At 62.1% G+C, this 57,671-nt stretch carries 50 protein-coding genes and 1 tRNA gene (1 of these 51 running past the window's edge); 18 read left to right on the forward strand and 33 right to left on the reverse strand.

Features of this window, described 5'->3' with window-relative positions:
- Positions 1 to 116: 116 nt before the first annotated feature.
- From AB1792_02350 to fumC, 9 genes are all read left to right on the forward strand, one after another.
- Positions 117 to 863 carry a pseudouridine synthase gene (locus AB1792_02350; protein MEW5701059.1) on the forward strand — a complete coding sequence of 249 codons (747 nt, stop codon included), beginning with the start codon at positions 117 to 119 and terminating at the stop codon, positions 861 to 863.
- Positions 864 to 1,106: 243 nt separating this feature from the next.
- Positions 1,107 to 2,600: a lysine--tRNA ligase gene (gene lysS, locus AB1792_02355; protein MEW5701060.1), complete on the forward strand. Its 1,494-nt coding sequence runs from the start codon at positions 1,107 to 1,109 to the stop codon at positions 2,598 to 2,600.
- 137 nt (positions 2,601 to 2,737) lie between these two features.
- Entirely contained in the window at positions 2,738 to 3,961 is a 1,224-nt protein-coding gene (locus AB1792_02360) for a lipoprotein-releasing ABC transporter permease subunit (protein MEW5701061.1), read from the forward strand.
- A gap of 85 nt (positions 3,962 to 4,046) precedes the next feature.
- The gene (locus tag AB1792_02365) at positions 4,047 to 4,787 is read left to right on the forward strand and encodes an ABC transporter ATP-binding protein (protein MEW5701062.1); all 741 of its coding nucleotides are present in this window, start codon (positions 4,047 to 4,049) and stop codon (positions 4,785 to 4,787) included.
- 121 nt (positions 4,788 to 4,908) lie between these two features.
- Positions 4,909 to 5,436 (forward strand): UvrB/UvrC motif-containing protein, encoded by a 528-nt coding sequence (locus AB1792_02370; GenBank protein ID MEW5701063.1) that lies wholly within the window; start codon positions 4,909 to 4,911, stop codon positions 5,434 to 5,436.
- 25 nt (positions 5,437 to 5,461) lie between these two features.
- Complete coding sequence (locus AB1792_02375) at positions 5,462 to 6,574, forward strand: protein arginine kinase (GenBank protein MEW5701064.1); 1,113 nt, start codon at positions 5,462 to 5,464, stop codon at positions 6,572 to 6,574.
- A 103-nt stretch (positions 6,575 to 6,677) separates the two neighbouring features.
- The gene (locus AB1792_02380) at positions 6,678 to 9,140 is read left to right on the forward strand and encodes an ATP-dependent Clp protease ATP-binding subunit (GenBank protein ID MEW5701065.1); all 2,463 of its coding nucleotides are present in this window, start codon (positions 6,678 to 6,680) and stop codon (positions 9,138 to 9,140) included.
- Positions 9,141 to 9,246: 106 nt separating this feature from the next.
- Positions 9,247 to 9,498: a 50S ribosomal protein L27 gene (gene rpmA / locus AB1792_02385; GenBank protein ID MEW5701066.1), complete on the forward strand. Its 252-nt coding sequence runs from the start codon at positions 9,247 to 9,249 to the stop codon at positions 9,496 to 9,498.
- A gap of 149 nt (positions 9,499 to 9,647) precedes the next feature.
- On the forward strand, positions 9,648 to 11,036 hold the full coding sequence (fumC, locus tag AB1792_02390) for a class II fumarate hydratase (GenBank protein MEW5701067.1): 1,389 nt from the start codon (positions 9,648 to 9,650) through the stop codon (positions 11,034 to 11,036).
- A gap of 600 nt (positions 11,037 to 11,636) precedes the next feature.
- On the opposite strand, the gene lpxD is transcribed toward fumC, so the two are convergent.
- The 4 genes from lpxD to rplU all read right to left on the reverse strand — a co-directional run bounded on the left by lpxD (position 11,637) and on the right by rplU (position 16,097).
- Positions 11,637 to 12,719 carry a UDP-3-O-(3-hydroxymyristoyl)glucosamine N-acyltransferase gene (gene lpxD / locus AB1792_02395; GenBank protein MEW5701068.1) on the reverse strand — a complete coding sequence of 361 codons (1,083 nt, stop codon included), beginning with the start codon at positions 12,717 to 12,719 and terminating at the stop codon, positions 11,637 to 11,639.
- Positions 12,716 to 13,285 (reverse strand): OmpH family outer membrane protein, encoded by a 570-nt coding sequence (locus tag AB1792_02400; protein MEW5701069.1) that lies wholly within the window; start codon positions 13,283 to 13,285, stop codon positions 12,716 to 12,718. Before AB1792_02400 ends, lpxD begins: the two co-directional genes overlap by 4 nt.
- 33 nt (positions 13,286 to 13,318) lie before the next feature.
- Positions 13,319 to 15,709, reverse strand: coding sequence for an outer membrane protein assembly factor BamA (gene bamA / locus AB1792_02405; protein ID MEW5701070.1), 2,391 nt, complete (start codon positions 15,707 to 15,709; stop codon positions 13,319 to 13,321).
- Between the two features lie 70 nt (positions 15,710 to 15,779).
- Positions 15,780 to 16,097: a 50S ribosomal protein L21 gene (gene rplU / locus AB1792_02410; protein ID MEW5701071.1), complete on the reverse strand. Its 318-nt coding sequence runs from the start codon at positions 16,095 to 16,097 to the stop codon at positions 15,780 to 15,782.
- 513 nt (positions 16,098 to 16,610) lie between these two features.
- On the opposite strand from rplU, the gene uvrB reads away from it, so the two are divergent.
- From uvrB to feoB, 4 genes are all read left to right on the forward strand, one after another.
- On the forward strand, positions 16,611 to 18,632 hold the full coding sequence (gene uvrB / locus AB1792_02415; GenBank protein ID MEW5701072.1) for an excinuclease ABC subunit UvrB: 2,022 nt from the start codon (positions 16,611 to 16,613) through the stop codon (positions 18,630 to 18,632).
- 292 nt (positions 18,633 to 18,924) lie between these two features.
- A complete protein-coding gene (locus tag AB1792_02420; protein MEW5701073.1) occupies positions 18,925 to 19,401 on the forward strand; it encodes a transcriptional repressor in 477 nt (158 codons plus the stop codon).
- 183 nt (positions 19,402 to 19,584) lie between these two features.
- Complete coding sequence (locus AB1792_02425) at positions 19,585 to 19,800, forward strand: FeoA family protein (GenBank protein MEW5701074.1); 216 nt, start codon at positions 19,585 to 19,587, stop codon at positions 19,798 to 19,800.
- Positions 19,800 to 22,001, forward strand: a complete 2,202-nt coding sequence (gene feoB / locus AB1792_02430) for a ferrous iron transport protein B (GenBank protein ID MEW5701075.1) — start codon at positions 19,800 to 19,802, stop codon at positions 21,999 to 22,001. The genes AB1792_02425 and feoB overlap by 1 nt, the downstream gene beginning before the upstream one ends.
- 348 nt (positions 22,002 to 22,349) lie before the next feature.
- Here feoB and AB1792_02435 read toward each other — a convergent pair whose 3' ends face one another.
- From AB1792_02435 to AB1792_02445, 3 genes are all read right to left on the reverse strand, one after another.
- A complete protein-coding gene (locus AB1792_02435; protein ID MEW5701076.1) occupies positions 22,350 to 23,228 on the reverse strand; it encodes a hypothetical protein in 879 nt (292 codons plus the stop codon).
- A 278-nt stretch (positions 23,229 to 23,506) separates the two neighbouring features.
- Positions 23,507 to 24,232 (reverse strand): SDR family NAD(P)-dependent oxidoreductase, encoded by a 726-nt coding sequence (locus tag AB1792_02440; protein ID MEW5701077.1) that lies wholly within the window; start codon positions 24,230 to 24,232, stop codon positions 23,507 to 23,509.
- Between the two features lie 158 nt (positions 24,233 to 24,390).
- Positions 24,391 to 24,729, reverse strand: coding sequence for an STAS domain-containing protein (locus tag AB1792_02445; GenBank protein MEW5701078.1), 339 nt, complete (start codon positions 24,727 to 24,729; stop codon positions 24,391 to 24,393).
- Positions 24,730 to 24,945: 216 nt separating this feature from the next.
- On the opposite strand from AB1792_02445, the gene AB1792_02450 reads away from it, so the two are divergent.
- Together AB1792_02450 and AB1792_02455 are read left to right on the forward strand one after the other, a co-directional pair.
- Positions 24,946 to 26,316, forward strand: coding sequence for a sigma-54 dependent transcriptional regulator (locus AB1792_02450; GenBank protein MEW5701079.1), 1,371 nt, complete (start codon positions 24,946 to 24,948; stop codon positions 26,314 to 26,316).
- Between the two features lie 481 nt (positions 26,317 to 26,797).
- Positions 26,798 to 26,971, forward strand: coding sequence for a zinc-ribbon domain containing protein (locus AB1792_02455; protein ID MEW5701080.1), 174 nt, complete (start codon positions 26,798 to 26,800; stop codon positions 26,969 to 26,971).
- 123 nt (positions 26,972 to 27,094) lie between these two features.
- Here the strand turns inward: AB1792_02455 and AB1792_02460 are convergent, their stop codons facing one another.
- The 13 genes from AB1792_02460 to AB1792_02520 all read right to left on the reverse strand — a co-directional run bounded on the left by AB1792_02460 (position 27,095) and on the right by AB1792_02520 (position 39,242).
- A complete protein-coding gene (locus tag AB1792_02460; GenBank protein MEW5701081.1) occupies positions 27,095 to 27,880 on the reverse strand; it encodes an A24 family peptidase in 786 nt (261 codons plus the stop codon).
- Positions 27,877 to 28,677, reverse strand: coding sequence for a class I SAM-dependent methyltransferase (locus AB1792_02465; protein ID MEW5701082.1), 801 nt, complete (start codon positions 28,675 to 28,677; stop codon positions 27,877 to 27,879). The genes AB1792_02460 and AB1792_02465 overlap by 4 nt, the downstream gene beginning before the upstream one ends.
- A 65-nt stretch (positions 28,678 to 28,742) precedes the next feature.
- The gene (locus AB1792_02470) at positions 28,743 to 29,549 is read right to left on the reverse strand and encodes a methyltransferase domain-containing protein (protein MEW5701083.1); all 807 of its coding nucleotides are present in this window, start codon (positions 29,547 to 29,549) and stop codon (positions 28,743 to 28,745) included.
- Between the two features lie 88 nt (positions 29,550 to 29,637).
- A tRNA-Asn gene (locus AB1792_02475) sits at positions 29,638 to 29,712 on the reverse strand.
- Between the two features lie 9 nt (positions 29,713 to 29,721).
- On the reverse strand, positions 29,722 to 30,927 hold the full coding sequence (locus AB1792_02480) for a glycosyltransferase (GenBank protein ID MEW5701084.1): 1,206 nt from the start codon (positions 30,925 to 30,927) through the stop codon (positions 29,722 to 29,724).
- Positions 30,928 to 31,034: 107 nt separating this feature from the next.
- On the reverse strand, positions 31,035 to 32,210 hold the full coding sequence (locus AB1792_02485; protein ID MEW5701085.1) for a glycosyltransferase family 2 protein: 1,176 nt from the start codon (positions 32,208 to 32,210) through the stop codon (positions 31,035 to 31,037).
- 150 nt (positions 32,211 to 32,360) lie between these two features.
- On the reverse strand, positions 32,361 to 32,780 hold the full coding sequence (locus tag AB1792_02490; protein ID MEW5701086.1) for a CoA-binding protein: 420 nt from the start codon (positions 32,778 to 32,780) through the stop codon (positions 32,361 to 32,363).
- Between the two features lie 9 nt (positions 32,781 to 32,789).
- Positions 32,790 to 33,929 (reverse strand): DUF362 domain-containing protein, encoded by a 1,140-nt coding sequence (locus AB1792_02495; protein ID MEW5701087.1) that lies wholly within the window; start codon positions 33,927 to 33,929, stop codon positions 32,790 to 32,792.
- A gap of 136 nt (positions 33,930 to 34,065) precedes the next feature.
- Positions 34,066 to 35,169 (reverse strand): GGDEF domain-containing protein, encoded by a 1,104-nt coding sequence (locus AB1792_02500; GenBank protein ID MEW5701088.1) that lies wholly within the window; start codon positions 35,167 to 35,169, stop codon positions 34,066 to 34,068.
- A 58-nt stretch (positions 35,170 to 35,227) separates the two neighbouring features.
- The gene (locus AB1792_02505; protein MEW5701089.1) at positions 35,228 to 35,908 is read right to left on the reverse strand and encodes an STAS domain-containing protein; all 681 of its coding nucleotides are present in this window, start codon (positions 35,906 to 35,908) and stop codon (positions 35,228 to 35,230) included.
- Complete coding sequence (locus AB1792_02510) at positions 35,905 to 36,597, reverse strand: hypothetical protein (protein MEW5701090.1); 693 nt, start codon at positions 36,595 to 36,597, stop codon at positions 35,905 to 35,907. Before AB1792_02510 ends, AB1792_02505 begins: the two co-directional genes overlap by 4 nt.
- 54 nt (positions 36,598 to 36,651) lie before the next feature.
- Positions 36,652 to 38,148, reverse strand: a complete 1,497-nt coding sequence (locus tag AB1792_02515; protein ID MEW5701091.1) for a Do family serine endopeptidase — start codon at positions 38,146 to 38,148, stop codon at positions 36,652 to 36,654.
- Positions 38,149 to 38,417: 269 nt separating this feature from the next.
- A complete protein-coding gene (locus AB1792_02520; GenBank protein ID MEW5701092.1) occupies positions 38,418 to 39,242 on the reverse strand; it encodes a hypothetical protein in 825 nt (274 codons plus the stop codon).
- A gap of 117 nt (positions 39,243 to 39,359) precedes the next feature.
- On the opposite strand from AB1792_02520, the gene AB1792_02525 reads away from it, so the two are divergent.
- Positions 39,360 to 39,782 (forward strand): DUF393 domain-containing protein, encoded by a 423-nt coding sequence (locus AB1792_02525; protein MEW5701093.1) that lies wholly within the window; start codon positions 39,360 to 39,362, stop codon positions 39,780 to 39,782.
- Here AB1792_02525 and AB1792_02530 read toward each other — a convergent pair.
- From AB1792_02530 to AB1792_02545, 4 genes are all read right to left on the reverse strand, one after another.
- Entirely contained in the window at positions 39,762 to 40,280 is a 519-nt protein-coding gene (locus AB1792_02530; GenBank protein ID MEW5701094.1) for a hypothetical protein, read from the reverse strand. The two genes, AB1792_02525 and AB1792_02530, sit on opposite strands and share 21 nt — an antisense overlap.
- 49 nt (positions 40,281 to 40,329) lie before the next feature.
- Positions 40,330 to 41,571, reverse strand: coding sequence for an MFS transporter (locus tag AB1792_02535; protein MEW5701095.1), 1,242 nt, complete (start codon positions 41,569 to 41,571; stop codon positions 40,330 to 40,332).
- Positions 41,572 to 42,096: 525 nt separating this feature from the next.
- Complete coding sequence (locus tag AB1792_02540) at positions 42,097 to 42,390, reverse strand: YXWGXW repeat-containing protein (GenBank protein MEW5701096.1); 294 nt, start codon at positions 42,388 to 42,390, stop codon at positions 42,097 to 42,099.
- A complete protein-coding gene (locus tag AB1792_02545) occupies positions 42,387 to 43,820 on the reverse strand; it encodes a S41 family peptidase (GenBank protein MEW5701097.1) in 1,434 nt (477 codons plus the stop codon). The genes AB1792_02540 and AB1792_02545 overlap by 4 nt, the downstream gene beginning before the upstream one ends.
- A gap of 112 nt (positions 43,821 to 43,932) precedes the next feature.
- On the opposite strand from AB1792_02545, the gene AB1792_02550 reads away from it, so the two are divergent.
- Entirely contained in the window at positions 43,933 to 44,955 is a 1,023-nt protein-coding gene (locus tag AB1792_02550; protein MEW5701098.1) for a PP2C family protein-serine/threonine phosphatase, read from the forward strand.
- A gap of 16 nt (positions 44,956 to 44,971) precedes the next feature.
- On the opposite strand, the gene AB1792_02555 is transcribed toward AB1792_02550, so the two are convergent.
- The 9 genes from AB1792_02555 to AB1792_02595 all read right to left on the reverse strand — a co-directional run bounded on the left by AB1792_02555 (position 44,972) and on the right by AB1792_02595 (position 56,782).
- Positions 44,972 to 46,450 (reverse strand): polysaccharide deacetylase family protein, encoded by a 1,479-nt coding sequence (locus tag AB1792_02555; protein ID MEW5701099.1) that lies wholly within the window; start codon positions 46,448 to 46,450, stop codon positions 44,972 to 44,974.
- Positions 46,451 to 46,458: 8 nt separating this feature from the next.
- On the reverse strand, positions 46,459 to 47,181 hold the full coding sequence (locus AB1792_02560; GenBank protein MEW5701100.1) for a PHP-associated domain-containing protein: 723 nt from the start codon (positions 47,179 to 47,181) through the stop codon (positions 46,459 to 46,461).
- The gene (locus AB1792_02565) at positions 47,181 to 48,371 is read right to left on the reverse strand and encodes an ATP-grasp domain-containing protein (protein ID MEW5701101.1); all 1,191 of its coding nucleotides are present in this window, start codon (positions 48,369 to 48,371) and stop codon (positions 47,181 to 47,183) included. Before AB1792_02565 ends, AB1792_02560 begins: the two co-directional genes overlap by 1 nt.
- A 5-nt stretch (positions 48,372 to 48,376) precedes the next feature.
- Positions 48,377 to 49,099, reverse strand: coding sequence for a class I SAM-dependent methyltransferase (locus AB1792_02570; GenBank protein MEW5701102.1), 723 nt, complete (start codon positions 49,097 to 49,099; stop codon positions 48,377 to 48,379).
- A gap of 226 nt (positions 49,100 to 49,325) precedes the next feature.
- Positions 49,326 to 50,474: a metallophosphoesterase gene (locus AB1792_02575; protein MEW5701103.1), complete on the reverse strand. Its 1,149-nt coding sequence runs from the start codon at positions 50,472 to 50,474 to the stop codon at positions 49,326 to 49,328.
- 520 nt (positions 50,475 to 50,994) lie between these two features.
- On the reverse strand, positions 50,995 to 51,957 hold the full coding sequence (locus tag AB1792_02580; protein ID MEW5701104.1) for a bifunctional methionine sulfoxide reductase B/A protein: 963 nt from the start codon (positions 51,955 to 51,957) through the stop codon (positions 50,995 to 50,997).
- Positions 51,958 to 52,262: 305 nt separating this feature from the next.
- The gene (locus tag AB1792_02585; protein MEW5701105.1) at positions 52,263 to 53,786 is read right to left on the reverse strand and encodes an aromatic amino acid ammonia-lyase; all 1,524 of its coding nucleotides are present in this window, start codon (positions 53,784 to 53,786) and stop codon (positions 52,263 to 52,265) included.
- Between the two features lie 141 nt (positions 53,787 to 53,927).
- Positions 53,928 to 55,568, reverse strand: coding sequence for a phosphoenolpyruvate carboxykinase (ATP) (pckA, locus tag AB1792_02590; protein MEW5701106.1), 1,641 nt, complete (start codon positions 55,566 to 55,568; stop codon positions 53,928 to 53,930).
- Positions 55,565 to 56,782 carry a pyridoxal phosphate-dependent aminotransferase gene (locus AB1792_02595; GenBank protein ID MEW5701107.1) on the reverse strand — a complete coding sequence of 406 codons (1,218 nt, stop codon included), beginning with the start codon at positions 56,780 to 56,782 and terminating at the stop codon, positions 55,565 to 55,567. Before AB1792_02595 ends, pckA begins: the two co-directional genes overlap by 4 nt.
- A 552-nt stretch (positions 56,783 to 57,334) precedes the next feature.
- On the opposite strand from AB1792_02595, the gene AB1792_02600 reads away from it, so the two are divergent.
- Positions 57,335 to 57,671: the 5' portion of a phosphotransferase gene (locus tag AB1792_02600; GenBank protein ID MEW5701108.1), read on the forward strand. It continues 668 nt past the right edge of the window; the window shows 337 of its 1,005 coding nt (coding positions 1-337); its start codon is at positions 57,335 to 57,337; its stop codon lies beyond the right edge, outside the window.

Here is a 57,671-nt window from a genome sequence, read left to right on the forward strand (position 1 = left end):
AAGCCGGAGGGAAAGGTTATCATTCTCCCTCTCCCTCCGGCTTGCCCCGAGCCGGGTCGAGAGGGAGAGGGTCGGGGTGAGGGGTATTCCATCAGCAGCAAGGCTGAAGGGGCGGCATGACTCCAAGATCGCCGAGCACGCGTCAGCGCCTCAACCGCTTCCTCGCGCGAGCCGGTGTCGGGTCGCGTCGACGCGCCGATGAACTGATTGCCGCCGGGCATGTGACGATCAACGGCATCAACGTGACGACGCTGGGGACACTGGTCGACCCGGCGGCAGATACCGTTGCACTCGATGGGCGTACACTCAAGCCGGCCGTTGACGTCCCAATCTGGATCGTCTTCAACAAACCGGCCGGGACGCTGACGGCGCGTCGCGATGCGCGTGGACGCTCCACGATCTACGATCATCTCCCCCAAGAATGGCGTCTGCTGATACCAGTGGGGCGGCTGGACTATGACACAGAAGGTGTCCTGCTGTTGACGTCGGATGGCGACGGCGCCAATCGGCTGATGCACCCACGTTACGAGGTCGAGCGCATCTACAAGGCGACCATCGAGGGTGTTCCGACGCTGTCCAGTCTCCGACGACTGGCTGTGGGGATCGATCTCGGCGACCCGACACCGGCGCGGGCACAGGTGACGATCGTGCACCGTCAACGCGACCATTCCACCGTGCACGCCATCCTGCGCGAGGGGCGCAAACGCGAGGTCAAACGGATGATGCTCGCCATCGGTCACCGTGTGCTCGAGCTCAAGCGCGTGTCATTCGCGGGTATCACCGCGCGCGGGCTGAAACCGGGTCAGTGGCGACAGTTGACAGCGACGGAAGTCAGACGGCTGTCACGTGTCCCTGGCGTTTAAGATACCCGCAGTTATAATCGTGCCGCTCACCTGTCATCCCGAGCGTAGTGATGGATCTGCTGTTCTCGCCAAAGATCCCGAAAGCGAAAAGCAGATCCCTCCTTTCGCCCGGCCTTTCAGGCCGTGCTACACTCGGGATGACAGCAGGGGAACTCCTCGAGCAGTCCGCGAAGAGCGATTGCGCCCCGTTGAAATCCCCCGTATTTTCGTTGCGACCAACGTGTCCAATCAGAGCGAAGAACCATGACCGACACGACACCTACCTCCGATAGCGAGCTGCAGGATCACCGGCGCGCCAAGTTGGCGCGTTGGCGCGCCGCGGGGATTGACCCATATCCGCCGGAGTATGATCGCGCACATCAGGCGCAGCCGATCATCGCCGACTTCGCCCGCTGGGAGAACCAACATGCCCGTGTCGCCGGGCGGATCGTATCGTGGCGTGCCCACGGTAAGAGCACGTTCTTTCACATCCTCGACGGCAGCGGCAAAATCCAATGCTACGCCAAGGCCGACGCCCTCGGCCCGGAGGCGTATGCGCGGCTCGACTGGCTGGACATCGGCGATTTCGTCGGCGTCGACGGGTCGGTCTTCAAGACGCGCACCGGCGAGATCACCATCCATGTGTCCAGCATCACTCTGCTGTCCAAGTCGCTGCGCGACCTGCCGGAGAAGTGGCATGGCCTCGTGGACAAAGAACTGCGCTACCGGCGGCGGTATCTCGACCTGATCAGCAACGATGACGTGCGCAATCTGTTCCTGACGCGTACCAAGATCCTGTCGCGGGTGCGCGCGTTTCTCGATGCGCGCGGGTTCATCGAAGTGGAGACGCCGATTCTCCAGCCGATCTACGGCGGCGCGGCGGCCAGACCATTCGTGACCCACTACAATGCGCTCGATGCCGACTTCTATCTGCGCATCGCCGATGAACTGTATCTGAAACGGTTGATTGTCGGCGGGTATGAGAAGGTGTACGAGGTCTGCAAGGACTTCCGCAACGAGGGAATCGACCGAGACCATAATCCTGAGTTCACCATGATCGAGCTGTACGCGGCGTACACCGACTACCGCGACATTATGGTCCTGCTGCGCGAGTTGATCACCGATGCCGCCGTGGCCGTGCACGGTGCGCCGAGATTCCCGTACGAGGGACAGACAGTTGATCTTGGCGGGCGGTGGAAGGAGATTCCCCTGCTCGACGCCATCCGTGAGGAGACCGGGCTCGACCTGACCGACACCGATCCGGCGCGGGCGCGTCAGTCGGCGCGCTCGATCGGCGTTGAGATTCCCGATGATGCCTCATACGGCAAGGTGGTCGACGAGGTCTTCTCCCAGCGTGTGCAGCCCCAGTTGATCGCGCCAACGTTCATGACCGACTACCCGGAGGAGATTTCGCCGTTGGCCAAGAAGCACCGCAGCAAACCGGGGCTGGTCGAACGCTTTGAGTTGTTCATCGCCCGCAAGGAGGTCGGCAACGCCTTCTCCGAGCTCAACGATCCCGATGACCAACGGGCGCGCTTTCAAGCGATGGCGGAGGCAGCGCATCGGGGCGATGTCGAGGCCCATCGTCTCGACGAGGATTTTCTCCTGGCCCTGGAGCACGGCATGCCCCCGACGGGGGGATTGGGATTCGGGATCGATCGACTGGTCATGGTGCTCACCGGGGCACCGTCGATACGCGAGGTCATTCTCTTTCCCACGTTGCGCCCGCGGTGCACGGCGGACGACAGGGATGTGTAGGGGCGTATTGCCATACGCCCCTACAAGGGGAAACGACCGATCCCCCGCTTCCCTCAACGCGTTCGGGACAAGTCGCCCGGGATGACAATCCTCTGTACGGTCGCGTGCTGGAATCGCGATCCGAACTTGCGCCCCCCATGGCCTACGCCCCTTACATCGCCAGACGCTACCTCCGCTCCAGGCAGCGGCATGGTTTCCTCTCCCTCATCACGCTGATCTCGATTCTGGGCGTGATTGTCGGCACCGCGGTATTGGTGTTCGCGTTGGCGATCATGAAGGGATTCGAACTGGAAGTGAAGAGCCGGATCGTCGGAACGACAGCGCACGTGTCGGTCTTCTCCCGCTATGAGGACGGCATCGCCGACTGGTCCGGGCTGCACGAGAAGATCGCCCGTGTCCCCGAGGTGGAGGCGGTCGCGCCGTTCATCTACTACAAGGCCGCCATCTCCTCGGCGTCCGCCAACGACGGCGTGATCGTCCGCGGCATCATCCCGGAACAGGAAGCGCAGGTGACACGGCTGCGCGAGAGCACGATCCGCGGCGATTGGATGATGGTGGCGGATTCGGGGGAACGACCGATCCTGCTGGGACGCGTGCTGTCCGAACGGCTCGACGTAGATGTCGGCGATGCGGTGGTTCTCTACAGCCTGCGCGGGGAGTCACTGGCCGAAGGCGCGCCGCCCCGGGTCATGAAGTTCACTGTGGCCGGGCTCTTTGAAACCGGGATGTACGAGTACGATGCGTCACTCTGCTACATCCGTCTGTCCGATGCGCAACGGTTGTTCCTCATGCCCGACCAGATCACCGGCCTCCAAGCGCGCGTCACCGACTGGAACCGGGCCGAGAAGGTCGCCGCCGCGATCGAGGATGCGCTCGCCGGCGATCTGTACGCCACCGACTGGAAGCGGATGCATCGAAACCTGTTCGGCTGGATGGCCATCGAGAAGGTCTGGGCGGTGGTCGCCCTGTCGTTGATTGTCGCGGTGGCGGCGTTCAACATCATCTCGACCTTGATCATGGTCGTCATGGACAAGCGTCGCGAGATTGCCATCCTGAAGACACTCGGTGTTCCGGCGCGCGGGATTCGGGCGATTTTCCTGTGGCAGGGCACAACGATCGGACTGGTCGGCACGATCATCGGGCTGGCCATTGGTTTGAGCCTGTGCTGGGTCCAGCACACATTCAGATTGATCTCGCTACCGCCGGAAATCTACTTCATCGACTCATTGCCCGTAATCGTCGATCCTTTCGATGTCATTCTGGTCGGTGTGCTGGCCATCGTGATCTCGTTTCTGGCCACGATCTACCCCGCGGGACGGGCGGCACGGCTGTACCCGGTGGAGATTCTGCGGTATGAGTGAAGAGGGTGGGCTGAGCCCACCCTACAGGGGATGATATCGAGTCGCAGTTTTGGCGATGGAATCGGCAGTATCCGTGGTGAATGAAATGCCGGAATCAGGCGACAATACCAGTAACGGGGGCGGCAGCACGGGGCAACCCATCGCGCGCGCGGTCAACGTCTACCGCCACTTTGAGACGCCGGACGGGACGCTCGAGGTCCTCCGCGGCATCGATTTGGAGGTCAGGCCGGGACAGATGATGGCCATCGTCGGCGCTTCGGGGGTCGGCAAGAGCACGTTTCTGCACATCTTGGGGGGATTGGATCGCCCGACGAGTGGAAAGGTCTTTTGGGGAAACGAGTCCCCCTATATGCTGGGAGACGAGGAGCGCGCCAACCGTCGCAATCGGATGGTGGGATTTGTCTTTCAGTTCCACCATCTGTTGCCCGAGTTTACGGCCGAGGAGAATGTGGCCCTCCCCCTGATCATCGGCGGCATGAACCGGCGTGAGGCCCAAGAGCGCGCCCGGGCGGTTCTCGACCTGGTCGGAGTGGGTGCGCGTGGTCACCACTTGCCGGGCGAGTTGTCCGGGGGAGAGCAGCAGCGGGCTGCGGTCGCCCGCGCCCTAGTCACCGAGGCGACGTTGCTGATCGCCGACGAGCCATCGGGGAACCTCGACCGTCGGACGGCGGAACAGTTGCACGACCTTCTGGGTAACATCACAAAGATGGGAAACAGGGCGGTGGTGGTTGCCACGCACAATCCCGATCTGGCCGGCCGGGCCGATGCGGTACTCACAATGCGGGACGGGCGGCTGCAGGCCGAAGACAGCCGATCGCCGAACTGAAGGGGCGGGCGTACAGAGGGTGATTTGCCTTGATCACCGGGGCAGGCCGGTCTTAATTGGCGCGGCTTGAACGTGATGGCACGGGAGTGGTACACACGCAGTATCGAATGGGGACCAGGCCGTGAAATGTGAGAACTGCGGCGAGCGGGAAGCGAGTGTGCACTTCACGCAGATTCGCGACAACCGCAAGACCGAGATGCACCTCTGCAAGGAATGCGCCAAGAGCAAGGGGTTCCACAACCCGCTCGACGACGTCCCGTTCCCTCTGGCCGAGTTCCTGACCTCCATGGTGCAACGGGGGTCGACCCCATCGGATCCGATCGCCCGGCTGGTCTGCCCCGAATGCGGCATGCGGTTTCTCGACTTCTCCCGGATCGGCCGCTTCGGATGCGGCCATTGCTATACGGCGTTCCGCGCCCCATTGGAGGACCTGTTCCGCAAAGTCCACGGCGCCACGCGTCACCGCGGCCGCAACCCCGACACGCGTGAGACGACGCGGCAGAGCCCGGTGGAGGAGGAGGTCCGGGTCAAGGAGGACCTGAAGCGGGCGATCGAACGCGAGGACTTCGAGCTGGCGGCCGAGTTGCGGGATCGACTCAAAGCCCTGACGGCTGAGTCCCCCCAGCCACACGAGCAGCCCGGAGAGTGACCGGGTGGCACGCGGAGATCGGACAATGCTATCGTCATTTGATGATCTGACGCGCCAACCGGTGAGTTGGCTGGCCGGGAGCGGTGATCACGCCGACGTCGTGTTGTCGAGCCGTGTGCGTCTGGCCCGGAACTTGGCCAAGCACCGCTACCCGGTCCGCGCGGAGCCCGAGGAGGCCGCGGAAGTCGTGTCGTTGGCGCGCACAGCGGTTGAAAAGACCCATCTGCTTCGCAACGGTGTCTTCTTTGGATCGTCGGAGCTGAATCGGGCGGACCGTGATTTCCTGATCGAGCGGCATCTGATCTCCCCGGAGTTCATGCGCGACGACGCGCCGCGGGGGCTGTATGTCGACGCCGACCAGTCGCTGAGTCTGATGGTCAACGAAGAGGACCATTTGCGCATCCAGGCGGTGCGATCGGGTTTGGACCTGCGCCAATCGATGGAGCGGGCCCGGGCCGTGGAAATGGAACTGGCGAGCGTCCTGCATTTTGATTTTGACCAGCGACTGGGTTATCTGACGGCCTGCCCGACCAACGTGGGAACCGGGCTGCGGGTATCTGTGTTGATCCATCTGCCGGGGTTGGTGCTGACCAAGGAAATGGACACGGTGCTGGCGCAGATCAACAAGGTCGGATTGGCTGTGCGCGGGTTCTACGGCGAGGGGTCCGATGTGTTGGGGAACCTCTTCCAAGTATCGAACCAGACGACGCTGGGACGAACCGAGGAAGATCTGGTCGACTCGCTGGAGAAGGTGACGTTGCAGCTTCTATCCCACGAGATGAACTCACGACGCATGCTGTTCACCGATGCCGGTGATCAGATCAAAGACAAGATCTGGCGTGCGTACGGGATTCTGGGCAACGCCCGCGTCCTGACCTCCCAGGAAGTGATGAACCTGCTGTCTGCGGTCCGGCTGGGACTGGCCATGGGCGAACCGGTCGGATTGGACATGGGTCAGATCAATGACCTGATGCTGACCACTCAGCCCGCGCACTTGCAGCGCCTGTTCGACCGGGAACTGTCGCCCGAGGAGCGGGATGTGGCCCGCGCGGACGTCGTGCGGAGCCGGTTGACCAAGAAACGGTCCCGGCGGCGGTCATCCGGCGGTGCCGCCCAGGGCCCGGCTTCGAACGGTTGATGAGGGCAAACGAAACCTCACCGGCAACCGATATACGAGTAGAGAGCGGTGCAAACGGCAATCCATGGGGGAGGCCGTCCGACCACCGCCTGAAGGAAACTCCATGAACGAGATGTTCTCCGAGTCGGCACGCAAGGCGATCGAGTTCGCGCGGGACGAGGCGGCGCGCTTGCGGCACGACTACATCGGCACCGAGCATTTGCTTCTGGGTCTGATCCGGCTCGGCGAAGGCATGGCGATCGACATGATCACGAACATCGGCATCGACCTCGGCGAATTGAAGACCTCGGTGGAAGAGGTCGTGCAGCCGTCGGGCGGCACGATGACGATGGGTCAGTTGCCGCTCACTGCCCGTGCCAAGAAGACGCTCGAAGTTGCCGGCCAGGAGGCGCGCGCGCTCAAGTCGAAGGAAATCGACACTGAGCATATTCTGCTGGCACTGCTCAAGGATGAAGAGGGTGTCGCGGCGCAGGTTTTGTCGATGTACGATGTCGACTACAAGGACGCCTACGAGGAACTTAAGAACATCCGCGGCGGCAAACCGTCGGCGTTTGGCAAGAAGCGCAAGAAATCCAAGACGCCGGCGCTCGATCATTTCGGCCGCGACCTGACCGAGCTGGCCCGCAAAGGGAAGCTCGATCCGATCATCGGGCGCGACAGTGAAATCGAGCGCGTCTCCGAGATTCTCTCACGCCGCAAGAAGAACAATCCGGTCCTGATCGGCGAGCCGGGGGTCGGCAAGACCGCGATCGCCGAGGGGCTGGCGCAACGGATCGTCGAGGGGCAGGTCCCCGAGGTGCTGGAGAACAAGCGGCTGGTGACACTCGACATGACCTCGCTGGTGGCGGGCACGAAGTACCGCGGCCAGTTTGAGGAACGCCTCAAGGCGGTCATGAATGAGATCATCAACTCCAACGATGTGATCATCTTCATCGACGAGCTGCACACGATTGTCGGCGCCGGCGGCGCCGAAGGGTCGCTCGATGCCTCCAATATCTTCAAGCCGTCGCTGTCGCGCGGCGAACTGCAGTGCATCGGCGCCACCACGCTGAATGAATACCGCAAGTACATCGAGAAGGACGGCGCCCTCGACCGGCGTTTCCAGACGGTAATGATCGATGCCCCGTCGTATGCCGACACGCTGGCGATCCTGCGCGGCTTGAAGCCCAAGTACGAAGAACACCACAAGATCAAGATCTCCGACGAAGCTCTGATCGCCGCGGTCAAATTGTCCGACCGCTACATCTCCGGCCGCTACCAGCCCGACAAGGCGATCGACGTAATCGACGAGGCCGGGTCGCGGGCGCACCTGCGTAGCTGCACGAAGCCCACGGAGTTCTCGACGCTGGAAGGACGCATCCTCGAAATCCAGACGGCCAAGGAAAATGCGGTCAAGAACCAGGAGTTCGAGACGGCGGCGCGTCTGCGCGACGAGTTGAAGCTCGCCCGCGAAGAACTGGAAGCGCGCAAGAAGAGTTGGCAGGAAGATCGCGAAAAATCGTTGTACACCCTGACGTCGGAAGACGTCGCCATGGTGGTCTCGAAGATGACCGGCATCCCGGTCTTCCGTCTCGAGGAGAAGGAATCGAAGAAGCTCTTGCGCATGGAGGAAGAGCTCAACGGCCGTGTCATCGGCCAGACCGAGGCGATTGCGGTCCTGACGCGTTCCATCCGACGGGCGCGCGCGGGCCTGGGCGACCCTCGTCGGCCCATCGGGTCATTCATCTTCCTGGGCCCGACCGGCGTCGGCAAGACCGAGTTGGCCCGGGTACTCGCGCAGTTCCTGTTTGAGGACGCCGACGCGCTGATCCGCATCGACATGTCGGAGTACATGGAGAAATTCTCAGTGTCGCGTCTGATCGGCGCGCCGCCAGGGTATGTCGGTTATGAAGAAGGCGGACAACTGACCGAGAAGGTGCGTCGCAAGCCGTACTCGGTCGTGCTGTTGGACGAAATCGAGAAGGCGCACCCCGAGGTGTTCAACATTCTCCTGCAACTCCTCGATGACGGGCAGTTGACCGACTCCTTCGGACGCAAAGTCGACTTCCGCAACACCGTCGTGATCATGACCTCGAACATCGGCACGCGCCAGCTCCAGGACGACAAGACGATGGGATTCCAAAAGGATCAGGTCGTCTCGTCGTACGAGCACATGAAGACCAAGGTCGTCACCGAACTGAAGAAGATCTTCAATCCCGAGTTGCTCAATCGCATCGACGAGACGATCATCTTCCATCCGCTGGGGACCGGCGAGATCGGCCGGATTGTCGACTTGATCCTGCAGGATGTGGCCAAGCGGCTGGCGGAGCGCGGCATCTCGTTCCATCTGACTGCCGCGGCGCACGAGTTCCTGGCCACCAAGGGGTACGATCCCAATTTGGGCGCGCGTCCGTTACGCCGGGCTATCCAAAAATACCTGGAAGACCCGTTGGCGGAGGAGATCCTGCGCGGCCAGTTCGCCGGGGACTGCAATGTGGCGGTCGACGTCGATCCCGGCGGGGAGCAGTTGCGCTTCTCTCTGCAAACCGTGTCGACCGTATCCGAGACGGAGCCGGCGCATACCTGAACCGGGTACAAAAATCGATGCTGGGGTCTTGCGCAGACGGGACGCAGGGGTTATACTTTAAGTTTGCGGCCATGGAGTCCGCGACTGTTCAGTGAGGGTTTGAGAGATGGCGCACAAGAAGGGTGTCGGTTCGTCGCGCAATGGGCGCGATTCGCACGGGCAACGGTTGGGCGTGAAGGCCTATGGCGGGCAGTTGGTGAGCGCCGGGTCGATCATCATCCGTCAAAAGGGCACACGGATCCACCCCGGACGCAATGTCGGGGTCGGCAAGGACTGGACTCTGTACGCCACGGTGGACGGGATTCTCTCCTTTGTCCGCAGCGGCCGCGACCGCACTTACGCGCACGTCGACCACTGAACCCAGACATTCCATGATCGGATTTCCAGGGCCGCTTCCAGCGGCCCTTTTTCGTTGCTGTCACTCATGCATGCCGGCTCACATTCCGGATTGACCCCGGCCGCAGGTGACGTGTATCCTGAGTTCGAGGTCAGAAACCGGGAGGGACTATGCAGATGCGGGTGGAATCCGATACGATGGGGCAGATCGAAGTACCGGCGGACCGCTATTGGGGCGCCCAGACCGAACGTTCACGACAGAACTTCAAGATCGGCGGTGAGCGCTTCCCGCGTGAACTGATTCGCGCCCTCGGCATCCTGAAGAAGGCGGCGGCGCTGGTCAATCAGGACTTGGGAACGCTGCCCAAAGAGAAAGCCGATCTGATCGTGCGCGCCGCCGACGAAGTGATCGACGGACGTCTGGATGCGCACTTTCCCCTCGTGGTCTGGCAGACCGGATCGGGGACCCAGACCAACATGAACACCAACGAGGTGATTTCGAACCGGGCGATCGAATTGGCCGGCGGGACGATGGGATCGAAGAAACCGATTCATCCCAACGACGACGTCAACAAGGCGCAATCGACCAATGACGCCTTCCCCACGGCGATGCACATCGCCGCCGCCGAGCAAATCAGGCATCACCTGATACCGGCAGTGCAACGGCTCCGCGACACATTGCAGAAGAAGTCGGTCGAGTTTGCAGACATCATCAAGATCGGCCGCACCCACCTGATGGACGCGGTCCCGTTGACGCTGGGTCAGGAATTCTCAGGGTATGCGCAGCAGTTGACCAATGGCATGGCGCGTCTGGAAGGGTGTCTCCCCCACCTGTATGAACTGGCGCTCGGCGGCACGGCGGTCGGCACCGGCTTGAACACCCACCCGCAGTTTGCGGTCAGATCGGCGGCCAAGATCGCCGAGCTCACCGGACTCCCGTTTGTCAGCGCGCCGAACAAGTTCGAGGCGCTGGCGGCGCGTGATGCGATGGTCGAGGCCTCCGGCGTTCTCAAGACGCTCGCCTGTTCACTCATGAAGATCGCCAATGACGTGCGCTGGCTCGCCTCCGGGCCGCGTTGCGGTTTCGGCGAGATCAACATCCCCGAAAACGAGCCGGGGAGCTCGATCATGCCGGGGAAGGTCAATCCGACTCAGTCAGAGGCCATGACCATGGTCTGCGCGCAGGTCCTCGGCAATGACGTCGCCACCAACCTCGGCGGCGCCATGGGGAATTTCGAGTTGAATGTCTTCAAACCGCTCATCGCGCACAACGTACTGCGTTCGATCCGCCTTCTGGCCGACGCCTGCGAGTCGTTCGATGAGCACTGCGCCTCCGGGATCACCGCCAACCGCGAGAAGATCGATTACTATCTGCGCAACTCGCTCATGTTAGTGACGGCGCTCAATCCGCATGTCGGATACGACAACGCCGCCAAGATCGCCAAGAAGGCCCACGCCGAGAACAAGACCCTGCGCGAGGTGGCCGTCGGACTCGGCCTTCTGACCGGCGAGGAATTCGACGCAAAGGTCCGCCCGGAGAAGATGATCGGCCCGACGTAGAGATGCGTTGATGGCCGTGACCTTGGTCACGGAGCCGTGGGTTGACAACGATCCGGACCTACCCGGACCAAGGTCCGGGCCACACAGCCCCTTAGTGCCCAACCCGCAGGGTGGGTTTCGATTCCGACCATAGGATCCCACCCTTCGGGTGGGGTACTATTTCGCAACCGCAAGAGCCCCTCACCCCTTCGACTTCTCTCAGGGCAAGCCGATCCGACCTCCGGCCGGATCGACCTCTCCCCCTCGGCTCTGCTCGGGGCAAGCCGGAGGGAGAGATTGCTGTACCCGATTCGGCCGCCGGCGGATTCTTCGAAGTGCCACGCACAAACTCGTTTGTGCGTGCCGTGGTCGCTTGGATGGACGGGATCATGCACAAGCGTCCCGCCGCCGTTGCGTGGGGATGCTTGTGCATGGCACCCAGACAACTCACCTGCAAGGTAGGGTGGGTGCTTTGCACCCACCGTTCACACCCAAGACCGCCGCGTAGGGCGGGCTCCGCCCGCCGCAGGGGGCTGACAGCCCCCTGTCCGACAGTCGCGGTCGATTGAGGACAGCGGGTTTTCAACCCGCTGACGGTGGGTGCGGAGCACCCACCCTACATCACGGTTTCGTAGGCGGGACGATTCGCGCCGCGAGTTGTTCTTCCAGCGCCGCGAGGCGTTTCTCGAGGGCGTGGATGGTCTTCACGTGGTCGGGCAGGGAACTGATGGTGGCATAGATGCGGCGCTGCAGGCCGATCTCGTGGGCGGGGGTGCCGAGCCAGACAGTGCCCGGCGGGATCGACTTGCCGACCCCGGATTGCGCCGCCACCACCGCGTTGTCGCCGATCTCGAGGTGTCCCACGATGCCGGCCTGGCCTGCAATCGTGACGTGGTCGCCGATTTTGGTGGAACCCGAGATGCCGACCTGGGCGATGATGATGCAGTCTTCGCCGATCTGCACGTTGTGAGCGATCTGCACGAGGTTGTCGATTTTGGTGCCGCGGCCGATGGTGGTCTGACCCATCGTCGCGCGGTCGACGGTGCAGCCGGCGCCGATTTCGACGTCGTCGCCGATCGTCACGCCGCCGACCTGCGGGATTTTCTCGTGCTTGCCGCCAATCGGGGCGTATCCGAATCCATCGGAGCCGATGACCGTTCCCGGATGGATGCGCACGCGCGATCCCAATGTGCACTCGCGCAGGATCGTGGCATTGGGGCCGATCATGCATTCCGACCCCAAGACGGTCTTGGCACCGGCATACGACCCGGCCATGATGACCGAACCGTCGCCCACGGTGGCGTCATCGGCAATGACGCAGTGCGGCCCGACATGGACACGCTCGCCGATGTGCACGCGTTGGCCAACCACCGCCGTGGCGTCGATCCCGGGGGGCGGTGACGCCGGCGGCGGGTTAAACAGGACCAGAATACGGAGGAAGGCGTAGTAGGGATCGTCATGAACGATGAGCGTACCGCGTGGCAGGAGCCGGCGTTCGCGGAGCGAATCGACAACGGCCGTCGCCACAATCACGGCGGAGGCGTGCGTGTCTTTGAGTCGATCGGTATACTTGGGGTTGGCCAGAAAGGTCAAATGGCCGGCCGTCGCCGTGTCGATCGGCGCAACACCGCAAATCGGCGTCGTGCCGTCGCCTTCGACCCGCGCCCCCAGAAGCGCCGCCAGCTCGGCCACCGTGCGCGTCATTTCAACTTGGCCAATTCCTCGAAAACGCGGTCCGTGAGGTCGAGCTTCTTCTTGGCGTACATGATCGGGGCGAACTGGATTCCCGCCGGCGTCATGTAGATCTGCGACGCGTTGAAGACGAAATCGTAGTCCTCGCTGGTCGCCACGGTCTTGACGACGTCCTGAATCTTCTGCAGGATGGGGTTGGTCAACTCCCCCCGACGCTTCTCCGCTTCGCCTTCGAGCCGCGTCTTGGTATCCATCAGGGATCTTTCCATCGCGGCCAGTTCATCCTCACGCTGCTTGCGGGTCTGCTCGGAGAGAAGAAGCTGCTGCTTCTTGTAGTCCTCCACCTTGCCGAAGTAGACCTCCTGCATGCTGTCGAAGTCGGCCTCCCAGGTGGCGGCATCCTTCCGGAACAGCTCCTCGGCATCTTTGAATTCCTGGTACTCGCTCAAGATCCGATCCAGGTCGACCCAGCCGACCTTTCCCTGGGCCCGCCCTTCGCGGGCCATCCCGAAGAGCATCAAGAGCAGAAGACCGGCCAGCATTGCGGCCGTACGGTTCAGGCGCGTCCACTTCGTCATTGTGTTCTCCCCGATATGGCGTCCTCCTGTTCGTTAGAAGGAACCGCCGAATTGGAAATGCGGTTTGAGTTTTCCCTTTTCGTCCCCACGCAGGGGAATGCCAAAATCGAATCCGAGCATCCCGACGCCCGGCACCGTAATGCGGAACCCGAAGCCGTACGACGTGAACAGGTCGGCCGGATCGATCCGGGCGGCGCTGTACCAGACGTTGCCCGCATCGAAGAACAACAAACCATGGATCTGCTTCGGCACAATGGGAAATGTGATCTGCGCATTCATCACCAGGAAGGCCCGGCCGCGCACCGTGTCCATCACGCCGTAGCGGGGATTGCGCCCGGTGATCAGGTCGGCGACAAAATCGCCCGGGACAGTCTCCAGACGATCGGCGCCGCGTGACGTGTCGGTGACCGCGAGAATCGACCGGTCATCATATCCCCGGATCATGGCATCGGAGCGGATACCGCCGGCATAGAACTGCTCCGAGTAGGGAACGGCCGACCCCGTGGTGCCGCCCTGGATCACGCCCAGGTTCCATGTCGGCGCCAGCGTGAGTCCCTTCCAGAGCTTGCGATAGCGCGAATAGGTCAGGTTGTGCTTCGTGTACGACCAGTCGCCGCCGAGCGCCCCACCGCCAAACTCCAAGCGGTAGGAGGCGCGGCTCCCCTTGGTGGCGAATTCCGGCAGGTCGCGCGCATCGCGCACGACGCTGAACGAGGTCGCGGAGATGACGCCGTTGGCGGCGGCGGTCAGCGCCGCCTGATCCGCGGCGCTCCAGGCCGCGGAGAAGTCGGTGTATTTCTGGTCCTCCCAGCGATAACTCCAGTAGACGCTGAAATAGTCATCGGGCCAGCGTAAACGCCGCCCCAGGCGCGTGGAGATCCCGGTCGACTTCTGGGTGAAATCATCGGTCCCCTCGACATAGGCCTCGTCCCAGATACGATCCAGTTTCTGAATATCGAATCCGACCGACGTCGGCGTGTCCATGAACCATGGCTCGGTGAAGCCGACGCTGTACGATTGACGCCGGTTGCCGAATTCGAGCATCAGATTCGCGCTCTGGCCGCCGCCGAAGAGGTTTGGGATGCCGAGATTCACCGTTCCGACCAAATGGTCCTGCTCGGAATACCCGCCCCCGACCTGGATCTGCCCCGTCGGCTTCTCCTCGACGTTCAAGGTCAAGTCCACGCGCCCATCGGGAAGCTGGCTGAAATCCGGCGTGACGTTGCTGAAGTAGTTCAGGAGCATGACATTCCGTAGCGATCGCTGCAGCGCCGAGCGCCGGAAGACCTGCCCCGGGTAGATGGCCAGCTCCCGCCGGATGACCTTGTCCTTGGTGCGCACGTTGCCGGTGATGTTGATCAGGTTGACGTGCGCCGGCACGCCCTCGGAGATCTCGTAGGCGACATTGACCATCGTGTCCTGCGTCCGAGTCTCATTGATCACCCGCGCGTAGAGATACCCCTCCTCCATGTAGGCGTTGTAGATCTCCTGCTCCGATTTATCGAATGCCTCCTGATCGAATACGTCCCCAGAGCGATACTGCAGTGCCCGCCGCAGTTTCGCTTCGCTTAAGACCGACATGCCGGTGAACGTGGTCGTGCCGAAGTAGTAACGGGGTCCCTCGCTGACGGTCATCTGGATAGTGACCCGCGTCTTGTCGTCATTCAGAACGACCGTGTCGCTCAGAATCACGGCGTCGAGATATCCCCGCTGCCGGTAGGCGTCGATGACCGCCCTCTTGTCATCGGCGTATTTCTCGCGATTGAAATGCCCGCCGCCAAAGATCGAACGGAAGAAGCCGTGCGGCTTGTTGGACATCTTTTTGGTCAGCACCTCCGACTCGACTTGGGCGTTTCCCATGAACTCGACGCGGGCGACCTTGACGGGGTTGTTCTCCTTGATCTGGAAGACCGCATCCACCTCGCCGGTAACGGCCGTCGACACCAACTCGGAGCGCACATCGACGAGAAAGAATCCTTTCTTCGCATAGGCCGCACGTATGGTTCGTTCCGCCTCCTTCAATTCATTTGGTCCCACCGTCTGACCCCGCTTCAAGGCCAGCGAGAAGTCTTTTTCTTTCAACTCCTTGTTGCCTTTGAAGGACAGGCTGCTCAGTCGGGGCAACTCACGGACGTGAATGGCCAGACTCAGCCCTGTGGGGGTCTGCTCACCTTCCACGCGTACATCGGCGAAGAGATTCAAACCCCAGACCTGGTGGACGGCGCGCTGGATGTCTTCGCGCGTGAGGTTCCGCCCGACAACCAGGCCGGAGACGTTCTTGATCAACTGCGGATCGGTGGACGACTGACCCTCGACGCGGAGTTCGCTGAGCACAGTGCTCTGGGCCTGCGCGTCATCGACGCAGAAGCTCAAACAACACGTGAAGAAAGCCAAGACGAGTCCGAAGATCCGCGCGCAAGGCATGGGACGCGACCGGCCCTTCGGCCCGGTGGACACGGCGGTGCCATGCCCGCCGGCGGGCCGAACCGAGTGACTACGCGTGGACAGCAGTGATGCGCACCTTCGTCTGCGGCTGGCGATGGCCGGTCCGGCGCCGGTACTTGACGCGGCGTCGGAAGTGAAACACGACGACCTTGTCCGCGCGGTCCTGGCTGAGAATCTCCGCGGCCACTGTGGCCCCGGCGACATGCGGCTGTCCGGTCCGGGTTTCGTTGCCATGGCGGACCAAGAGAACCCGGTCGAAGGCGACCGTCGTTCCGATCTCTCCCGCCAGATGGGGAACGCAGACGACATCACCGGTCCCCACCGCAAACTGCTTCCCCCCTGATTCAAAGACTGCCTCGTATGCCATTCGTCCCTCGTGGTTGAAGCGGTCAACCCCCTCGCGAAAACACAAACCACTATCATAACATTCCCCCCGCTCAAGTCAAGCCATTTCAGGCACTTCCGCCTCTGCAACTTATACTCCCAGCGGCGTGCCCTGGCTATTGCAGGGCCTGCGGAAAAACCCATCGAAAAGGGACCGTCATGCAAGGCGCTTGCTTCGTCGCTCGGCCCGCTTCCTGAGCGGACTTCGCTCCTCGCAACGACTTCAAGATCAGCCAAGGTTCAGCCCTGTCGTTGCGAGGAGGTCGTCGGCTGGAGGCAGCCGACCGACGAAGCAACCGCCCTCCTTGGGTCGGCTTCTTCAACCCCCCTCTTGCACTCAGGAGCAACGGCGCGGGGACGCTACAGACGCAAGAGAGGCTGGGGACGCGGTCGCCCACTGTTGCCGGGAGGGCCAGCAAGTGATAGAACCAACGGGCGCCGCGGCGTATCTTCCACCCGGACGGAATCACACGCTCGTCGAGGTAATGTCATGACCATGTTCGACCTGCGACAGGATGTCTTTGATCTCCACAGCCCCTATCAGCCGACCGGGGACCAGCCCGCCGCCATCGCGTCTCTGATCGACGGCCTCCGGCGCGGATTGGCACACCAGACACTTCTGGGGGTGACCGGATCGGGCAAGACGTTCACCATGGCCAACGTGATCGCCCAATGGGGGCGGCCGACTTTGGTCCTGTCGCACAACAAGACGCTGGCAGCGCAGTTGTACGGGGAATTGAAGTCGTATTTCCCCCAGAACGCCGTCGAGTTCTTCATCAGCTATTATGACTACTACCAGCCGGAGGCGTATGTCCCCCAGACCGACACCTACATCGAAAAGGACACGTCGATCAACGATGACATCGACCGTTTACGCCTGCGGGCCACGGCGTCGCTTCTGGAGCGACCCGATGTGATCATCGTCGCCTCGGTGTCGTGCATCTATGGCCTGGGCTCGCCGGAGGAATATAAGAGCATGATGGTCTTTGTGCGCGTCGGCGAGTCGATCCCGCGCGACCGTCTCCTCTCGGCGTTGATCGACATCCACTACACGCGCAACGATTTCGATTCGGCCCGCGGGACATTTCGCGTGCGCGGCGACACGGTCGAGATCATGCCCGCCTACGAAGAAACGGCGGTGCGGGTCGAGTTCTTCGGCGATCAGATCGAGCGGATCACGCTCGTCGATGCCCTGACCGGCGAGGTGCTCCGCCGCCAGGACAAGAAGGCGATCTACCCCGCCAAACACTTCGTCACCAGCACGCCGCGGCTGACGCAGGCGATATCCTCGATCGAGACCGAGCTTGAACTCCGATTAGCGGAGCTGCGCGCCCAGGACAAGTTGCTCGAGGCGCAACGGCTCGAGTCGCGCACGCGCTTCGACATCGAAATGATGCGCGAGATCGGCTACTGCAGCGGGATCGAGAACTACTCGCGGCATCTGTCGGGACGGCAGCCGGGGGAGCGGCCATTCACCCTCTTGGACTTCTTCCCCCGCGATGATTTCCTCACGATCATCGACGAATCGCATCAGAGCCTGCCGCAGGTGCGGGGCATGTACGCCGGGGATCGCTCGCGCAAGGAGGTGCTGGTCGAATACGGCTTTCGCCTCCCCTCGGCATTGGACAATCGGCCGCTCTTCTTCGATGAATTCTGGTCGTGCTTGGACAAGGTGATCTACACCTCGGCGACGCCGGCGGAACTTGAGCTGGAGAAATCCGGGGGCGTTGTGGTCGAGCAATTGATCCGTCCCACCGGGCTGGTCGATCCGGAGATCGTCGTTCGCCCGCTCGACAGGCAGGTCGATGATCTGATCGGCGAGATTCGTCAACGCGTCGCCGCCAAAGAACGCGTGCTGGTGACCACACTCACAAAGCGCATGGCGGAAGACCTCGCCGATTACCTGGCTCAACTGCACATTCGGGTGCGCTACCTCCACTCCGAAATCGACGCCATCGAGCGCACGGAGATTCTGCGTGATTTGCGACTCGGTGAATTCGACGTTTTGGTCGGGATCAACCTGCTGCGCGAGGGGCTGGATCTCCCCGAAGTCTCGCTGGTGGCCATTCTCGATGCCGACAAGGAGGGGTTCCTCCGCTCCGAGCGCTCGCTGATCCAGGTCTCGGGACGGGCCGCGCGCAACAAGAGCGGGACTGTGATCATGTACGCCGATGAGATCACCGATTCGATGCGTCGCGCCTTGGATGAAACCGCGCGCCGACGCACCATTCAGCAGCGATACAACGAGGAGCACGGGATCATCCCGCAGACGATCGTCAAGACCGAGGACGAGATTCGCCGCTCCACCGTGTTCGCCGATGCCAAGACCGAGTGGGTCGATACCGAGAGCGACAAACCGCGCCGTCCGACCGGCTTTGAGCAGATGGCCCTCGACGACCAGATCATGTTCCTCACCAAGGCGATGAAAGATGCCTCCAAGAAACTCGACTTCGAGCAGGCGGCGAAGCTGCGCGATGAGATCGGGGAGTTGCGGAAGCAGCGACATGGCAAGAAGTAGAGTGTGTGCAACTCGACTCCGTTCGCCACAAGCAGAGGACGCACCCTGCTTCTTTGTCAGTTCCGCCGGGAGGGGGCAGGTCGGAGACCCCGCGGCGATGGCGCACGCCGCAGAGCACGACATAACACGTTATATCACAACACCTTACTGCCGTTTCGCATCGGCGGGCGGTTTGACAAATCCCTGCGCCGGGGAACTTCGGACCGCGGAATAAAGTTGACTCAGAACGTTCGGATTCCGTAGATATAGTGGGCGAAGATGAACTTCGCGTTCAAAATCGTGGGAAGAGGATATGAAAAAGAGTGAGGCCAAGGACGGCGGGGACACGGTCAGCCAGCAGCGCACCAACTTCGACAACTGGGTCCGGCGGCGTGGTCTGAAGCGTTCCAGCCAGCGCGGGACGGTGGTCGACATCTTCCTGCGCAACACCAATCACGTGTCGTGCGACGACATCTACCAGATCGTCAAACGGCGCGATCTGCGCATCGGGTACTCCACGGTCTACCGCACGCTCAAGCTCCTGACCGCAGCCAATCTGGCGCGCGAAGTGAACTTCGGCGACGGCGTGACGCGCTACGATCACAATTACAACTACAACTTCCAGAATCACTATCACCTGATTTGCACCTCATGCGGCGAGACCACCGAGTTCACCAGCAAGGCGGTGGACAAGAGCCAGAAGCAGATCGCCGGCCGGTATGGATTCGTCCCCCAGCACCACAAGTTGGAAGTCTATGGCCTGTGCCGGGCGTGCCGGAACTCGTCATAGCTGGATGAACGGGACGGTGGAGGCGGTTCCGGCGTGATCACCGCACCTTCGGCACGACGGACAACAGCGTTTATGATCCCTCCCTTCCGCGACAGACCGGTCCCGGGGAACGGGGGTCGGCGCTTCCGACGCCGTCGCGGCCACGGCGGCCCTCCCACGGAACGGAACGGCACCCTGGCACAAATGAGACCCGGCCAGACAGCGCGCATCGTCGGGCTGTCCGGCCACAGCAATCCCGGCCTGGCCTCTCGCATCTTGGAAATCGGACTGGTGCCGGGGACGGTCGTACGTTATCTGCGTGCCGCACCCCTGGGCGATCCGATCGAAGTGGACGTCGAGGGGTTCCTGCTGTCGCTGCGTCGCAACGAAGCCGAAGTGGTGCTGGTGGAGATCGATTGATGGACCCGCTGGCCGTCCGCAATCGGAATGCCGATGTGCCCCGACTTGTGCCCTTCCTCACAAGCGGCCGGCCGCGCTTCACCGTCGCCCTGATCGGTAATCCCAATTCCGGCAAAACCACGTTATTCAACGCCCTCACCGGGCTGCGCCAGAAGGTCGCCAACTACCCCGGCGTCACCATCGAGCGGAAGACCGGGCGGTGGCAGACAGACCGGGCCGACTACGAGCTGATCGATCTGCCCGGCACGTATTCGCTGATTCCGCATTCTCCGGATGAGGCGATTGCCACCGATCTGCTGCGCGGCGAGGGAACAGACGCGGCTCCGGACGCGGTGATATGCATCGTCGACGTCAACAACCTCTCCCGGCACCTCTACCTCGCCGGTCAGGTCATCGAGCTTGGTCGGCCGGTGGTGATTGCCCTTACGATGGTCGACGAGGCGCGGCGTCGCGGGGCGAAGGTCAAGTCTGCCCGGTTGTCGTCACAACTCGGCGTCCCCGTGATCGAGGTCGTGGCGACCGAGGGAATCGGCCTCGACCGACTCGCGGCGGCATTGGACAGCGCCTTGGCCGGTCCATGGATTGCACCGAAACGCGGCTACCGACTCCCCCCGGCGTTGGAACGGAGGATCGCAAAAGCGATACCGCAGGCAGAGGCCAACGAATCCCAAGTCCTGTCATGCGTGGCCGGGCAACACACACGGGCCTGCACCGAGAAACTGGAGCAGGTTGCTCATGCGGTCCGCGCCGATCTTGGGGTGGACGAGGAAACAGTCCGGCGTTTCATCATCGAGGGGCGCTACCGTTGGCAGCGCGACCTGTCACGCATGGCACTGCGGCGCAACGGCTCACGCGTGGCCGACTGGACGCGCCGTTTGGATGCCGTCTTCTTGCACCCCGCATTGGGGTTCGCCATCCTGCTGGCCATTCTGGCGCTGATGTTCCAGGCGGTGTTTCGCTGGGCCGCGGTGCCGATGGACTTTCTCGGCACCGTGACGGGAACCTGGCTTCCCTCCTGGACGGCTCGAATCCTCGGGCCCGGACCGCTGCGCAGTCTGGTCAATGACGGTGTGCTGGCCGGCGTGGGATCGGTCGTCACCTTCTTACCGCAGATTCTGATCCTGTTCGCATTCCTGACCGTCCTCGAAGATTCCGGATACATGGCGCGCGCCGCCTTCATCCTCGACCGCATCATGTTCAAAGTCGGGCTGTCGGGACGCAGCTTCATTCCGCTGCTCTCGTCGTTCGCCTGCGCCATTCCGGGGATCATGGCCACGCGCACAGTGCCGCATCCACGCGACCGCCTCACCACCATCCTTGTGGCGCCATTAATGACGTGCTCGGCGCGTCTGGTGGTCTATACCCTGTTGATCGCCGCGTTCGTCCCTGATCTCCCAATCTGGGGTCCTCTACGTCTGCAAGGGGTGACTCTGCTCTCCCTGTACGTGCTGGGAATCGTGGCGGCGGCGGGGGTCGCGGCATTGTTTCGCAAGACAATCCTCCGTGGCCCGACGCCGCCTCTGTTGTTGGAGCTTCCCGCCTACCGCCGGCCGCGGTTGCGCACGCTGGCCCTGTCGCTTCTTGAACGCACGCGGTTGTTTTTGACGACGGCGGGGACGATCATCTTTGCCGCCTCGATTGTGCTGTGGGCGCTGTTCACCTACCCGCGCAACAGCGAAGTCGAGCGGCGATTCGTGGCGGAGCGGCAGACGATCCTGCAACAGCCCGACGCGACAGTCCGAGCCGCTTCATTGACCGCACTCGATCACCGCGCGGCAGCCGAGCGCTTGGAACACTCCGCGGCCGGGTCCATCGGACGCGTCATTGAACCGACACTGCGGCCGCTCGGATTCGATTGGAAAATCGCCATCGGCATCATGGGGTCGCTGGCCGCGCGCGAGGTCTTTGTCTCGACGATGGGTATCGTCTACGGCGTCGGCTCGGACGGCAACGATCGGGGCCTGATTGACCGCTTGAAGGCGGATCGCAATCCCCGCACCGGCGCGACGGTCTGGACGCCGCTGGTGGCCATCACGCTCATGGTCTTCTATGCCTTCGCATTGCAGTGTGTCTCCACGATGGCGGTGATGCGGCGCGAGACCAACAGTTGGAAATGGCCGGCCTTCGCCTTCGTGTACATGGGCGTGCTCGCCTATGCCGCCGCCCTGTTGACCCGCCAGGTGTGGCAGTATTTCTCGTAGGGGCAAACGATGTTCCCGTTGAATCTGCCGATTCTCGTCCAAGATATCCTGGTGGCGGCCTTTTTTCTTCTGGCCATCGTGATCTTCATCCGACGCCACCACCGACACGCCAAATCCGATCAAAGCCCCGCCTGCCGCGCCTGCGGCGCAGTCCGGAAAGAAGCAGCCCCCTCGAATCGTAGGGTGGGTGCTATGCACCCGCCGGCAGGGGGCTGAAAGCCCCCTGTCCGCAAGATGCCAGGTTGCGCAAACAACGGGCAACCAAAGCGGTGCCGACTCCGCGGAGTACACCCGAGCAAAGTGCGTGGATGGAAGGACTACTGCTCAAGAGACTCAAGCGAGCTGCTTTCAGCGGAAGACACGGCCCTCGGGAACTATGTTAGTTGAGTCGTGCCGAGACGCGTGTTCGTAGGCGATTATGTAGCGGACCTTCACACGGCCTACAGTTGGAGGCGACTTGATCACGAATCTCCACTGCGAGTCGTGAACTGTGAAGTACTTACCCGGTTCGTCCAAGAACCCCACGGGCTGCACGACCGTGCAACTCATATGGACAGAATCCGGGCCCGCGTCTTGGATGCCACAGACGCCCCTCTTCTCGACTCGAAGAGAACGAGAGAGGTCAAAGAAGAACGTGTAGAAGCGCGACGGGCTATTCCCCTTGTTGATTACGACTGGGAACACTTCCCTGAATCCGCTGTCTATGACATCGGTGTCGAATCGAAGCACGAGTTCTGATCTCCTGCCAAGCTCCTTCTCGAGCAATTCCTGACGCTTCGCGACCAACTCCACTTGGCGATCAGTAACGGCTACGACCTTATCAAGCTGGTCACGGTAGTTGACCAAGCGCTCAGAGAATCCGTGCAGTTGGTTGGTTAACGTATCTAGAGAAGCCCCGATGACTTGCTGCTGCGATCTGGCCGCCTCTGACATACCTCTCACGGTCTGATCAAACTTCTCGACACTGGCGGGAAGCCCTTCAAGACTCGCGGATGTTCGATCAAATGCCGAATTCAGCTGCTTCAGTTTGTCCCCATGCTGTCGGCTAGATTCAACGGCAAACCGGAAGGACCACGCCGCCAGCACCAGCGCAGTGAGGGTCACCCAAGGTTGAATCCACTTCCCGAATCGGTAGAACCTCGAGCGATGCTCCGCTGGCTCCGTCCGCAGCGTCCTGCTCTCGATCTCCTTCCCAAGACCCTTCCTGAGGCCCCTCCCCAGTCTCATTTTTCCCTCTCCCCATCCCTCTCTCTTGAACTCCAATTCCAAGTGAAAGCAGACGGGGAGGATCGTCAATAGGACAGATCATGCATAGCCGAAGCATGGACAACAGCGAAAGAAACAGCAGATTCCTCGCTACGCTCGGAATGACTAACGAAGCTTGATGTTCAAGTGTAAGCTGTCACCCCGAGCAAGGCGAGGGGTCTGCTGTTTGTTCGGGCAATTCGGAGGGAAGAACAGGCGCAGCAGAGCGATAGTCGAAGTCCGAGCGCTCCCAACCGTGTTCACGCCGTCCGCGTGACGCGGACTTCCATTTCGCGGATGAAGATGCGGGCGGGCTGGCGGGCGATGTAGACGACCGCCTCGGCGACGTCGGCGGCCTGGATCATGTTCTCCGGCTTGATCCGGGTCGAACGTCCGGCGCGGAAGTCGGGAGCATTGACCGAGCCGGGGCAGATGGCGGTCACACGAATGTTGTGGGCGCGCAGATCAAGCCCCATGCATTCGTTCAGCCCCATCAGGCCGAATTTTGAGGCGCAGTACCCCCCGCCACCTTCGGAACCGTACTTCCCGGCGATTGACGAGATGTTGATGATCGTGCCGCCGCCATCGGCCTTCATGCGCGGGATCACCGCCCGGGCGCAGAGAAAGGCGCCGCGCAGGTTGGTGTTGATCATCTCATCGAATCGGGCCACAGAAAGTTCATCGATTGGCGCGAAATATCCGAGCCCGGCGTTGTTGACCAACAGGTCCACCCCGCCGAGCCAGTCGATTGCCTTTTGGAACTGGCGCTCGACGGCATCGGCATCGGCAACATCAGCGACAAAGGCCTCGGCGCGAGCACCCCGCTTACGGCAGTCTTCGGCCCGTTCCAGGAGTAGATCGCCGCTGCGCGCCATCAGGGCCAGCACGGCCTTCTCGGCAGCGAGCCGTTCGGCGATCGCCCGGCCGATTCCCTTGGAGGCGCCGGTGATGATCGCGCGCAGACCGGACAGATTCGCTGTCTCCATCAAGAACCACCTTTTTCCATCCAGCATGATTGGTGGGCGAAGCCCACCCTACAAAGACAGAGCCATCGCGCAAAGTAGGGTGGACTCTGCCCACCGATCCGTCAATGAGACCTGGTCGAGCCGACTCGTGCTCGCATCCTCCACGATCGCCGCGGCGCCTACTTGAAGCTGGCAATCGCCTCGTCGAGGGAATCGTAGGTCTCGAACACCGTGGTCAGCTTCGAGATGATCAGGATCTTCTCGATCTTCTGGGTCAGATTGGCGAGTTTCAGGTTCCCGCCGATGTCACGGAACTTCTTCCAGTGGTGGATCAGGATGGCGATGCCGGAGGAGTTGATCCAGTCGGCGTTCCCCAGGTCGATCACGACCTTTTTGCACTGCCGGCCCAACAGGGCATAGAGCCGTTCGTCCAGCTCGCCGGTGTCGGCCCCGCCCAGGAACTTCCCTTTTGCCTCAACCACCTCAACGCCGTCCTTCTCGTACGATTTGACCTTCATCGCTCCTCCTGTGGCCGACCGCCCTGCGACCGGATCGCCATGGCCGTTGGGTCATTATACGCAAAGGCCAGGCCGATGCCAAGCCCCCTCCCCGTCCGATGGGAGGCGAGCCTGACGCTGCCTTAACACGGCGTTTTCTCCGGGGCGGCGCTTATGGATCGGGGCATTTGACCGATAATCCCCCTGTATAGGAACGGACTCTTCGGGGGATTGCCCATGTCGTCCATTCTGGTCGTTGACGATAAAGACTCGGTACGGGGAATGCTGGCCGATGCCCTGGTCGCCAAGGGGCACGATGTCGAGGTCGCGCGCAACGGGCACTCGGCCATCGAGAAGGCCAAGCAAAACCGTTTTGATCTTGTTCTCACCGATCTGAAGCTGCCGGAGATGGACGGGCTTGAGGTCCTCTCGGCGGTCAAGGAAAACGACCCCGAGACAGCGGTCATCGTGATGACGGCGTACGGGACAATCGAGACCGCCGTGGCCGCGATGAAGAAGGGCGCCTATGACTTCCTGACGAAGCCCTTCGACCCCGATCACCTCAATGTCCTCATCGACCGGGCCCTGGAGAACCGCCGCCTACTTGCCGAAAATTCATTGTTGCGCAAAGAGTTGGCCGACAAACTCGGGTACAATCGCATCATCGGCACCTCAGCGGCGATGCTGGATGTGGAAAAGCTGGTCAAGAAGGTCGCCGGGTCGGATACCACGGTCCTGTTCCTGGGCGAGAGCGGCACCGGCAAAGAACTGTTTGCCGCCGGAGTTCACTACCTCTCTTCGCGGCGCGAGAAGCCGTACATCACCATCAACTGCGCTGCCATACCGCGCGAGTTGCTGGAAAACGAACTGTTCGGCTCCGAGCAGGGGGCGTTCACCTCGGCGCACAAGCTCAAGCTGGGGAAGTTCGAGATCGCCGACGGCGGCACGGTTTTCCTCGACGAGATCGGCGACCTCGACATGGCGCTCCAAGCCAAACTGCTCCGCTTTCTGCAGGAAAAGACGTTCGAGCGCTTGGGCGGCACCAAGCAGATCTCGGTGAACGTACGCGCGATCGCGGCCACGAACATCGATCTGAAGGACGCCATCGCCAAGAAGCACTTCCGTGAAGATCTCTACTACCGGTTGTCGGTCTTCCCGATTCAAATCCCGCCGCTGCGTGAGCGTCGCGAGGACGTGGCCAAGTTGGCCGAGTACTTCCTCACGAAGTACTGCCACGAGATGAACAAGCCGGTGAAGAAATTCTCGCAGGAGTCGCTCAAGCTGATGGACCGTTACCACTGGCCGGGGAACGTCCGTGAACTGGAGAACACCATCGAGCGGGCGGTGATACTGTGCGAGGGCCGCTACGTCAATCCCGAACACCTGGCGATCCGCATTCGCTCCGATGAGGAAATCCGCCTGCGGGAAGGGGCCGGGCTTAAGGAAATCGGCCAGCACGCTCAGATGCACGCCGAACGGGCGGCGATCCTGCGGGTGCTGGGAGAAACCCGGGGCAACAAGCGCAAGACCGCCGAGATCCTGAAGATCGATTACACGACGTTGTTCGAGAAACTGAAGCGTTACGACATTGACTACGGGCGCAACTAACCGGGTTCCGTACCGCGCCATCAACATCCGCGAGTAGGCAGGGGCGTCGGCGGGGACGACGCTGCAAGTCATTGCGCCACAACAAGTTCGGCATTACGTCGCGGGCCCATCAGGGCAGGGGCCAAGACAGCGTGTGCGGGAGGCGTCGGGGCTTCCGGTGAGTCAGGTTCGAAGGCACGGGGCAACTGACTTTGCCCTTGACAGAACAATCCGAATATGTGAACTACAGCACGACATCGCGCGTCACAGCGCCGGGGCGGTCCGGCGGGCAGGGACAACCGTCACGCCTCAAGAGTATCGCGCAGTACTTGCTGTTGGTCACAAGTTCGATCCGTCCAGTCCGGCCGGAGCACGTGTGAAGCCCATGGAAGGGCCTACCAATTGACAGATTGCCGTCCCGCATGGGATCGGGTGGCGGCAATGCCATGGCCGTGATGCGGTCGTGGTGGCGGGGGAATTGGGTGGTACGCGGGGGGAGGGTATGCAGGACGATGACCGCAAGCACCGTATCTTGACATGCGTGGATTGTGGCGAGGAGTTCGTCTTTACGGTCTCGGCACAAGAGTACTTTGAGGAACGCGGGTTCCAGCACTCACCAAAGCGTTGCAAGAACTGCCACAGCAAACATAAGCGCGAGCAGAAAGTCGCCCGTTAGGCGCGGCGATCGAACGCTCGGACCGGTTCGAACCCCATCACCCTATGGCCGGGGGCAGATGGCGGTACAGGAATCAGTCTGTCCCCGTGGGACATTCCACCTGACTTGGGCTGCGAGGTCGGTCTACGGCAGGAAGTGCCGCACGTAGTAGGCAATGATCTGTTCGCCGAAGAATGCCACCACGACGGTCGCCAGCGCGAGGAAGGGACCGAAGGGGATCAACCGATCCCGTCGTAGCGCCGGTGAGATCGCCATGGCGACGACCGAGATGGTCAGGCCGATGGCGGCCGAGAGGACGAAGACCACGAGAATCTTGGTCACACCGAGAAAGGCGCCCAGCATCGCGGCCAGTTTGATGTCGCCGCCCCCCATGCTCTCCTTCTTGAAGAGCGCCTGCCCCAAGAATGCCATCGCCGCGAACACAGCCGCCCCGACCAGCGTGCCCAGCAACGATTGCAACCAACCCAGGTGATGGGACACCAAGGCGGTGACGACCCCGATCACAACGCCAGGGTATGTGAGCCGGTTGGGAATGATCCGGTGCTCCAAGTCGATGAAGAAGACGGCGATCAGTGTCGCCGACATGTACCAAAACCCGGCTGTCGCGAAGGACACCCCATAGCGGGCATAAAAGGCGGCAAAGAGCAACGTGCAGGCGATCTCGACGACTGGGTAGGTCCAACTGATACGCGCCCCGCAGAAGGCGCAGCGTCCCCTCAGGAATAACCAGGAGAGCACCGGGATGTTCTGGTACCACCGCAGTTGATGGCGACAACGCGGGCAGCGGGACCGTGGGCGCCAGAGTGTCTCGCCCCGGGGCAGACGGCAGATCACCACGTTGAGGAAGCTCCCGACCGTCAGGCCGAGGGCGATCACAATGATCCAGAGATGCCATTCCAGCGGTATCATGCCGAGGACCTTTCCACCGGTTTCACCAACAGCCAGACATGGATGGGGATCGCCGGGAGAATCGCCTTGAGCAACCACGAAGGCCATCGTTCCACCCACCGCCGGATCCGACCACGACTTGTGTCGGCGAAGCGCTCCGGATTCTTGATGATCGGCAGGGTGTAGTCGATGACGGTGAATCCCCGTACCAGTTTCTTCAGGTTGCGATACGAGAGCAACCGGACGTCGTAGCGCCCGCTTTTCCCCGCCAGTCGCATACACAGATCGGCGGCCCGGTGCGGCATCCACGAGAGAAACGGCAGCTTGTAATGCCCCTCGATCAGGACATGGCGGGTGCCGATGCCGAAGTAGCAGGCGCCACCGGGACATAGGACACGTCGTATCTCATCAACCAGTCGTTGTTGATCATCGACATGCTCATAAACCTGGTTGCAGATCACGGCATCGACCGACTCATCCGCCAGCGGCATGGCACAGGCATCGCCGGCGCACAGACGCAACTTGTCGGGGCCGATACCGGCCTGGCGCGCGAGTTTCTGGCCATGCTCCACACCGACGGCATCGGTGTCGAGCCCGATGACGCGCCCGAAAACGGCGGCGAATTGCCGGGTCATGATCCCGGTCGAGCACCCGATGTCCACGACCGTGATCTGAGAAGTACGCTCACCGAAGAAATCACTCAATACGGCAATGACCTTCGCGGCTTTCTCCCGGCGACCCGATTCCTCAAAAAGGATGGGAAACCGCTCGGAGAATGTCCCCTCGGTTTCATTGAGCCGTGTGATGGCGGTCGTCATGAGAGTGTGTCAGGAGCCCAGGGCTCCTGACCTACGGTCAAGAGAGTCTTCGCGGACAAGGGGCTTTAGCCCCTTGCCCCCGGTTCCAGACGATAAACCACCGACAGCGCGAGCAGACCCGGCCACCAACCGGCGGGCCGATTGGCCCAATGATGAAGGCGACCTCCCCACCAGCGCGGTGGGATGATCGACTGCGTCCGGGCATCGGTCACTCTGAGCCCGCACGCCCCAAACAGCCGCCGATGCTCGGCCGGTGTGTACAGCTTCAGATGTGTACCCGCAATACCGCCGAACTCGACTCGGCCAAGGAGAATCGCCAGCCGTCGGGCCAGATGGAACTCATTCGGGAGACTGACGACCAACTCTCCGTCTGAACTGAGCGCTGAGACCAGCCGCTTCAGCACGTCGACCGGATTCCGCACCTGCTGCAGCACTTCGAGACAGACAATCACCTCATAGGTACCCTCAATGTCGCCTCTCTCCAGATCGACCATTGCGGTCCGGATGGCGGGATGCTGACGCCGGGTCCACTCGAGGGCGACGGGCGACAGGTCGACGGCAGTCACATCGAATCCGCGTTCGGCGAAACGTCCCGCGATGAGCCCACGCCCGCAACCGACATCGAGCAGCCGACCGTTGCGATGCGTCAGCATCGACTCCATGAGCGCCAGCCGCAGTCGGGTGCGTGCGTCGGTGGTCGCCAGATCACGGGCCTCCCAGTAGTGATCAAAGTGGGCGGGCCTGCCCGTCAGTTTCCCCGTGTCCGGGTCAGCTTGGACAAGGGACGAGGGCACCGCGGAACATGCCGTTGCGGACCGCCGGTGTTCCCCCAGTGCAGACGATTTCGAGATCGTGCCCGCTGTGACCGTCATTCCACAGCCACCTCATTTGCTCCCATGAGGATAGTATCGGACGGCTACGACTGGCTCTGTACCAATGTGATCCGCGGGTGCACACGAATGGCTGGGGAGGCAGGAATCGAACCTGCGCTGACCCGGTTAACAGCCGGGTGCCTTGCCGCTTGGCTACTCCCCAGTCCGACTATCAGGAGGATAACGCTCTGGGAACGGGATCGGCAAGGGCCGCCAAGGACTCGTACTGCCCGGCTGGGGCACCCAAGGCCTGGGTGCAAAACACCGCCGCCGCCCGGCGGGGATCGAGTCGCGAGAGCAGATCGGCGCGACCTTCAAGATCGAAGACGGGGGCCGAGGCCATCGCCAGCATGGTCGCCGAAAGACCCGCGGGATCCGATGAGGGCGTGACCAGACCAACACGGTATTGGCGGATGAATTCTCCCAGGTCGCCAATGTCCGTGCCGATCACCGGACGAAAGGTCTGCACGGCCTCGGAGAAGACCAGCGGCAAACTGTCCGACTTCGTGGGTATGACGACAAAATCGGTCTGCTCAAGTTCGATGACAACCCGGCTCCCGGCCACGGCGCCCGTGAAATCAACGGCAGTTCCCAACGCCTGTCGCTCCACCTGCTGTTCCAGTCGTCGCGCATCCGGACCATGGCCGACCAGGCGCAGTCCGGCGCCGGGGAGGGCTCTGTGCACCATGGCAAAGGCGTCGATAAGCTCGAAGATCCCCTTGGCGCGGTGCAATCGCCCCAAGTAGAGATAGCGCGGCGAAGCCGTGGCCAACGGCGGACTGGTAACCGTGACGCCCGCCAATGGCCGAAACGATGGCAGGAATCGACAGTCAATCCCGAGCCAGGCGTGGACACGTCGGCACAGATCTTCACCATCGCCGAACACGCAGGCGGCATCAACCAGAACCCGGGCGATGAAACGGCGAATGATCGGACGTTGGGCCCACGCATAGATGTCGGAACCGAGGCACCAGACCGAGTAGGGAACATTGAACTCCCGCGCCAGTCTACGCGCGAAGTACCCGGAAGGGAGTGCCCAGAGCGCGAGAATGTGATCGTAGTGATCGTCCCGGCAGAGGGCTCTCCCGGTCTCATAGCCATTCCTGAGAAACCGCTGCAAACGGAGCCAACTGACGGGATGGAATAGGCTCCATGAACCGATGGGCACTGTGGAACCGCTGGCGAAACGGTGAATCCACGGCGGCTCGGCGAAAGCCGCGTCCTCGCGATCCATCGTGTTGGCCGGTCGATAGCGCGGTGTCAAGACGTCGACATGGACGCCGCCTTTGCGAAGCGCTGCCACAAAGTGCGGCACAAACGGCGATGCCGAATCGTCGGCACAGGCGGGGTATCGGTTCGTGATCAGGAGAATACGCATTGATGCTCGGTTAGTCGTCAACAGGATGAGCGGGTCTCCCTCACCCGCCCGCCTCCGGCATGCGACCTCTCTCCCTCACTCCGTTCGAGACAAGCCGGAGGGAGAGGCTATTTTGCACTCTGTTTGATCATTCTCGACGATGACCGTTCTCCGCCTCGGACGGGAGGGGCCGTTGCATGCCTATCAGGAGGGCAATTCGCCCGCGTGACAGCATCAGGAACGACGGTGTGCGAATCGCGGCGCAGCACCACCGTCGACATCGCCATCTTCACGGCTTTCTGGGTGCGATACAATTCGCGTCGCACCTGGACGATCTGCGAGCCAAGGAAGCCGAACAGCAGCACCTGCAAACCCGCCACCAGCAGGATGACAGTCAAGGAAATCAGGGGACGATCCGGGTTCAATGTCCCGGTCTGCCATAGATAGATAATCCGCAGCCCCGAGCCCAGCCCCAGCCCGAGGATGAGTGCGCCGATCAGCCCGAACAAGAGGACCGGCTTCTCATAGAACGAGAAGATCAGATGGGAGGCGACGGTCGCCCGAAGGAAGAACTTCGACTTGCCGCGCCGTCGTCCCGTGAGGACCGCAGGCATCTCGGCCGGAACGAAGCCGGCGGCCAGCGCCTTGGAGACGATCTCCAGATGCAGTTCCTTATCGTTGGATTCCAGGTCGAGAACGTCGAGGACTTCGCGACGGTAGGCGCGCAAGATCCCAGTGACCGTTGTGAGTTTCCCCGGCATCGCCAGCCCGAGTATCCGATTGCCCCATCGCGACACCAGGAGCCGACCGCGCGGGACATGGTGAGTGGCGCCGCCATCGACATACGGAGAGCCGACCACAAAATCGACTTCGGGGCGTTCATCGAGGACGGCCAGCAGCCGCTCGATATGATCGGGGTCGTAGCTGAGGTCGGCATCGATCGTGACAATGATCCGCCCGCGCGCGGCAGCGAAACCGCGACGGATCGCATACCCCCGTCCCCGATTGACCGGATACGCTACGACGCGTACACGAGGATCTTCCCCGGCCATCGCCTCCAAGCAAGAACACGTCGTGTCGGTCGACCCGTCATCGACCGCCACGATCTCGAACGAGCGTCCGCCGGGGACTAAAGCCGCAATGATCCGTTCGACGGTGGCCGGGAGGTTCTCCCGTTCGTTGTGCATCGGCACTACGACGGAGACCTCCGGATCCGGTGGACACGCGGCACTTAACCTCTCCCTCCGGGAGAGGTCGATCCGTCCGCAGGACGGATCGGGTGAGGGTCTTCTTCGCTCGCTCATTCCGTCAGGAATCCTCGGTGCATTCCCGGTGGCGTAGACATTCCTGTCTGCCCACGCCCAGCCCAGGCAGGGGCACCTGCGCCACCGTCTCTATTGGGGTATTATCGACGAGCGGGAGAAAGGATTGACCGGGACAACCCACCGGGCCGCCTACGCGGACGGGTACTCGGCCGGTGTCGTGCCGATGTCGAGGATGGAGCAGGCGACGATGGCGTTGATCCCCGACTTGGTCGCCTGTTCCAAGAGCTCGGGAGACTCGCTGCCGGGATTGAAGAAGACCTCGGCGGCGCCCACAGCGGCCAGGTCAGGGAGAATCTTCATTCCCAGTTGCGGGAGCAGGTAGATGGAGACCCGATCGAGCGGCCGCGGTACATCGCGAATCGAAGGATAGGCCTGCAATCCCTCGATCACCGGCTCGCGTGGATTGACCGGATACACGGTCCAGCCCAGACGTTGGTAGGCGCGCACCGCCTTGTTGCCGAATTTGCGCCGGTCGTTCGAGGCGCCGATGATGGCGATTGTGTGTTCCGGCATGGTCTGTCCGAACTCACGGTGCTGCGGGCGGTTCATGAACCGCCCCTACGCGGGGCGTGACTTGTATTCCTCAAACAGTTTCCCCCACTCCGTGCGCCGGAAGGAACGAATGATCTTCCGTCCAACCGTGGGATACCACAACCAATCGTGATAGACATTCGAGGCAAAGGGCGCCCACACGACCAGCGGTGAGTGCAGGGCGATCTTCTCGAGGAAGCGCAATGGCCCCTTGCGGAGCATCTGATCGCCCCAGATCACCAGAGAGCGCTTGGTCTTGAATCCGAGATTGAGGCCGCGGATATCATCGCCGACCAACTCGATCCCGGCGACGTCGGCGCAGCCCAACCCCCGTTCATGGCACATGCGCAGATAGGGAATGGACAGCGGATCGAATCCCATCACGCGCGCGGCCACAGAGTCAATGGCCACGGAGTCGAACGAGGCCAACAGCACGTTGCCGATGCGGGGGATCATGGTGCGGGGGCCGGCCCCATCGCCGCAGACGGTCCCATCCATCACCGCCAGGACGCGGGGGTGCAGCTCGCGCTGCATCAGCATCAGATCGACCATCACCTCGTGAATGTACTTGTGGGCATAATGGCGGACTTCCTTGAGCAGTCCGCCGAACGAATTCTTGATCGCCCCGGTGGTGATCGAGTGCCCGTGCGTCTTGATCGTCGGGAAGTGGATGATCTGCCGCCCGGGATAGATGGCCGGAATCTCGATTCCCTCGGGGAAGATCTCATTGAGCCGCAAAAGCGGCGTCTGGAAACGATAGACGGTCCACTCCACGTCGGGCAGCGGCGTGAACCCGAGCCCGTTTCGTTGGAGGATCGGCATCCAGAGGTTGTTCTTGGCCCCCTTCAGGGGATCGGTGACCACGGTCTTGTTTTCGATCGGCATGAGCCGTTCGCGCGCAAAACCATAGTCGATGAGGGCGCGAACGACTCCCTCCACCTGCCACGGCTGCGAAGAACAGGCGGGGAAGTACTTTGTCCACGACAGATTCAACTTCAGCAGGGTGTCGGAATCACGGCTCAGACCGTCTACCGCACCGACGAGATCGAGCAGTCGGCGGTAATCCTCCAGGACGGTTTCCGGGTGTGTCCGCACCGCGGCCACGACCGATGGTCGTGCCGCCGGGGTCGATTCGGCTGTCCTGGCTAATGGCTGGGTGTGATTCATGTTCGGCTGTTGTTGACGGCTGCGGGGATTGCTCCTTCCGGCTCCGCTCATTGCTTTACGCGATCACTTCGCGCCCGTTTGGCCTCATGAAGCATGGCCGGAAGTCTCCCCCGTTCCTTCTCACACCACGGCCTTCTCAGCGGGGAAAGGAACAATCCAGGGGGAGATCGGGGGGATGGCACCCCTCCGGCAGGGGTTTGCCGGCGAGTTCATCGTGACACACACACTGATTACCGCCCCGACGTTTGGCTTCCAAGAGCGCCATATCGGCGCACCAAAGCAGACGCTCGGCGCGATCCGCATGCCGGGGATACACCGCGCCACCCAGCGACAAGCACATCGGCAGCACCGACGGGTCGCCGGTCCCGGGCAGCGCCAGCGGACTGGCTTCGACCGCTTGACGCAGCCGTTCTCCCAGCATGATGCATTCGGCGGCATCGGTGTCCGGCATCAGGACGGCGAATTCATCGCCGCCCAGACGGCAGAGAATGTCGATCGAACGCACGGCGCGACGCACTGTCCGGCCAATGTGGCGCAATACCATGTCCCCCACCTGGTGCCCGTGGGTATCATTGAAGTGCTTGAAGCGGTCCAAATCGGCGACCACCAGCGCCAGCGGCCGTTCGAACCGCTCGGCCCGCGCCAATTCTTCGACCAATCGCAAGTTGAAGTACCGGCGATTGAATATGTCGGTCACGGAATCGATGTGCGACAACTCCCGCAACCGTTCCAGACGGGCCTGATTCGTCAGTGCCAGTTTCAGCAACCGCCACAGCGGCTCGCCCTCGATCGCGTCGCCCATGAAGCGGTGCTCCCTGGTTCCCGGGGAGCCACTCTCCGCGCTTGCCGGATCCGACGTCAGAGACCAGAAGATCTCGTAGGTGATCCCGGCGTCCGCTGCCATTGTGGCGCCGGCGCCGAATCCCAACTGGAGGAGTACCGGATCAATCCCTGCCGGCGCGGTTGGACGGGTAACCGTCTCCAGGCCGTCTGATTCACCCGTCCACAGGGACCGGCGTCGCCCGGAGTCATACCATCGCTGCACGGGGATTCGGAGCGGATCGTCCGGAGCCATTCCCCAAGTCACCGGCCGCGTTCCCCACCAGGCCAGTACCAGGATGCGGCTGACACCGCACTCGGGACGCAACCGTTGCAGCGCCTCGCGGCAAAGCTGATCGAGGGAATCGGCCGCCAGCCACCGCGCCAGCGTCGCTTCGAGATGAGCCCATTCCGTGGACATCAGATCGGAATACCTCACAGGTCGCGATGCGGACGCCGCGGCGGCAGGGACGCAGAATCTACCCCGTGGCGCTGCCCTCTGTTCTGCGGCGACGATAATACTCCAGCCGTCGCCGACGCCCCAGGAGTCGATGGCGCCAGAGCACGCAGATGATCGCCCAGCGGCGGGCGCGGCTGTGACCGGCCCCGGTCAAGTGCGTCCGCAGCTCACCAACCGTGTAGAACGGGTCCTCCCCGATCAACTGCAGCACGGACGTCTCCAGCGATGCGAGCATGGCGTTCATGGACACGGGCTGTGCGACCGACAATCCACCGGCAGAGGCCGCTGTTCTGGGCACACCGCCGCCATGGCCGTTGCCGCCAAACTGCGCCACGGCGGCATCCAATTGGTCCGAGTGATGGAGGATGCCCTCAAACTCGAGCAGGTCATACACGTCGCGCACGGCCGGCGTCATGCGCGCCAGCTTGATGTCGCCGCCGCTCTCGCGCGCCTGGCGTAAACGCGAGACAAAGACCCCCCACCCCGCCGAGGAAACATAGCGCACTCCCGCCAGATCAACGACCAACCGATACTGCCCCTGACGAACCAGCGTCCCCAGTACGGTGTCGAGTTCGTCGGACGTCAACGTGTCGATCGTCCCATCGACGCGGATGACGTGGACAGCGCCGTCACCGGTGGCCGCCGCCACCGACACGCGGATATCCTGCACCGGAGAATCCGGGGCGGTCCCGATGCTCACTGCGGTCCCCACTTCTGCTGGAGCGAATCCTCAAAAGCGGGAGTCTGGGGCAGTTCGTGGACGAACTTGATCGGTGCCGGCCGAGCAGTGACGGTGATTGTCCGCGAGTCCCAGGTGAAATAGGCGGTGGGTTCGAGCATCTGCCCGTCCGTCAGTTCGGGTGAGCACGGTTTGGCCATGTCGTTCGTGAAGCGTGTCCGCACCGTTCCCTCTCTGTAGAGGCGCTCGCTGGACAGCATGCGCAGCGTCGGCAGTCGGGCGTGACGTACCGGATCAAAGTAGACGACGGAATCGAGCGCCAGTCCCTTGGCCAGGGGCCACTCGGCGATCGGTCGAATGGTCATCTCAAACCAGCAGAGAACCGGGTGGTTCTTGGCCCTGGGTCCCCCGACGAAACTCTGGATCGCCGAACTCCTGAGGCGGAAGAGCAGACCATCCTTCTCGATCTCATCTTCGGCATTAAGGACCCAGTGCATCGTGTCGGGCCAGGAACGGCGGGCGGCCACCCATGGGGATGTGATCGCCTCGCGGCTGGGGGTGGCAGCCGGTTGAGCGGTCGAAGCTTGGGGCGTGGCGGGTTTCTCAGCCGTGCGCGAGGAATCCTGACAACCGACGGTCAGAACCACGAATGCCAGCGTGGCGATGGCTGCCGACACCCGCTGGCGACCGGTCACGCGAAGATCGAACATGGAGTTTCTCGCCAACAATCTCCTCCCCGGGAATGACACGCAAGACAATCTCGCTCACGGAGACAACGAAAGGTAGTACAGTGCACCGGCACGGGACAACAACAAGACAATGGGCTTGTCCGCGTACTTGGCCATCAGCGTCTTGAAGGCCTCCACGCCGTCGACCGGCTCGCGGTTGATCTCGAGAACGGCGTCACCCTCCCTTAACCCCGACCGCGCTGCCGGCGTGTTGGAGAGGATCTCCTTGATAATTACTCCCTGAGTCTCCGCCTTCAGTCCCATACGCTCGGCGGTGTGGCGGTCGAGAGTCTCGACGACGATCCCCTCGATGGGGCTCTTTCCCGATTGCTCGGCAGCCCCCAGGTACGTGTACTTGGTCTCTTCTTCCGCGATTCGGACCTGCGCGGTACGACGATCGCCGCCGCGCAGATATCCGATCTCGACGCTCCCGCCCACCGGCGAGAGGGCAATCGAGCGACGCAAGTCGACCGCATCCGCGACCGGTCGACCCGCGAACGCCACGATGACATCTCCCCGACGCAACCCGGCGTGGTCGGCCGAACCACCGGACGTGACGGTATTGACCAAGGCACCCCGGTTGTCCGCCAGTCGGAATGCCTCAGCCATCGCAGCGTCGATGTCCTGATACGACGCCCCGATCGACCCGCGCGTGATCTTCCCCTTCTCCAGAATGCTCTCCATGACGTAGCGGGCGATGTTGATGGGAACGGCAAAGCCGATCCCCTGATACCCGCCGGATCGGGAGAAGATCGCCGTGTTGATGCCGATGAGCCGACCGGAGACGTCCACCAGCGCGCCCCCGGAGTTCCCGGGATTGATCGCGGCATCTGTCTGGATGAAGTTCTCGTAGTCGACCAACCCCAGTTCGGACCGCCCTGTCGCCGACACGATCCCCATCGTCACCGTCTGACCGATGCCGAAGGGATTACCGAAGGCAAGGACGACGTCGCCGATGCGGGCCGAATCGGAGTTCCCCAGCGGCACGGCAGGCAGACCGGCGGCATTCACGCGGAGAACGGCGACGTCGGTGGCCGGATCGGTTCCCAGAAGCTGCGCCGAGAGACGACGACTGTCGGCGAGAATGACGTCGATTTCCTGCGCCCCTTCGATCACGTGGTTGTTGGTCAATACAATGCCGGAATCCGATACGATCACGCCGGAGCCAAGGGACGTCTCGTGCCGTTGCCGGGGGATGGAATAGTATCGTGGACCGAAGAAATCGAAGAACGGATCCCACGCCGCCACGCGGTCGCGCGTGACGACGACCCGTTCGGAAGAGACGTTGACGACGGCGGGGGTGATTCGGGCGGCGACATCGGCGAATCCCAACGACCGCTCCCCCGCCCAGCGCATGGCGGGAGGAACGGCGATCTCCGGAGGACCCGACAGTGAGTCGTGCAGTGTATCGGTGACGGCCGTAAGCTCCGAACCACCAGTCGCGCCGCGCCACTGCAACCCCAGGGAAATTCCCCCCAAGAAGACAATGAGAACGACGACGACAGCCCAGATCGTCCGACCCTTGGTACTCATCCCCTCTCCTCGCAGAGCGCTCGGGTTTGCTCTGCGTCGGGCATCACACGAGCGGGTCCGAGCGCATCCAACATAGCCCACTCGCGACCACGCGTTTGATTATACGAGGTTCTCAACAAAGCGCAACCTTCGAGCTGGACCGGCCAGCGACACTGAGCCACCCGGCATTGCCCTCTCCCGGCCTTCTCCGCCCATCACCGGACGTCGGCCAATTCGTTGTGCAATAGAATGTTAACGGCTGAGCTGTCGCACAACCGCGAAGGGGGCGGTCACTTGAGTGTGATCGTCCGCTCGGTGACATTGTATGCCCCGGGAACGATATTGCCCGACGTGTCGAGGAGCTCGAGTTTGAAGCGGTGCTTTCCGGGCGACAGACCGGTCACGAGGTAGGGGACCCACCAGTCGAGGAGTGATGACTTGCCGTCGACGGTGAGTCGGACTCGGTAACCCTTCGGGGCCAACTCCACGTTGGTGAGATAGAAGTCGACCATGATCGTCTTGGCCGCCTCTCCCTCGTACACGCCCTTGGGACGGCTGTAGGTCAGAAGCGGCTGACCCGTCTTGATCGGACCGGGGCCGGCCGTATCACCGACATAGAATGTCAGCCACTGAAACGCCCCCGGGGACTTCACGCTCTCATGCCAACTGCGAGACGGAAAGACGCGCAACGTATGCACGCCGGGAGGGAGCATGCCGATCGGGAAGGGCTTACCGTCGGCGTAATTCGCCTGATACGGTTCATTGTTGACGATCACGTGGACGTGTTGTCCCTCTGCGGAGTTCGCCAATCCACATCCGGCCGCATGCTGTGTCTGCTCCCCCAGCGCCATCCCGGAGACGGTGACATTGACATAGAGCGACTCTCCCGTTGCGAATCTGGCTCCGTTCCGGGGTGAGACAATCGTGAGCTGCGCCGAATCGGATGGCTGGGAATTGGCCCACTTCAGCAGACCGGGAATCTCTCCCTCGACAGGGACCGCGCTGGCAAAGGCCGCCGTGTCCATCATGACGTCGGCGGCGGGGGCCGTGACCGTCCACAGCATGACAACTGCGGTTCCGATCGGTAGGGCCAGCGCCCACAGGGACTTCTTCATGTCATTGCTCCTTCATGACTGGCCGACATTCCTCAGGACCTTGTTCAAGCGGAACCACGTCACACGCCACGGTGTTCCCTGTGGGTGAGCCGACATGCACGCCCCGGCGATCCGCGCATGATGCCGATACCATCCCGACCATCGATCTGGATTTTGTGGGACGGAGAATGCGCCTTCTGCCGCCGTTGGGTTGAATGGGTGGAGACGCGCGACCGGAGCAGTTCTCTCCGCGCGGTGCCGTATCAGCACGCGGGATGCGATGGATCGCCGCCGTTGACGCCGGAGCTGTACCGGCGCTGTCGGCGGGCGGTGCATGTCATGATGCCCGACGGAACCACCATCGGCGGCGGCGCCGCGGTGGCCTGCATTCTGGGACAGATCGGTTTTCCCCGGCTCGGGCGATTCCTGTCATGGCGCCCGATTCTGCCGCTGACCGAATTCTGCTATCGCCTAGTCGCCCGCAATCGCCGTTTCCTGTCGCGGTGGCCCTTCCCGCGGAGTACTCGACAGGAGCGTGACTCAGGAACCGTGCGCCCCTGACACGACCCTGATCCATCGCTCGATCTGCCGCCGATGCCGTAGGATGTGCACAATGGCGTGCTCGAGCATTTGGGACATGTTGTAATGTTCGCCCCACCGCGCGACGAATTGGACCTTCTCCATGTCGTCGTCGGTGAAACGGCGCACGCGACTCAGGAGAACCACCATGCGGTCGAATCCCTCCCAAGCCGAGCGGATGGTCGACGCCGGAGTGTCACAGTCGCACTCGTGCTTCCGTCGTCCCCGGTCGACTCCACCCAGTGCGTCCTCGATGTGATCCACGTAGCTGTGTGCGGCACCGGCGACGTGCCTGCCGATCGCTTGCAGGTTGGGGGAGTTCGCATCCGACAAAGACATCGTCGCAATGTACTGCTGCGGGGTGACGCCGTTGAGCACATCCGCCCACTCGGCCATGGCACGTGCATACTCGTCGATCAGGGCCTGCAGAGGCCCCGAGTAGTCCGACCAGCGCGCTCGATTGGGGACGGGCAGAATCATGGAAGAACCACCTCCGCAGGAATACCTACGCTCCACCGCCGCGAATAGTTCATGTTGTTGTCGCAGTGGACTGCGCCCCGGAGCCCGTCAGGTCCCTCCCCTGAGCGGCAAACCAGAGCGTCCCCAGAAGACCAAAGACGAAGGCGACGAGGAAATTGGCCTCCGGACCGATCTGCCAGAGGGCGGCACCGCCGAACGCAGCCACGGAAACAACCGTGTCACGGATCAGATAGTACAGGCCGAACATCCCCGCCTTGCGATCCTCCGGCGCCAGATCGAGGATCAACGCCTTGCGGGTCGGCTCGCCGAATTCCTTCAATCCCCGCAGCACGAAGGCAAAGACCAGGGGCACGAGCGAGCGACTGAACCACAGAGCCAGCGGGAAGAGCGTGAAGAAACCGAATGTCATGACGACAAACGGCTTCTTCCCGCTCCGGTCGGCCAGATGCGCGACGGGAATGTAGACCAGCACGGCGGTCGCCATTTCGATGGCCGTCAGGATACCGAACTGTAAGGCGGTGACCGGCGCGGCAATCACCTTCATGCACCAGACCACCACAAACGCATAGGGAATCTGCTCACAGAAACGCACGAGGATGTCCGCCACCAGCAGTCGCTTGAGCACGGGGGGCATGGCGCGCCACAGCCGCAGCGGGTTCTTTTCGGCCGCCGGAGGAGTCTCGACCGTACCACGGTGATGATCCTCTTCGATCAACCGCTGCTGCATCACTAGTGCCACCAGTGCCATGATCAGAGCGGAGGCAAACGCGAGGCGTACCCCGGAGATCTCGCCCCAGATGCCGATGAAGGCGCCACCCATCACCGGTCCCAGCGCCATGGGGATGCGGCGCACCAGCGAGTGCATCGAGACGCCCATGGTGCGTTTGGTCGCGGGGAGAACCTGGGTCACCAGCTTCATGACTGCGGGAAGCGAGATCGCGCTCCACGAGAGAAAGAAGAAAGCCCCGACAATCACGGCCGGCCAAGCAGGGACCAGGATCACGACGACGTATCCCGTCATCGCCAGGATGTTGAAAACCAGAAGTGCCCGCTTCGTCCCGAGACGGTCAGCCAGATAACCGCCGGGGAAAGCGTAGAGCGCCCCCAGCAGGTTGTCGAGGCCATTCAGAAGACCGATCGCATAGGCGCCGCCTCCCAGCGCCATCAGATAGATGGGCAGGAAGCGCTCGGCCATGTGCTCGCCCAAACCGACGAGTACGGCCATACCGAGCATCCCGACCATGCTGCGGCGCAGACCAAGGAATGTCCTGAGTCGGTGCAAGGCGGGCATGGCATGTTCTTCCGAATCACCAGAAGCGATTGTTCAGTGGATGCTTGCGACTGGCAAGCGGATGGCGTCCGGTCTGTCAGAATCTCAGACTCACCGACAGTCCCGATGCCCGAGTCTGCGGGAAATGAAACAGAGAAAGGGAAAGGCCTGTGGATCCCTGCCGTCCATTGTACCGCTCGACAGATCTGCTGGCCGTGGCAATGTCATGGATCATGCTCGCCCCAACGGTAGCGGTCCCTGCCAGAATCAGTAGGAAGGGGAGTGCGTTCTCCGAGTCGGTCCCAAAGAACTCAACTTCTGCAGGCAGCCAGTACGCTGTTGATAGACTACCGATTCGGGACCTCGCTTGTCAAGCTTGACCTCACGCCAGTCACGGGAAGGCCACCTGTCATTTGGGCATCCTTCTGTAGCTCAATGTGTTAATGTGGACTGGAAGTGACAGCGATGCAACAGTGCCGCCGCGCTGTTGAGATACTTGTTTCAAGACGCGATGCGACGCAACCGCATGACCTACAGGCCGTTGGTTCACCGCCGCCAGTGGCCGGGAACCCAGACATGCCCCCGGGGACGTTTGTCCCAGTGCCCGGGGACCCAGGTCCCTTTGGCATGACGTTCCCAATGCCCCGGCACCCAGTTGTACCGTCCGTGCGCCCACTTCCAATGCCCGTCGATCCAGACCGCATTCGGCCCCGGAGCGGCCGGCCGGACCTCCACCTGCAGTGGCGGTGGTTCATCGCGGACATATATGGTCCGCGCACAACCGGCCGACAGGATCAGCGCTGCCGACATGGCTCCGAGATACAGGACAATCCGTTTCATGGCTCTCGACCCTCCCTTGCTGGTTCCATAGTTCCCCTATCGTCACTGTCGCGACGCTTTTGAGGTCCCTGGGCTCGCCCGCTGCCGACCGCCGCCCGTGCCAGATGGACCGCCGAGTCCAAGACGCGGTGGTTGCAGTTCAGCAGATCCGAGAGCGAGGGCGCAACAACATGATGCGGTGGGATCCCGCGATCCCGCGGCAGTCCTTCGACTGCGGCAATGAACGTCGCTTGAGGCAGAAGCAGATGCAGACGGCTGTGCCTAAGATCGTGTTCGCGGAATCCCCCGTGGCACAGGTACGATCCACCGGTCTCGGCACCGATAAACGTCCCGACGCCGTGGTATCGCAATAGGGCGCAGAGGTGTCCGGTCGTCGAGCAGCAGCCGCCGTCGGTCAGAACGTAGAGGTTTCCGGCGAAGCGATGCTCATGAATCGGTTGCGGCTCCTTCAAGTCCCCAAGAAGAAACGTCGAGGACGGGGAGAAATAGCGGAACGACTCGCGCAGCAGATAGCCGAGCAGATAAGCGGCGCTGTAGGCGTCGCCCCCCTGGTTCCCGCGCAGGTCCAAGATGAGCGATCCCACTCGTCTCTCGGACAGCGTGGCGAAGAAACTGTCCACGATGCGTCGGAATCGCTCCCGCTCGTCGCCATAGTCGAAGAACGGAATCCTGAGGACGGCGTACGTTCCGTCGTCGGCCACGGAAGCGACGACAGCTTCCTCCTCCCACCGGCATGTATCCGACTTCGCTGCCGTCCGGATGTTCTTCCAGGTGTCGGCGCGGATCATCGCGGTGTGGGTCTCAGGATCGCCCGGAGGAATGGCATACTCGATTTCGAACGACGGTGTGTCCTCGACGAATCGGAGATAGTAGTCGCTGAAGCGGCCATTCAACAGAAAGTCCCTCTTGCCCGGCATGGCCCCGTCGGCCGGTACAGATCCTCTCAATCTGTTGAGGATCGCCTCGGCAGGGACGCTGTTGATCGACACGATCACGCAACCGGCCGCCACGTTGGTGTTCGACGCGTACGAGCGGTAGACAAAGAGGGTATCTCGTATCACACGGACATCCAGCGGGAGGAAGTGGCCGCTTCTGTAGAGATCATCACGCATCTCATCGGGAAGCGACAACTCCGTGTGCCCGCATCGTACCATAGCCACGATGCAGGACGTGACCCGGTAGAAGTCGAGGACGGTGAGACTGTCGGTCAGCGCCGCCCGCTGCCGGTCGAATTCCGCCGTGAGTCCGGCACGATCGGTGAATGTCATGGGATGGCCGCCGTACAGCAGGTCCCGCAACTGTTCCAGATCGGCGCGCGCCTGGGACGCCGACAAGCGAGAGGTCAGTGCCACCGGTCGGCCGCTGCACCGGGCGATCCCCAAGGAGATCGAAAGGAGCACGACGGCACGTAGGAAGCCGGGGCATCTCATGTTGGCACCACGCAACACCCGCCCGTGGTAAGCGCCGCCGACGGGAAAGTCAATGTGGAACTCTCCTACGTATCCACCGTACTTTGATGGTGGGTATACCCCGGAGGATGCGATGACCGTCGCCGAGCTCGAGCATTTTCGTGATGTCCTGGTGCAACGGGAAGAGAATCTGGAGGAGTGGCTGGCGCACTTCGAGGCGGCCAGGCGCAATGAGGCGCAACGCGTCCGGGAACTGATCATCGAGATTCGCGCTGCCCTCTCCCGGGTGGAAAACGGGGGTTTTGGTGAATGCAACGTCTGTCATGGAGACGTCGAGACCCAACGACTGGAAATCCAGCCGATCCGGCAGGTCTGCCTCGATTGCATCAGCGCCGCCGAACGATCCGAGCTGGAACAGGAGTTGAGTCTGGCCGGCCAGATTCACCGCGCGTTGCTCCCACAACAGATCGCCGGCATCCCCGGCTTGGAAGTCGCCGTCCGTTCGCTCGCCGCCAGGGTCGTCGGCGGCGACTACTACGATTTCCTGCCATCGACGTCGTCGGGTTGGACGCGCATTGTTATCGGCGACATCATGGGCAAAGGCCTTCCGGCCGGGCTGGTGATGTCGAACCTGCAGGGGGCCCTGCGCATCCTTGCCGAGGAAATTGAGCCCCCGGCGGCCCTCGTGACTCGTCTCAACCGCTGGCTCTGCCACAACATACCGGTGACCAAGTTCGTCTCGCTGGCGTGCGTCAGTGTCGGGCCGCCGGTCGAAGGAATCGTGCCCGTCCGCTACACAAACGCCGGCCACTGTCCACCCATCCTGCTGCGTGCCGACGGCGATGTCACCTTGCTGGACGCCACCGTCACGGTTATCGGCGTGCACGAGGATTTCACCTATACCGAGGGACAAACAGCGCTGGCTCCGGGCGACTGGCTGGTGCTCTACACGGACGGCGTGACGGAGGCACCGGGTCCCGACGATGATCTCTTCGACGAATCCCGCCTGATGGCGTTCGTGCGGCGACATCGCACCGATGCGCCCGGGCCCTTCCTCGACCACCTGATCGGCGAGGTCTCTGCGTTTTCCGGTTGTTCCGAATTTGCCGACGATCTGACCGTGATCGCGCTGCATCGACCGGACAAGATGGCCTAAGAGCTGCGAATAGGAACTAACAGGTGGATGGGCCGTTGCCAAGGCGTCCGACACGCTCTTTCCAAACGGCGACGATCGCGGAGAGTGTCGCTCCCCAGCCGTTGCGGGAAGAGGTCTCGTCCAACCAACCCTCATAGACCTCATCCCAACCCGGCCAGTCGACATCGTCCAGAGACGAATTGTGCCAGAGGAGCGAGGCGCCGCCGCCGACCTCGGCGATGCAGCCGATGATGTGCCGCGATCTCTCCCCGGCTTCCTGAGGTGAGAGTCTCATGTACTCGCGGGCGGTGCCATCCATCATTATCAGGGGAACTTCCCAGATGTCGAAGGGGCGATTGGACGCGAAATCCCACGGCTGAAACGGGACAGCCAGTCCGGCACGGAAGCCGAAACGGGAGGCGAAACCAAGCGTCGTGTCCGCCTGCAGTCCCGCTTCGCACTGGACCTTCCATGTCCGCGCCGCCTGCAAGCGCAGGTAGTGCTGCCGTACCGTCTCTACCGGTCCATCGGACAGGGAGATCAAGCCGCTGAGCTCGGAGGCAAGCCTCTCCGGGTGTTCGAGACACTCGTAGGAGGCGTGCAAGCCGATCTCAAAGCCGCGGCCGCGTAACAACTTGAGCAGCTGCACCACATCAGGTCGGGAGATCGCATAGTCCGCGTTGCGCCGCGACGGGGACGCGTTGATGATGAAGAACGTCGCCCGGAAGCCGTGCTGGTGATGGAGATCGATCAATCGCGCAAACGTGTCAAAGGGGTCGCGCGCGCCCCTGCGGACGCGTCGTCGGCTGCGGAATCTGCGGATGGCCGCGCCGATGCCGCCGGGACTTCGCAGCCCCTTCACCGCCCGACCGATGTCCTGCCAGAGAGGACCATGCATCGCCATCCGATCGATATCATGCGTGAACGCGACGGCAAAGCGTCGGCCCCCGGGCCACGGCACTGCTTCTCTCGCGATCGGATGTGTGAGATGAAGCGCACGGCCGACCCCGGCCGCGTAGTCATGGACCAGTGGACGCTCAATCAACGCCGTGCGGACCATCCAGGCCTCTTCAGCGGGGTAGCGCCGGTGGCGATCCATGCTCTGGCTGCGCCACTCCTCAATCCGGGAGACGTGGAAGAAGGAGGCGGCGATCGGATCGACAGGACAACAACCTTCTTCCCGTCCCCCTATGCGACCCCAGACGGGATACAGCGTCTGTCCCCATTCGGCTGTCGAACGCGGTGTGATATCGGCACCGGTGGCAACCCGATTCCAGAACTCCCGATCCGGGTGAATCCACAGAACGGCCGGCCTGTCGGGAGGTCTCTCTTCGAGGTACCAGATCGTCGGCAGATGTCGGTCGGGCAATGCCCGCTCCGGATTGACGATCACGGCCGTCCGGGATAGAAGTGTGCTGAGCAGACGCGCGGTGAAGCCGACCGCATTGTCAGCCGGGGACGGCGCAAAGACCCACTGCAGCGACGCGGTTGGGGAAACGGATGAATCGGGAGACATGGACGAGTCTACAGCTTCTGATCCGGCGCGGCCTGGGTCCAGCGAATAACGCTCTTGGCCAAGAGGACCGGATTGAGACGCCGGCAGGCCTTGATCATCTGCGACTCCCGCATGGCGCGGATGGTCGACTTCTCGGTCCGACAGACCGGTCGGCATTGACGAATCAGATCAATCCAGATCTGATCGTGGGTAGTTTCATACTCGTTGACGGCCAACCCCAACTCGCGCGGCAGATGCGCATCGGCACCGGCCAGGAACGGTTTGCCGAGTTCCCCCGCCAATGCCAGCGCGCGCGCATTGTCGCCATCGGGCACGCGGGAGTTGAAGATCTCGATGACGTCACAGGCGGTCAGGATGGCGTCGGGAAAGGATTGGCTACGAAATGGGTGCGGCAGGATCACGATCCCGCCCTGCTCGTGCGTCTTCTCAATGAGTCCCTTCGGGTCGCGCGTTCGCATCGGCTCTTCCAGAAAGGCGGCAATGATCTCCCCCTGAGTCGTGCGGTACTCGGCCGCCAGCGGGCAACAAGGTCCGTCCGATCCGGCCAGACGCGCGCAGTCCTGCGAACCCAGGTGGGAATCGTGATCAGTCACGATCACACAGCCAATCCGGTGCTGCCTGGCAAAAGCGACGATCTGCTCCGGCCTGATCGTGGAGTCGTGCGACCGTCGCGTATGTACGTGGAAAAGCAGGCGGTGAATCACAACAGTGGCCTTCGGACTATCGATCATCAGTGGTGGCGACGCACAGGGTACAAGATCTCGCCGCCAATTTCCATGAAGTTGGGCAACGGATCACGCCAATCCCAGTTCGACTGGGCCCTTGGCGAGACCAAGTCACTCAGCACCGACCAGACATCGCCCGGTCGCAAGCAAAGACGGCGCAAATCACCACGCCAAGGCCACCAGAAACGAAGCCCGGCACGGTACGGCGGCAGCGGTCGGGACGTGAGGTCCTCGCCGCATGCCAGGCGGCAGAGATCGCCGGGGTAATCGGCCCCGGCGGCGAGCGCCAGCTCCAGCGATCCCCAGAACTTGGGATTGAGCTCCATCAGATGGTCGCCGTCGCGATTCCGGCGGAACTCAACCATCGCCGGCCCGTGCCAACCGAGAGATTCCAAGAGAAGGCGTCCCTGACGGATCAACTCTGTGTCGGCGACCGACTCGGCGGCCGTTGACGCGCCGCCGCGCGGCGGCCATTCGCGTCGCCGCCGGTGGGCAAACTCCCGGACGATGCGGCCATGCCAGGCCAGCGCCATGTACCCGCAGCCAAAGCCGGGTACATATTCCTGAATGATCATCTGCCGCAGATGGTCACTCGACAATTGTGACTGGAACTCCTGAATGGCTCTGTCCAGTCGAGCGGGGGATTCGATGTACTGCGTCCTCCCACCGAAGGCTTCTGAGCGCCGTTTCAGCACCACACGCCGGTGCCGGGCCAGAAGCTTGTGGGCCTTCGTCACTTCCTCCAGTGTCACGGACTCCGGGACATTGATGCCGAATCCCGCGGCCTTCTCCAGTAGAGATGCCTTGTCGGCGACCGCGTCGAACAAGGCGGCCTCCGGCACGACCACGAAGGGACCACCAGCCGCAAACGCATCGGGATGGTGCACGACGGCGCTGCATGACGCGAATCCGACGGGTACCAGGAGATCGATCTGCCACTCAGCGGCGTTGTGCTGGATGGCATCGATGAACCCGCGCGCGTCCTTCGCCGGCTCGGGTACGACAGCCCACTGTGACGTGAATCGAGAACGAAACCCGGGGGCCAGCCGCACCGATGATACCGCACAGACGCGATGGCCGGCTCGTCCCAGCGCACGGATAATCCCGACCGCGTGCTTGTAGCTGGCATCGGTGACCAGAACCGACAGTGATGACCCCTGTGCCAACGGCGACCGCACGGCGCTCCGGTCCGGCATGGAATTCACGCCGACTTCAGGACATAGATCGTCCACGGGGCGATCTTCGTCTCATTGACCCAGCGATATGGCTCTTCCGGGTGCGCCAAGGGCTTGTATGTCGCCTCGATCTGCAACCCGGAGGCGGTGTACACTCTCTGGTAATCCTCAGGCGAGAAGACGACATCCTCCACCGGCCTCGGGTCCTCAGTATCCGTGATGATGATGCGCACCCGGTCGCCGCTTTTGGCCTGTTGGTTCTCGGGGAAATCGACGGTTGAAAACGACGCCCACTCATGCGTGTAGATCTCCGGCGAAGAGACGAGATTGACAATCCGTCCGGCACCGGTCAGGAGCCGACGGAGTCGTGTCAAGAGTCCGATCTTCTGCTCGACGGTCGGCACATTGTCAAAGGTGAAAGCACTCAGGACGAGATCGCATGAGGACTCTTCCGGCCAGAGGTTGCCGTCGGCGTCCGTCAGACGATAGTCCCCGTCAGGATCCTGCGCCATGGCCTGACGGACCATTTCGGCGGAGATGTCGATCCCGATTGTCGCAAAGCCGAGACGTTTCAGGAACCGTGTGGAGCGTCCCGTGCCGCAGCCGAAATCCAGCGCGCGGCGACCGGTCACGTGGGCGGCGATGATGTCCGGGATGTCCCGATACGCGAGGTAGTAGGTACCGGGGAATTCCAGTTTGGCGTAGGTTTCGGCGCGCCGAGAATCATCGTAGACGTTGGGGATGTCCATCACAACCTCCGCATGTCCCCGATCTCCAGTCCATGACAGATGCACTTGCACGTCACCACCATCAAACCTGTTACCCATGTGCCCGGTCTAAAGTGTTACCCATGTGCCCGGTCGCGCAATCATCCCCTCTCCCCTCTGGGGAGAGGGCAGGGTGAAGGGTGTCACCAATGCATTGCAAATGCCGAAGCCACATCGCACGTTGAACTTCTCATTGCGTCAGATGCTCTCAGGAGCCCACGTCCGTCGGCGCCCGCAATACCACGCGGACAATCTCGCTCGGTCGCCACAAACGGAGTCGCGGCCCCCAAGTGCCGGTGCCGCGACAGACGATGACCGGCATAGTCCCGATCTCGTATCGCCCACCCATCAGCGGATAAGTGAGCTGGACGAAGTACCCGAACGGCCATATCTGTCCGTCGTGGGTGTGACCGGAGAGCATCAAACCCACGCCATCATGCGCTGCCGAGTCCGCCAGCCAGGGCGTGTGCGAAATAAAGATGGTGGCAGCGTCAGTCGGGCGGCCGGCCAGCGCGCGTCCCACCGGGTCACCGTCGCGCGCAAATTGGCGACGCGCCGTCAGATCATCGACACCGGCAACGACCAGCCCGGGACATGCCTCCGCCCAACGGTCGCGCAGCACCTGCATTCCCGCGCTCTCCAAGAGGTGCACGCACGGCTCCACGCCGCTGTAGTACTCATGATTCCCCGTGACCGCCCACACTCCGAGCGGCGGAGTGAGGCGACGCAGGATCGGCACCATCGGCCCGAATTCCCGATCCACGCGGACATCGCCTTCGAGGATATCGCCGGCAAAGACCACCAGATCGGGCGTCAGTGATTCAATGGTCGCGATGCGCGCCGCCAGCCATTTCTCACCGAGTAATGAGCCGAGATGCAGATCCGAGACGGCCACGAGAACGGTTCCGTTGCGCTCAGCCGGCAAACCGGGCATGGTGACTTCGTAGTCCCGGACGACCGGAGGGCGCAGTCCCTGCACGAACCCAATGACGGCCAACAGACACCCGGCCAGGAGTCCCCACCCACGCATCGTGGGCGCCGCGCGGCTCAGCCAGAGGCCGAAACCTGTGATGACATCTGTCACCAGCAGAACAACAAACAGGAGAAAGATGACGCCAATCCAGTCGGCGCCGATGTGTTCCAGGGTTCTGGCCACCGAATCGACCCCGGCATGGCTCAGGTAGCGCGCCAAGGGATAGCTCAGCCACAGCAACACGATGATGGCGATCAGGGTCCAGCGCGGGAGATGACGGACAACGACCGGGATCGTGCCGATCCGCCAGATGAGATACAGATGCAGCAACGTCCAAACCGAAAGGACGATGACCAGAAACACGGCGAATCTCCCACTGCTCATGCCGAATCCTGTTCAGAGCGGGCCCTCCCCGGCTTATGGCTTGCACGATGCCGGGGCCGCGACAGTTTCGGTGTCCGGGGAGTTTGTGTCATCCGCAGGAGGGGGGCAACCGACACGCCAGCCGACTCCGACGCCGGCACCCCAGCCGGGAATATGCACGGCGCCACAAGAAAAGGCCAATGCAAGCGACGGTGTCGGATCCGCCATGGCGAACTGACTGCATGCAATCATGATCCTTGCATTGCCAATGGAACAACGTCCGTAGGTCAGGAGCCCTGTGCTCCTGACGGGCTCCTGTTTCATTCATTTGGCAATCCTCAATAGGGCAGACAACAACGGGCGTGTTGAAGAAACCACCGTTTCCGTGGCGCCGGGTGCCCACACCCGCCGCAAGTGGCTGTGCATCAACGGTCGGGTGTGGGCACCCGACCGCACATGTGCGGAATTGGGAGGTTCTTCAACAAGCCCAACAACGTCTGCCCTACCAAGAGTCGATTCGGCATCAGGTAGAAACGGCCGGTCAGAACCGCTTCTGGTAGAAGTGGCAGTACGGCTGCTTGCCGTTCCGTTGGTAGTAGTCCTGGTGGTAATCCTCGGCGACCCAAAACAGTGTTGCCGGTGACACTTCGGTCACCACGTCATACCCCTTGTTTTGCAACAGACCGATCAATGTCTCGGTCGTTTCCTTTTGCGCAGGGTTCGTGTAGAAAACCGCCGACCGATATTGGTCGCCGACGTCCGGCCCCTGGCGGTCCTGCTGTGTCGGATCATGGATCTCGAAGAAGAGGCGCGCCAGCGTCTCGAACGACGTGTGCGCCGGATCGAACACGACCTCAACCGTTTCCGCGTGACCGGTGCCATGATCGCAGACATCGGCATAGGTGGGATTCTTCGTGTGACCGCCCATGTAGCCGACGCGAGTCGAGATCACTCCTGTCGCCTTCTGCAGGAGCGTCTCCGTGCCCCAGAAGCATCCCCCGGCGAAGTAGGCGGTGTCAGTCTTCACCGCCTGACTGTCGGGAACGAAGTTCAATGAGATTGAATTGACGCAGTGACGGGTATCCTTCGCCGTGAACCCTTCACCTTCAAAGACATGTCCCAGATGAGCGCCGCAGCGCGCGCAGGTGATTTCCGTCCGCATGCCGTCGGCGTCCACAGTACGTGTGACGGCCCCGGGTATTTCATCATCGAAGCTGGGCCAACCGCAGCCTGAGTCGAACTTGTCCGACGAGCGGTAGAGCGGCGCCCCACACTGCTTGCAGACATAGGTCCCTTTCTCATTGAACTTGTCGTATTTCCCCGAGAACGGCGCCTCGGTCCCCTTGTGGATGATGACACGTTCTTCCTCGGGGGTCAGCTTGTTGAGCGTCACTGGATTCTCCTTTGGCTCCGGCTTCGACCAGAGTGTGCCGGCAACAACGACCAAGACGGCGGCGATCAGAATGGCAGACCACCCGGTAGCACGGTTGAGTTTCGAGAACATCGTCTGGCTCCTTCGTGCACGCCGCCTCCGGAAGTCACCGCCGGATCGGCCCGCAATCCTAAGACCACAGGCAGGGTCTGTGTGTTCCCTGTCTCCCACCTTCCGATTGCGGCTTTCTTCTCCGTCCCTGTCGACGGCTTTACAGTGCCATGGAAGAAATACGAGGGACCTTGGGTTGGTAGGTTCGTGTGGTGACTGGAAACAGAGAGGCCCCACCTATCAAACGGGGCCTTTGCTTTCGTATTGGGAACCCGGCGCAGGTGAGATTTCCCACCGCAAGCGGTGGGGCAACGGGTCATGACAGTTCAGTCGAGTGCACCGACCACGCCTTCGACCGCTTCCAGAATCTCTCCGGACTGGACCAGATCCTTCATGGTGTTGTGGTCGGGATACATCGGACGGTCTTCATCGAGGTGCGCCACATGACGGCGGATGACCGCTTTGGCCGCCGCGACACCCTTGCCGGGAGTGAAATCGCGGAAGTCCAATCCCTGCGCGGCGGCCATGAACTCGATTCCCAGCACGCCGTAGGCGTTGTCCAGAATCTGGCCGTTCTTGATCGCCGTGTTCATCCCCATGGAGACAAAATCCTCCTGATCGGCGGCGGCCGGGATCGAACCGATGCTGGCCGGGGCGGAGAGCATGCGTTGCTCGACGATCAACGCATCGGCGGTGTACTGGCTGAGCATCATGCCGGAGAACATGCCTGCGCCCTTGGTGAGGAATGGTGGTAAACCGGCGCTCAGGGCGGGATTGGTCAGACGGTTGAGGCGACGTTCCGACAACACGCTGATCATGGTGATCGCCGCCCCGGCCATGTCCATCGGCAGCGATACCGGCGAGCCCTGGAAGTTGGCGCCGGTCAGCGTCAGCTTGTGCTCCGGGAAGAAGATCGGATTGTCGCCGATCCCGTTCAGTTCGATCTCGACCTGACGCTTGGCGAAGGCGATCGCATCATGCGCCGCGCCGATCACCTGCGGTGAGGAACGCATCGAATAGGCATCCTGCACCTTCGTCTTCACCTTCCCGGTCAACAGATCGCTACCGTCGATGCACGTCATGATCGCCTTGGCGCTACGCACGGCGCCGGGGAAGCCCCGCACTTCATGCAGGAGGACATTGTAGGGTTTCAGGTTTGCCAAGAGCGCTTCCAGACTCATGGCGCAGGCGATCTCCGCCTGCATCAGCCATCGGTTCATGTCATAGAGATGCAGGGCGCTCATGGCGGTGAGAAGATTGGAGCCATTGATCACCGCCAGACCATCGCGCGCCTGTAACTGCGGGATGGGGATTCCCGCGCGGTCCATCGCCTCTTTGCCGGGGAGGCGCTGACCCTGATAGAACGCCTCTCCCTCACCCATCATGAGCAGGGCAATCTGCGACATCGGCGCCAAGTCGCCGCTGGCGCCGACCGACCCCTTCTGGCAGACCACCGGCGTGACGCCCTTGTTCAGCATCTCCACCAACGTCAGTGTGATCTCAGGCCGACAACCGGACTTCCCATGGGCGTGGACGTTGACCCGTCCGGCGATGGCGCCGCGTACATGCTCGATCGGCGCCGGTTCGCCGATCCCGGCGGCGTGATTGTAGATCAGGTACCGCTGGAATTGCTGCACCTGCTCATCGGTCAGTACAACTTCGGAGAACTCGCCGATCCCGGTGTTGACGCCATACATGATCTCGCGCGCCCGGATCTTCTCCTCCAGCATCCCGCGACACACCTTGATCCGTTCGAGGGCCTCGGGATGCAGTTGTACCGGCTCGCCATCACGAGCGATGCGGACGAGTTTGTCGATCGTCAGTCCGGATCCGTCAAGGACAATGCTCATCGTCAACTCTCCAAGAACAAGAACTCGTCAAGCAGCAACGACCGTGCACAAGAAAGGCGGGCGGAGCCCGCCCTACTACTGCATCCAATGATATGGCGGGCTCCGCCCACCATCACAGCCAAAACAGAAGACGGATGCTCTTTACACCTTCGGTCCCGCGGCGACGATTTCCGGGGGACACCCGTCCGTGAACTGTTTGAAATTGGCGATGAAGCGCATCGCCAGATCACGGTACCTCATCTTGTAGGCGTCCTTGTCGGGCCAGGTGCTCTCGGGACGGAGAACCGAATCGGGAACCTCCGGACAGGTTTTGGGAACGGAGAATCCAAAGACCGGATCGGTCCAGTACTCCACGTTGTCGAGCTTCCCTTCCAATGCCGCATCGAGGAGGGCGCGCGTGTGGCGGATGCTGATCCGCTTGCCGATGCCATACGGCCCGCCGGTCCAGCCGGTGTTGACCAGCCAGCAGTTGACCTTGTAGCGCAGCATCTTGCGCTTCAACAGGTCGGCGTAGAAGTACGGGTGATGCACCATGAACGGCGCGCCGAAGCAGGCGCTGAAGGTGATCTCGGGCTCCTTGCCCAGTTCGATCTCGGTCCCGCTCACCTTGGCGGTGTAGCCGGAAATGAAATGATACAGCGCCTGGTCCGGCGTCAGGCGCGATATGGGCGGCATGACCCCCGAAGCGTCACAGGTGAGCATGATGATGTTCTTCGGGTGCCCTGCCATCTTCTCGGGAACGGAGTTGTCGATGTAGTCCAGCGGATAGGAGGCCCGCGTGTTTTCGGTGCGGCTATCGTCATCGAGATCGGGGACGCGACTCACGGGGTCGAAGATGACGTTTTCGAGAATAGTGCCGTACCGCCGCGTGCAGGCATAGATCTCCGGCTCGGCGGTCGGCGACAGGGCGATCACCTTGGCATAGCAACCGTTCTCAAAGTTGAAGATGCCCTCGTCGCTCCAGCCGTGCTCGTCATCGCCGATCAACCGCCGACGCGGATCAGCCGACAGCGTCGTCTTGCCGGTTCCCGACAATCCGAAGAAGAGCGCGCTTTCGCCGTTGTTGCCGACGTTGGCCGAGCAATGCATGCTCAGGATTCCCTGCAGGGGGAGCAGGTAGTTGAGGATGGTGAACGCCGATTTCTTGATCTCCCCGCCATACCCGGTCCCGCCGATCAAGACCAGCTTCTGTTCGAAGCTCAACAGGATGAAGGTCGGCGACAGCGTGCCATCGACCTCCGGGGCGCCCTGAAACGACGGAATGCAGATGATCGTGAACTCGGGAATGTGGCGACGCTGCTCCTCCAGCGAGTCCACAGGGATGAACATGTTGCGGGCGAACAGACTGTGCCACGCGTGCTCGGTCACCACGCGGATGGGGAAGCGGTAGTTGGGGTCGGCCCCGACATGGCAATCGCGCACGAAGACATCGCGGTCCTGGAGGTACGCCTGCAGACGGTTCATCACGGCGCTGAACTTCTCGGCGCTGAAGGGGCGATTGTACTTCCCCCACCACACATGGTCTTCGGTTGTGGCCTCGCGGACGACGAACTTGTCGTTGGCGGCCCGGGCCGTGTGCTTGCCGGTGTTGACAATGAACGACCCCGTATGCCCGAGCTGTCCCTCGCGACGGAAGATCGCCTCCTCGTACAAGGCCGAACTTCCCAGATTCCAGTAGACGCGGTTCAACTTGGCGAATCCCTGGTCCTTCAGACGAAAGTCCGAGGCCCGCTCGCCTGCGATGTCCTGCGCCGGAGTCTTGATATCGAGATAGAACTTCATAGCCAGTCCCTCACGAGCTTTCTGTCGCCGATGAAGAGTTCGTTGGGCGCATCGGGGTCGATGGCCCACCGGATCCGGGCCACGCCCTCTGTGATGTCTTTCACCGTCCCGCAATAGCTGAGCCGCAAGTACCCCTCCATGCCGAACTCCTTCCCCGGCACGGTCACGACGCGGACCTTGTTGAGAAGGAAATGGCAGAGGTCCACGGAGCTCTTGTTGAAGGCGCGGAAGTCGGGGAGGCAATAGAACGTGCCGCCGGGCGGAGTGATGTGAATTCCATCGATCGACTTCAACTCCTGCACAATGATGTTGCGGTTGTTCTCCAACGTGTAACGGAGACTCTCCACGCCGCTTTGGATGCCGCTGAGCGCGCCGACCGAGGCGACCTGGGAGATCGTCGACGGACAGGACGTCGTCTGCGCCTGCACGTTCACCATGACCTCGACGATCTTCTTCGGCGCCACGGTCCACCCGATGCGAAAGCCGGTCATCGCATACAGCTTCGAGACGCCGTTGATCACGATGACCTTGGAATCCTCGATGTCCTTCTTGACGAACCGGTAGGCCGGACAGAACGATTTGCCGTCGAAGATCAGCTTGTGATAGATGTCATCGGTGATGAGGTAAATCCCCTTCTGCTCGCAGAACTCGACGATCTCGCCAATGAAGTCGGCGTCATAGACCGCCCCCGACGGGTTGTTGGGGCTGTTGAGAATGATCGCCTTGGTGTAGGAGCTGACCGCGGCCTTGATGTCCTGCAGGCGCGGCTGAAACCGACCATCCTCCGAGCGCACGATGACCGGGACGCCATAGACGAGCTTGACCATCTCCGGATAGCTGACCCAGTACGGCGCGGTGATGATCACTTCATCCTGCGGGTTGATCAACACCGTAAGCAGTACCGACAACGCCTGCTTGGCGCCGCCGGAGACGATGACGTTTTCGGGATGGACGACCTTGTTGTAGTTTTCCTCCATGTACCGGAGAATGGCCTTCTTGAGCTCAGGGATACCGTCGGTGGGGGTGTATCGCACCTCCCCCGAGGTGATCTGGGCGGCGGCACTGCGGATCGCCTCCACCGGGACCTTGCTCTTGGGTTCCCCGGCGCCCAAGTGGATGACCGGTTCCCCCTTTTCCCTGAGAAGGCGCGCCTGCTCATTGAGTCGCAGGGTGGGGGAATCGGCGATCGATGCCGCCAGTTTGCTGATACTCATTGCGGGAAAATCCTCCTCGTCTTGTTACCTGCCAGCGCCCCGGGCCGGCGCGATGCCGACTTGGTTCTGCTTGTGCCGATTGGGGGTTGCTGGGTCACGAATCCCCGCGGGGACCGTGATATATCGATGCAATGCATCTTGAAATCTGTCAACCGAATACGGTTCGAACGGTGGGCATTTTGACAACGGGGCGTGGACTTGAGACATGCCAATGAGCAACCAGCTTGTCATTCTGGCTGTGGGCGTGGTCCGTCGCTATCTTTCTGACAGGACTGCTTCCGGAATCGCGGAGGGTTCGAGTGACCGGCCGGGTGATCTTGTACTGGAGGTAAGAGGGGGAAAGCCGACCTCTCCCTCCGGGAGAGGTCGATTCGCCGCAGGCGAGTCGGGGAAATGCACAGTTGCCTCCCGACAGATTGTCATCCCGAGCGAAGCGAGGGATCTGCTGTTTCTTCGCTGAGAGCAATAAGGGAACCCATGACTGGGATTACCATCAGACTGGTGACGAGTGATCTCCTGCCCGGAATTTGCCGTGCTGCGGCGGTGGGACGTATGCGACGATCCGGACGCTGCCGGTCGGGGTCGCACCATGCGACATTTCGCGTGACGACGGATCAAGGGGCATTTGCTGTCCGCATCGGGCCGGCGGATATGGAGTTCGGCGACTGGGAACGACACGCCCGGTTGGCGGCGTGCCGGACTGCCCCTCGGCTCCTATGCCAAGGATACAGGGAAGCAGACAATCGCGTCTTCGGCTATGAAATCTGGGAATGGCTCGATGGCCGTCGGTTCGATTACAACCGCGATCTTCGCCCGCTGGCCGCGACACTCGCGACTCTGCACCGGCGCACACGACATCTGAAAATCGCGGCAAGGGAAACAACCGACC

Source organism: Candidatus Zixiibacteriota bacterium (assembly GCA_040752595.1).
Classification (GTDB): domain Bacteria; phylum Zixibacteria; class MSB-5A5; order WJJR01; family WJJR01; genus JACQFV01.

Coding starts and splice junctions, on each gene's coding strand:
- AB1792_02350 (MEW5701059.1), top strand. CDS start 117: ATGACTCCAAGATCGCCGAGCACGCGTCAGCGCCTCAACCGCTTCCTC.
- lysS (MEW5701060.1), top strand. CDS start 1,107: ATGACCGACACGACACCTACCTCCGATAGCGAGCTGCAGGATCACCGG.
- AB1792_02360 (MEW5701061.1), top strand. CDS start 2,738: ATGGCCTACGCCCCTTACATCGCCAGACGCTACCTCCGCTCCAGGCAG.
- AB1792_02365 (MEW5701062.1), top strand. CDS start 4,047: ATGCCGGAATCAGGCGACAATACCAGTAACGGGGGCGGCAGCACGGGG.
- AB1792_02375 (MEW5701064.1), top strand. CDS start 5,462: ATGCTATCGTCATTTGATGATCTGACGCGCCAACCGGTGAGTTGGCTG.
- AB1792_02380 (MEW5701065.1), top strand. CDS start 6,678: ATGAACGAGATGTTCTCCGAGTCGGCACGCAAGGCGATCGAGTTCGCG.
- rpmA (MEW5701066.1), top strand. CDS start 9,247: ATGGCGCACAAGAAGGGTGTCGGTTCGTCGCGCAATGGGCGCGATTCG.
- fumC (MEW5701067.1), top strand. CDS start 9,648: ATGCAGATGCGGGTGGAATCCGATACGATGGGGCAGATCGAAGTACCG.
- lpxD (MEW5701068.1), bottom strand. CDS start 12,719: ATGACGCGCACGGTGGCCGAGCTGGCGGCGCTTCTGGGGGCGCGGGTC.
- AB1792_02400 (MEW5701069.1), bottom strand. CDS start 13,285: ATGACGAAGTGGACGCGCCTGAACCGTACGGCCGCAATGCTGGCCGGT.
- bamA (MEW5701070.1), bottom strand. CDS start 15,709: ATGCCTTGCGCGCGGATCTTCGGACTCGTCTTGGCTTTCTTCACGTGT.
- rplU (MEW5701071.1), bottom strand. CDS start 16,097: ATGGCATACGAGGCAGTCTTTGAATCAGGGGGGAAGCAGTTTGCGGTG.
- uvrB (MEW5701072.1), top strand. CDS start 16,611: ATGTTCGACCTGCGACAGGATGTCTTTGATCTCCACAGCCCCTATCAG.
- AB1792_02420 (MEW5701073.1), top strand. CDS start 18,925: ATGAAAAAGAGTGAGGCCAAGGACGGCGGGGACACGGTCAGCCAGCAG.
- AB1792_02425 (MEW5701074.1), top strand. CDS start 19,585: ATGAGACCCGGCCAGACAGCGCGCATCGTCGGGCTGTCCGGCCACAGC.
- feoB (MEW5701075.1), top strand. CDS start 19,800: ATGGACCCGCTGGCCGTCCGCAATCGGAATGCCGATGTGCCCCGACTT.
- AB1792_02435 (MEW5701076.1), bottom strand. CDS start 23,228: ATGAGACTGGGGAGGGGCCTCAGGAAGGGTCTTGGGAAGGAGATCGAG.
- AB1792_02440 (MEW5701077.1), bottom strand. CDS start 24,232: ATGGAGACAGCGAATCTGTCCGGTCTGCGCGCGATCATCACCGGCGCC.
- AB1792_02445 (MEW5701078.1), bottom strand. CDS start 24,729: ATGAAGGTCAAATCGTACGAGAAGGACGGCGTTGAGGTGGTTGAGGCA.
- AB1792_02450 (MEW5701079.1), top strand. CDS start 24,946: ATGTCGTCCATTCTGGTCGTTGACGATAAAGACTCGGTACGGGGAATG.
- AB1792_02455 (MEW5701080.1), top strand. CDS start 26,798: ATGCAGGACGATGACCGCAAGCACCGTATCTTGACATGCGTGGATTGT.
- AB1792_02460 (MEW5701081.1), bottom strand. CDS start 27,880: ATGATACCGCTGGAATGGCATCTCTGGATCATTGTGATCGCCCTCGGC.
- AB1792_02465 (MEW5701082.1), bottom strand. CDS start 28,677: ATGACGACCGCCATCACACGGCTCAATGAAACCGAGGGGACATTCTCC.
- AB1792_02470 (MEW5701083.1), bottom strand. CDS start 29,549: ATGACGGTCACAGCGGGCACGATCTCGAAATCGTCTGCACTGGGGGAA.
- AB1792_02480 (MEW5701084.1), bottom strand. CDS start 30,927: ATGCGTATTCTCCTGATCACGAACCGATACCCCGCCTGTGCCGACGAT.
- AB1792_02485 (MEW5701085.1), bottom strand. CDS start 32,210: ATGAGCGAGCGAAGAAGACCCTCACCCGATCCGTCCTGCGGACGGATC.
- AB1792_02490 (MEW5701086.1), bottom strand. CDS start 32,780: ATGAACCGCCCGCAGCACCGTGAGTTCGGACAGACCATGCCGGAACAC.
- AB1792_02495 (MEW5701087.1), bottom strand. CDS start 33,929: ATGAATCACACCCAGCCATTAGCCAGGACAGCCGAATCGACCCCGGCG.
- AB1792_02500 (MEW5701088.1), bottom strand. CDS start 35,169: ATGTCCACGGAATGGGCTCATCTCGAAGCGACGCTGGCGCGGTGGCTG.
- AB1792_02510 (MEW5701090.1), bottom strand. CDS start 36,597: ATGTTCGATCTTCGCGTGACCGGTCGCCAGCGGGTGTCGGCAGCCATC.
- AB1792_02515 (MEW5701091.1), bottom strand. CDS start 38,148: ATGAGTACCAAGGGTCGGACGATCTGGGCTGTCGTCGTCGTTCTCATT.
- AB1792_02520 (MEW5701092.1), bottom strand. CDS start 39,242: ATGAAGAAGTCCCTGTGGGCGCTGGCCCTACCGATCGGAACCGCAGTT.
- AB1792_02525 (MEW5701093.1), top strand. CDS start 39,360: ATGATGCCGATACCATCCCGACCATCGATCTGGATTTTGTGGGACGGA.
- AB1792_02530 (MEW5701094.1), bottom strand. CDS start 40,280: ATGATTCTGCCCGTCCCCAATCGAGCGCGCTGGTCGGACTACTCGGGG.
- AB1792_02535 (MEW5701095.1), bottom strand. CDS start 41,571: ATGCCCGCCTTGCACCGACTCAGGACATTCCTTGGTCTGCGCCGCAGC.
- AB1792_02540 (MEW5701096.1), bottom strand. CDS start 42,390: ATGAAACGGATTGTCCTGTATCTCGGAGCCATGTCGGCAGCGCTGATC.
- AB1792_02545 (MEW5701097.1), bottom strand. CDS start 43,820: ATGAGATGCCCCGGCTTCCTACGTGCCGTCGTGCTCCTTTCGATCTCC.
- AB1792_02550 (MEW5701098.1), top strand. CDS start 43,933: ATGACCGTCGCCGAGCTCGAGCATTTTCGTGATGTCCTGGTGCAACGG.
- AB1792_02555 (MEW5701099.1), bottom strand. CDS start 46,450: ATGTCTCCCGATTCATCCGTTTCCCCAACCGCGTCGCTGCAGTGGGTC.
- AB1792_02560 (MEW5701100.1), bottom strand. CDS start 47,181: ATGATCGATAGTCCGAAGGCCACTGTTGTGATTCACCGCCTGCTTTTC.
- AB1792_02565 (MEW5701101.1), bottom strand. CDS start 48,371: ATGCCGGACCGGAGCGCCGTGCGGTCGCCGTTGGCACAGGGGTCATCA.
- AB1792_02570 (MEW5701102.1), bottom strand. CDS start 49,099: ATGGACATCCCCAACGTCTACGATGATTCTCGGCGCGCCGAAACCTAC.
- AB1792_02575 (MEW5701103.1), bottom strand. CDS start 50,474: ATGAGCAGTGGGAGATTCGCCGTGTTTCTGGTCATCGTCCTTTCGGTT.
- AB1792_02580 (MEW5701104.1), bottom strand. CDS start 51,957: ATGTTCTCGAAACTCAACCGTGCTACCGGGTGGTCTGCCATTCTGATC.
- AB1792_02585 (MEW5701105.1), bottom strand. CDS start 53,786: ATGAGCATTGTCCTTGACGGATCCGGACTGACGATCGACAAACTCGTC.
- pckA (MEW5701106.1), bottom strand. CDS start 55,568: ATGAAGTTCTATCTCGATATCAAGACTCCGGCGCAGGACATCGCAGGC.
- AB1792_02595 (MEW5701107.1), bottom strand. CDS start 56,782: ATGAGTATCAGCAAACTGGCGGCATCGATCGCCGATTCCCCCACCCTG.